The sequence below is a fragment of the Corynebacterium sp. HMSC08C04 genome, from assembly GCF_001807495.1.
Classification (GTDB): domain Bacteria; phylum Actinomycetota; class Actinomycetes; order Mycobacteriales; family Mycobacteriaceae; genus Corynebacterium; species Corynebacterium simulans.
The window spans coordinates 1-56529 of record NZ_KV789208.1 but is presented as its reverse complement, the minus strand read 5'-3'; the positions used below and the strand labels follow the sequence as shown (position 1 = coordinate 56529).

Annotated in this window: 54 protein-coding genes and 1 tRNA gene (1 of these 55 only partly in view); 26 read left to right on the top strand and 29 right to left on the bottom strand. The window is 58.6% G+C overall.

What is annotated here, in order from left to right; all coding sequences use genetic code 11:
• From HMPREF3169_RS06365 to rsmI, 4 genes are all read right to left on the bottom strand, one after another.
• Positions 1-931: the 5' portion of an MFS transporter gene (locus HMPREF3169_RS06365; RefSeq protein WP_061921332.1), read on the bottom strand. It extends 248 nt beyond the left edge of the window; 931 of the gene's 1179 nt are visible here — the first part of the coding sequence; it begins with the start codon at positions 929-931; the stop codon falls past the left edge of the window.
• Position 932: 1 nt separating this feature from the next.
• Positions 933-2765: a methionine--tRNA ligase gene (gene metG / locus HMPREF3169_RS06360; protein WP_061921501.1), complete on the bottom strand. Its 1833-nt coding sequence runs from the start codon at positions 2763-2765 to the stop codon at positions 933-935.
• A gap of 188 nt (positions 2766-2953) precedes the next feature.
• Positions 2954-4768 (bottom strand): BCCT family transporter, encoded by a 1815-nt coding sequence (locus tag HMPREF3169_RS06355; protein ID WP_061921329.1) that lies wholly within the window; start codon positions 4766-4768, stop codon positions 2954-2956.
• Positions 4769-4964: 196 nt separating this feature from the next.
• Positions 4965-5828 (bottom strand): 16S rRNA (cytidine(1402)-2'-O)-methyltransferase, encoded by an 864-nt coding sequence (gene rsmI, locus HMPREF3169_RS06350; RefSeq protein ID WP_061921326.1) that lies wholly within the window; start codon positions 5826-5828, stop codon positions 4965-4967.
• Positions 5829-5906: 78 nt separating this feature from the next.
• Between rsmI and HMPREF3169_RS06345 the strand changes: the two genes are divergently transcribed.
• A complete protein-coding gene (locus HMPREF3169_RS06345) occupies positions 5907-7517 on the top strand; it encodes a dolichyl-phosphate-mannose--protein mannosyltransferase (RefSeq protein WP_210387468.1) in 1611 nt (536 codons plus the stop codon).
• 32 nt (positions 7518-7549) lie between these two features.
• Here the strand turns inward: HMPREF3169_RS06345 and HMPREF3169_RS06340 are convergent, their stop codons facing one another.
• Together HMPREF3169_RS06340 and HMPREF3169_RS06335 are read right to left on the bottom strand one after the other, a co-directional pair.
• A complete protein-coding gene (locus HMPREF3169_RS06340; RefSeq protein ID WP_061921319.1) occupies positions 7550-8245 on the bottom strand; it encodes a zf-HC2 domain-containing protein in 696 nt (231 codons plus the stop codon).
• Positions 8232-8645, bottom strand: a complete 414-nt coding sequence (locus tag HMPREF3169_RS06335; RefSeq protein WP_061921314.1) for a DoxX family protein — start codon at positions 8643-8645, stop codon at positions 8232-8234. The genes HMPREF3169_RS06340 and HMPREF3169_RS06335 overlap by 14 nt, the downstream gene beginning before the upstream one ends.
• Positions 8646-8804: 159 nt before the next feature.
• On the opposite strand from HMPREF3169_RS06335, the gene HMPREF3169_RS06330 reads away from it, so the two are divergent.
• A complete protein-coding gene (locus HMPREF3169_RS06330; RefSeq protein WP_246815609.1) occupies positions 8805-9557 on the top strand; it encodes a DNA-3-methyladenine glycosylase I in 753 nt (250 codons plus the stop codon).
• Between the two features lie 13 nt (positions 9558-9570).
• Here HMPREF3169_RS06330 and glpR read toward each other — a convergent pair whose 3' ends face one another.
• The 4 genes from glpR to HMPREF3169_RS06310 form a co-directional block, all read right to left on the bottom strand.
• Entirely contained in the window at positions 9571-10881 is a 1311-nt protein-coding gene (glpR, locus tag HMPREF3169_RS06325) for a divisome protein SepX/GlpR (RefSeq protein WP_070455978.1), read from the bottom strand.
• A gap of 147 nt (positions 10882-11028) precedes the next feature.
• The gene (locus tag HMPREF3169_RS06320) at positions 11029-11739 is read right to left on the bottom strand and encodes a GNAT family N-acetyltransferase (protein ID WP_070432756.1); all 711 of its coding nucleotides are present in this window, start codon (positions 11737-11739) and stop codon (positions 11029-11031) included.
• 2 nt (positions 11740-11741) lie between these two features.
• Positions 11742-13031 carry a molybdotransferase-like divisome protein Glp gene (gene glp, locus HMPREF3169_RS06315; RefSeq protein ID WP_061921305.1) on the bottom strand — a complete coding sequence of 430 codons (1290 nt, stop codon included), beginning with the start codon at positions 13029-13031 and terminating at the stop codon, positions 11742-11744.
• Positions 13032-13067: 36 nt separating this feature from the next.
• Positions 13068-13994: a UTP--glucose-1-phosphate uridylyltransferase gene (locus tag HMPREF3169_RS06310; protein ID WP_061921302.1), complete on the bottom strand. Its 927-nt coding sequence runs from the start codon at positions 13992-13994 to the stop codon at positions 13068-13070.
• 67 nt (positions 13995-14061) lie between these two features.
• Here HMPREF3169_RS06310 and HMPREF3169_RS06305 point away from each other — a divergent pair, with 67 nt between their 5' ends.
• The 3 genes from HMPREF3169_RS06305 (at position 14062) to mscL (ending at position 16048) form a co-directional block, all read left to right on the top strand.
• Positions 14062-14646, top strand: coding sequence for a 5-formyltetrahydrofolate cyclo-ligase (locus tag HMPREF3169_RS06305; RefSeq protein WP_061921300.1), 585 nt, complete (start codon positions 14062-14064; stop codon positions 14644-14646).
• A gap of 69 nt (positions 14647-14715) precedes the next feature.
• Positions 14716-15402 carry an SAF domain-containing protein gene (locus tag HMPREF3169_RS06300; protein ID WP_061921297.1) on the top strand — a complete coding sequence of 229 codons (687 nt, stop codon included), beginning with the start codon at positions 14716-14718 and terminating at the stop codon, positions 15400-15402.
• Positions 15403-15586: 184 nt separating this feature from the next.
• Complete coding sequence (gene mscL, locus HMPREF3169_RS06295) at positions 15587-16048, top strand: large-conductance mechanosensitive channel protein MscL (protein WP_061921294.1); 462 nt, start codon at positions 15587-15589, stop codon at positions 16046-16048.
• Between the two features lie 108 nt (positions 16049-16156).
• Here mscL and HMPREF3169_RS12690 read toward each other — a convergent pair whose 3' ends face one another.
• From HMPREF3169_RS12690 to HMPREF3169_RS06260, 7 genes are all read right to left on the bottom strand, one after another.
• The gene (locus HMPREF3169_RS12690) at positions 16157-16378 is read right to left on the bottom strand and encodes a hypothetical protein (protein ID WP_082778570.1); all 222 of its coding nucleotides are present in this window, start codon (positions 16376-16378) and stop codon (positions 16157-16159) included.
• A gap of 27 nt (positions 16379-16405) precedes the next feature.
• Entirely contained in the window at positions 16406-16978 is a 573-nt protein-coding gene (locus tag HMPREF3169_RS06285; RefSeq protein WP_061921496.1) for a MogA/MoaB family molybdenum cofactor biosynthesis protein, read from the bottom strand.
• A gap of 102 nt (positions 16979-17080) precedes the next feature.
• Positions 17081-18481, bottom strand: a complete 1401-nt coding sequence (locus HMPREF3169_RS06280; RefSeq protein WP_235591018.1) for a S1C family serine protease — start codon at positions 18479-18481, stop codon at positions 17081-17083.
• 156 nt (positions 18482-18637) lie between these two features.
• On the bottom strand, positions 18638-20191 hold the full coding sequence (locus HMPREF3169_RS06275; RefSeq protein ID WP_070455976.1) for a HAMP domain-containing sensor histidine kinase: 1554 nt from the start codon (positions 20189-20191) through the stop codon (positions 18638-18640).
• Positions 20188-20886, bottom strand: coding sequence for a response regulator transcription factor (locus HMPREF3169_RS06270; protein WP_061921493.1), 699 nt, complete (start codon positions 20884-20886; stop codon positions 20188-20190). Before HMPREF3169_RS06270 ends, HMPREF3169_RS06275 begins: the two co-directional genes overlap by 4 nt.
• A 212-nt stretch (positions 20887-21098) precedes the next feature.
• Entirely contained in the window at positions 21099-21272 is a 174-nt protein-coding gene (gene rpmF, locus HMPREF3169_RS06265; protein WP_005530148.1) for a 50S ribosomal protein L32, read from the bottom strand.
• A 15-nt stretch (positions 21273-21287) separates the two neighbouring features.
• Complete coding sequence (locus tag HMPREF3169_RS06260; RefSeq protein WP_061921281.1) at positions 21288-21557, bottom strand: type B 50S ribosomal protein L31; 270 nt, start codon at positions 21555-21557, stop codon at positions 21288-21290.
• A gap of 577 nt (positions 21558-22134) precedes the next feature.
• Between HMPREF3169_RS06260 and rpmB the strand changes: the two genes are divergently transcribed.
• From rpmB to HMPREF3169_RS06230, 6 genes are all read left to right on the top strand, one after another.
• The gene (gene rpmB, locus HMPREF3169_RS06255; RefSeq protein WP_070455975.1) at positions 22135-22371 is read left to right on the top strand and encodes a 50S ribosomal protein L28; all 237 of its coding nucleotides are present in this window, start codon (positions 22135-22137) and stop codon (positions 22369-22371) included.
• 2 nt (positions 22372-22373) lie between these two features.
• Positions 22374-22538 carry a 50S ribosomal protein L33 gene (gene rpmG / locus HMPREF3169_RS06250; RefSeq protein WP_042530058.1) on the top strand — a complete coding sequence of 55 codons (165 nt, stop codon included), beginning with the start codon at positions 22374-22376 and terminating at the stop codon, positions 22536-22538.
• A gap of 3 nt (positions 22539-22541) precedes the next feature.
• Positions 22542-22847: a 30S ribosomal protein S14 gene (gene rpsN, locus HMPREF3169_RS06245; protein ID WP_061921278.1), complete on the top strand. Its 306-nt coding sequence runs from the start codon at positions 22542-22544 to the stop codon at positions 22845-22847.
• Positions 22848-22868: 21 nt separating this feature from the next.
• Positions 22869-23117: a 30S ribosomal protein S18 gene (rpsR, locus tag HMPREF3169_RS06240; RefSeq protein WP_034657238.1), complete on the top strand. Its 249-nt coding sequence runs from the start codon at positions 22869-22871 to the stop codon at positions 23115-23117.
• A 244-nt stretch (positions 23118-23361) separates the two neighbouring features.
• Positions 23362-24153, top strand: coding sequence for a hypothetical protein (locus HMPREF3169_RS06235; RefSeq protein WP_070455974.1), 792 nt, complete (start codon positions 23362-23364; stop codon positions 24151-24153).
• An 82-nt stretch (positions 24154-24235) separates the two neighbouring features.
• Complete coding sequence (locus HMPREF3169_RS06230) at positions 24236-24955, top strand: TetR/AcrR family transcriptional regulator (RefSeq protein WP_070455973.1); 720 nt, start codon at positions 24236-24238, stop codon at positions 24953-24955.
• Positions 24956-24990: 35 nt separating this feature from the next.
• Here the strand turns inward: HMPREF3169_RS06230 and HMPREF3169_RS06225 are convergent, their stop codons facing one another.
• The 4 genes from HMPREF3169_RS06225 to HMPREF3169_RS13510 all read right to left on the bottom strand — a co-directional run bounded on the left by HMPREF3169_RS06225 (position 24991) and on the right by HMPREF3169_RS13510 (position 27708).
• Positions 24991-25605, bottom strand: a complete 615-nt coding sequence (locus HMPREF3169_RS06225) for a hypothetical protein (RefSeq protein WP_070455972.1) — start codon at positions 25603-25605, stop codon at positions 24991-24993.
• Positions 25606-25677: 72 nt separating this feature from the next.
• Complete coding sequence (locus HMPREF3169_RS06220; protein ID WP_070455971.1) at positions 25678-26349, bottom strand: hypothetical protein; 672 nt, start codon at positions 26347-26349, stop codon at positions 25678-25680.
• A gap of 79 nt (positions 26350-26428) precedes the next feature.
• Entirely contained in the window at positions 26429-27331 is a 903-nt protein-coding gene (locus tag HMPREF3169_RS06215; protein WP_168162622.1) for a serine/threonine protein kinase, read from the bottom strand.
• A complete protein-coding gene (locus HMPREF3169_RS13510; RefSeq protein WP_148132109.1) occupies positions 27268-27708 on the bottom strand; it encodes a protein kinase domain-containing protein in 441 nt (146 codons plus the stop codon). The genes HMPREF3169_RS06215 and HMPREF3169_RS13510 overlap by 64 nt, the downstream gene beginning before the upstream one ends.
• A 176-nt stretch (positions 27709-27884) precedes the next feature.
• Between HMPREF3169_RS13510 and HMPREF3169_RS06205 the strand changes: the two genes are divergently transcribed.
• A complete protein-coding gene (locus tag HMPREF3169_RS06205) occupies positions 27885-28676 on the top strand; it encodes a hypothetical protein (RefSeq protein ID WP_061921259.1) in 792 nt (263 codons plus the stop codon).
• On the opposite strand, the gene HMPREF3169_RS06200 is transcribed toward HMPREF3169_RS06205, so the two are convergent.
• Together HMPREF3169_RS06200 and HMPREF3169_RS13385 are read right to left on the bottom strand one after the other, a co-directional pair.
• Entirely contained in the window at positions 28673-29503 is an 831-nt protein-coding gene (locus HMPREF3169_RS06200) for a serine hydrolase (protein WP_246815608.1), read from the bottom strand. The two genes, HMPREF3169_RS06205 and HMPREF3169_RS06200, sit on opposite strands and share 4 nt — an antisense overlap.
• A gap of 131 nt (positions 29504-29634) precedes the next feature.
• On the bottom strand, positions 29635-30414 hold the full coding sequence (locus HMPREF3169_RS13385) for a hypothetical protein (RefSeq protein WP_083286085.1): 780 nt from the start codon (positions 30412-30414) through the stop codon (positions 29635-29637).
• Between the two features lie 420 nt (positions 30415-30834).
• Here HMPREF3169_RS13385 and HMPREF3169_RS06190 point away from each other — a divergent pair, with 420 nt between their 5' ends.
• Positions 30835-31050, top strand: coding sequence for a flagellar basal body-associated FliL family protein (locus HMPREF3169_RS06190; protein WP_070455967.1), 216 nt, complete (start codon positions 30835-30837; stop codon positions 31048-31050).
• 43 nt (positions 31051-31093) lie between these two features.
• On the opposite strand, the gene purH is transcribed toward HMPREF3169_RS06190, so the two are convergent.
• Genes purH through HMPREF3169_RS06175 form a run of 3 tightly spaced genes read right to left on the bottom strand, consistent with a single transcriptional unit; the run spans position 31094 to position 35001 of the window.
• Entirely contained in the window at positions 31094-32629 is a 1536-nt protein-coding gene (gene purH, locus HMPREF3169_RS06185; protein ID WP_070455966.1) for a bifunctional phosphoribosylaminoimidazolecarboxamide formyltransferase/IMP cyclohydrolase, read from the bottom strand.
• Positions 32630-32656: 27 nt separating this feature from the next.
• Complete coding sequence (purN, locus tag HMPREF3169_RS06180) at positions 32657-33286, bottom strand: phosphoribosylglycinamide formyltransferase (protein ID WP_070455965.1); 630 nt, start codon at positions 33284-33286, stop codon at positions 32657-32659.
• Between the two features lie 11 nt (positions 33287-33297).
• Positions 33298-35001, bottom strand: a complete 1704-nt coding sequence (locus tag HMPREF3169_RS06175; RefSeq protein WP_070455964.1) for a cell division protein PerM — start codon at positions 34999-35001, stop codon at positions 33298-33300.
• A 457-nt stretch (positions 35002-35458) separates the two neighbouring features.
• On the opposite strand from HMPREF3169_RS06175, the gene HMPREF3169_RS06170 reads away from it, so the two are divergent.
• The 5 genes from HMPREF3169_RS06170 to HMPREF3169_RS06150 all read left to right on the top strand — a co-directional run bounded on the left by HMPREF3169_RS06170 (position 35459) and on the right by HMPREF3169_RS06150 (position 41573).
• Positions 35459-36229 (top strand): M23 family metallopeptidase, encoded by a 771-nt coding sequence (locus HMPREF3169_RS06170; RefSeq protein WP_061921490.1) that lies wholly within the window; start codon positions 35459-35461, stop codon positions 36227-36229.
• A gap of 243 nt (positions 36230-36472) precedes the next feature.
• Entirely contained in the window at positions 36473-37003 is a 531-nt protein-coding gene (locus HMPREF3169_RS06165; protein WP_371441007.1) for a PadR family transcriptional regulator, read from the top strand.
• A gap of 3 nt (positions 37004-37006) precedes the next feature.
• On the top strand, positions 37007-37711 hold the full coding sequence (locus HMPREF3169_RS06160) for an ABC transporter ATP-binding protein (protein ID WP_061921232.1): 705 nt from the start codon (positions 37007-37009) through the stop codon (positions 37709-37711).
• 3 nt (positions 37712-37714) lie between these two features.
• Positions 37715-40393, top strand: coding sequence for an ABC transporter permease (locus HMPREF3169_RS06155; RefSeq protein ID WP_070455962.1), 2679 nt, complete (start codon positions 37715-37717; stop codon positions 40391-40393).
• Positions 40394-40808: 415 nt separating this feature from the next.
• Complete coding sequence (locus HMPREF3169_RS06150; RefSeq protein WP_061921226.1) at positions 40809-41573, top strand: M23 family metallopeptidase; 765 nt, start codon at positions 40809-40811, stop codon at positions 41571-41573.
• Between the two features lie 18 nt (positions 41574-41591).
• On the opposite strand, the gene pcrA is transcribed toward HMPREF3169_RS06150, so the two are convergent.
• Positions 41592-44207 carry a DNA helicase PcrA gene (gene pcrA, locus HMPREF3169_RS06145; RefSeq protein WP_083286084.1) on the bottom strand — a complete coding sequence of 872 codons (2616 nt, stop codon included), beginning with the start codon at positions 44205-44207 and terminating at the stop codon, positions 41592-41594.
• A 119-nt stretch (positions 44208-44326) separates the two neighbouring features.
• Between pcrA and HMPREF3169_RS06135 the strand changes: the two genes are divergently transcribed.
• The 3 genes from HMPREF3169_RS06135 (at position 44327) to pgi (ending at position 47797) form a co-directional block, all read left to right on the top strand.
• On the top strand, positions 44327-44686 hold the full coding sequence (locus HMPREF3169_RS06135) for a chorismate mutase (RefSeq protein WP_070455960.1): 360 nt from the start codon (positions 44327-44329) through the stop codon (positions 44684-44686).
• Positions 44687-44737: 51 nt separating this feature from the next.
• Positions 44738-46084, top strand: a complete 1347-nt coding sequence (locus HMPREF3169_RS06130; RefSeq protein WP_061921217.1) for a Na+/H+ antiporter family protein — start codon at positions 44738-44740, stop codon at positions 46082-46084.
• A gap of 81 nt (positions 46085-46165) precedes the next feature.
• Positions 46166-47797 (top strand): glucose-6-phosphate isomerase, encoded by a 1632-nt coding sequence (pgi, locus tag HMPREF3169_RS06125; RefSeq protein ID WP_070432580.1) that lies wholly within the window; start codon positions 46166-46168, stop codon positions 47795-47797.
• 33 nt (positions 47798-47830) lie between these two features.
• Here pgi and HMPREF3169_RS06120 read toward each other — a convergent pair whose 3' ends face one another.
• Both HMPREF3169_RS06120 and HMPREF3169_RS06115 read right to left on the bottom strand, forming a co-directional pair.
• Complete coding sequence (locus HMPREF3169_RS06120) at positions 47831-48676, bottom strand: DNA-formamidopyrimidine glycosylase family protein (protein WP_070455959.1); 846 nt, start codon at positions 48674-48676, stop codon at positions 47831-47833.
• A 103-nt stretch (positions 48677-48779) separates the two neighbouring features.
• Positions 48780-53672 (bottom strand): ATP-dependent helicase, encoded by a 4893-nt coding sequence (locus HMPREF3169_RS06115; protein WP_070455958.1) that lies wholly within the window; start codon positions 53670-53672, stop codon positions 48780-48782.
• Positions 53673-53706: 34 nt separating this feature from the next.
• Here HMPREF3169_RS06115 and HMPREF3169_RS06110 point away from each other — a divergent pair, with 34 nt between their 5' ends.
• The 5 genes from HMPREF3169_RS06110 to HMPREF3169_RS06090 all read left to right on the top strand — a co-directional run bounded on the left by HMPREF3169_RS06110 (position 53707) and on the right by HMPREF3169_RS06090 (position 56284).
• Positions 53707-54465 carry a 3'(2'),5'-bisphosphate nucleotidase CysQ gene (locus HMPREF3169_RS06110; RefSeq protein ID WP_070432605.1) on the top strand — a complete coding sequence of 253 codons (759 nt, stop codon included), beginning with the start codon at positions 53707-53709 and terminating at the stop codon, positions 54463-54465.
• 45 nt (positions 54466-54510) lie between these two features.
• Complete coding sequence (locus HMPREF3169_RS06105; protein WP_210387466.1) at positions 54511-55317, top strand: thymidylate synthase; 807 nt, start codon at positions 54511-54513, stop codon at positions 55315-55317.
• Entirely contained in the window at positions 55317-55859 is a 543-nt protein-coding gene (locus tag HMPREF3169_RS06100; RefSeq protein WP_062041615.1) for a dihydrofolate reductase, read from the top strand. Before HMPREF3169_RS06105 ends, HMPREF3169_RS06100 begins: the two co-directional genes overlap by 1 nt.
• Positions 55860-56141, top strand: coding sequence for a glutaredoxin domain-containing protein (locus HMPREF3169_RS06095; protein ID WP_061921202.1), 282 nt, complete (start codon positions 55860-55862; stop codon positions 56139-56141). It begins immediately after the preceding gene.
• A 70-nt stretch (positions 56142-56211) separates the two neighbouring features.
• Positions 56212-56284: transfer RNA gene (locus HMPREF3169_RS06090), tRNA-Arg, on the top strand.
• Positions 56285-56529: the final 245 nt, after the last annotated feature.

The following is a 56529-nucleotide window of genomic DNA, read 5'->3' as shown; positions in this document are numbered from 1 at the left end:
GCGGGAAGCACATTCCGCCGATGCCCATCAGAGTGGCCCAGGTAAGCGGCGCTGCGCTCGCGTTGACGAGCACACCCAGCCAGCCGGCCAAGGTAGCAGCCGACAAAACCAGTGGAACGGGACGGAGATCTCGCAGCCGCTCAATGAGAATCGGCATGATGAGCCCGCCGACGACGTTGATGGCGCCGATGAGCGCGAGCGCCAGGCTGGCCCGGGAGGCGGAGACCCCACGGCTTTCAAGCATCGTGGGCAGCCACCCCATCTGTGCATAAGCCATGGTGGATTGCAGGCCAAAGAAGAAAAGAAGTGCAACAGCGGTACGCGAACGGCGCATCGGAATCGCCGCGGTATCCGGGCTTTGCACTGGATCGACGCCGGTGTGCTTACAGGCAATCAGCCACCCCACTACCTGCAGGGCGACGGGGATTGCCCACGCAAACAACGACATCCGCCAGCCACCCAGGTGGGTAGACATTGGACCAAGGGCACTCGATACGCCAAGCACGGTGGTGTAAGTCGTCATCAACGCCACCACGGTGCGCGCAGTTCCGTAGGTCTTGATCCATGCAGGCAACAAGATGTTGGTGACAGCGATGCCGCCGACTACGAGCAGCGTGAGCGCAACGAAGGGTGCGAAACTACTTACCCATGGGCGCACGGCAAGCCCCACCACGAGTGCCGCTGCGCCGCCGAGAAGAGTCGTGGTCAGGCCACAACGCCGCGCGATAGGAACGGCGGCCCAGCCCATCAGTGCGAAACACAGACCAGGAAGGGCTGTCAGGGTCCCGGCGATGGCAGGGCCAACGCCAAAAGCTGCGCTGATATCGCCCAGCACCGGCGCCACGGAGGCGATTCCGGCGCGCAGGTTCAGCGCAGTTAAGGTAACGACCGCAAAAGCGAGAGCGGCCGCGATGCTTCGACGAGCCACCATCCTATTTCTGGACGGGTGCCCACTCAGGGCCGGTCTCACCGAGCTCTGGGTCAAGCTTTGCCACGAGCGGCTTCGGCTTGGAAAGCTCAGTGCCAGGCTCGACGTCTACGCGCTTCCATGCCGCCAGCTGGGCGGTGTAATCACCGGTGATGATTGGGTACGGGTGATTCTCCGGCGGCAGGCCAACGCCTACGAGCTCAACCGGGATATCATCCACGACGTCGCGTACCTCAGGCTGTGCCGCCCAAATGCCATCGCGGCCCAAGGTCTCGTGGACCTTCTGCGCGGTAAACGGCAGGAACGGGGTGAGCATGACGTTGCAGTCAGAGACCACCTGGAGTGCGGTCCACAGGACGGTGGCCAGACGCTCGCGTTGGGTCTCATCCTTGGCCAGCTTCCATGGCTCCATCGCTGCAATATAAGCATTCGCCTCACCAACGACGTGCATGACGGCGGTAATAGCCTGCTTGAATTTCGACTGCTCGAGGTAGCCTGCGGCAGTCTCGAAGGTCTCCTCCGCCAGCTGCAGGATGGCCTTGTCAGCTTCTTCCAGTGCGGCGGGAGCTGGGACTTCGCCGAAGTTCTTGTAGGCCATCGAGACGGTGCGGTTGACCAGGTTGCCCCAGCCATTGGCCAGTTCGTTGTTGATACGGCGCACGAACTCGTCCCACGTAAAGTCCGTGTCATTGTTTTCTGGACCGGCCACGGAGATGAAGTAACGCAGCGCATCCGGGCCGAACTCCGCCAAGAAGTCCTTGACGTAGATGACAACGCCCTTCGAAGAAGAGAACTTCGAGCCGGACATCGTCAGGTACTCGGAGGAAACAATCTCGGTAGGTAGATTCAGCTCACCAAACTTGTGCACCTCGCCGCCCTTCGCGCCCTTACCGGCGTAACCCAGGAGCTGCGCAGGCCAAATCTGCGAGTGGAAGGTGATGTTGTCCTTGCCCTGGAAGTAGTAATGGCGAGCCTTGTCGTTCTGCCAGAAATCCTTCCATGCATCCGGGTTTCCGGTGCGATGCGCCCACTCGATGGAAGAGGACAAGTAACCGATGACAGCGTCAAACCAGACGTAGAGCTTCTTTGCGGAGTTTTCCTCCCAGCCCTCTACCGGAATTGGGATGCCCCAGTCGATGTCGCGGGTCATGGTGCGCGGACGCATGTCTTCGAGCAAATTCAGGGAGAACTTCAGGACGTTTGGACGCCAGTCCTCGCGAGTCTTCAACCACTCCTCCAGTGCGTCCTTCACGGAAGGCAGGTCGAGGAGGAAGTGCTCGGTCTCGATGAACTCCGGGGTCTCACCGTTGATCTTGGAAACTGGGTCGATCAGATCTACTGGGTCAAGCTGGTTACCGCAGTTATCGCACTGATCGCCGCGCGCACCCTCAGCCCCACAAATTGGGCAAGTTCCCTCGATGTAGCGGTCAGGCAAGGTACGGCCAGTCGACGGCGAGATGGCGCCCTTGGTGGTTTCCTTGAGCATGTAGCCGTTTTCATAAAGGCCCTTGAACAGCTCCTGCACTACCGCGTAGTGGTTGCGTGTGGTGGTACGGGTAAACAGGTCATAGGACAGGCCCAAGCCGGCGAGGTCGGTGACAATTTGACGGTTATAACGGTCCGCGAGCTCGCGAACGGTCACGCCTTCTTTGTCGGCCTGCACCAGCAACGGAGTGCCGTGCTCATCGGTGCCAGAAACCATGAGAACGTTGCGGCCACGCATTCGCTGGAAACGTGCGAATACGTCAGAAGGAACACCAAAGCCTGCCACGTGTCCGATGTGGCGGGGGCCGTTGGCATACGGCCAGGCAACATTTACTACTACCGACTCAGTCATGCCCACCACTTTATCGAAGCCTTGGTCAACAGCGCGCGTTGAGGGGGGCACATCGACAATGGCGAAAGATCCACGCACAAGGATATTTGCGCGCATAAAGACGCATAAAGAAACGCACCCTCTTGCACGATTGTGCAGGAGGGTGCGTAAAGAAGCTTTAGGAAGCGACTAAATCGCTTGCTTTAGCTTTACTTGTGCTGAGCGCGCTTGCGCTGACGACGCTTCTTGAGCTCCTCAGCGCGCTGGTACTCGCGGTGCAGACGGCGCTCGCGGGCAAGCTTGCGCTGGAATGCCTGGGACTCGCGGTATTCCAAGTAGATGACGTCGTTGCTGAGTGCCTTGTAGATGGCGCACATCAGGCCCACAACGATGAACAGGAATGGCAGCGCAGCCACAATGGTGACGTTCTGCAGGTTGGACAGGGAATCCTCATCAGCCAGCAGCAGGGTCAGACCAACAGCCGCGGTGGCAACGCCCCATGCTGCGGACAGCCATGGCTTAGCGTTGGATGCACCGTTCTGAGACATCGAGCCCATAACGGTAGAAGCCGAGTCAGCGGAGGTGATGAAGAAGGTTGCCAGCAAGATAACTGCGATGATGCCGGCGATGAAACCACCAGGCAGGTTGTGCAGCAGGTTGAACAGCTCAACCTCAGAGGACTCGCCGGTGATGGAGTTACCCTTCTGCTCCATGTGGATTGCGGTGCCACCGAAGATGGCGAACCACACGGTGGAAAGACCAGCCGGGATCAGCATGACGCCGATGCAGAATTCGCGGACGGAACGGCCACGGGAAATGCGTGCCAGGAACATACCGACGAATGGGGACCAAGAGACCCACCATGCCCAGTAGAAGATGGTCCAGGTGGACAGCCACTCGCCTGCTTCGCCGTTGTTGGACTCAGCAGTACGGGAGATCATCTCGGTGAACGCATCCAGGTAGCTACCGATGGAGCCCGGAATCTGGTTCAGGATGGAAACGGTTGGGCCAAGGATGAATACGAAGATGGCAAGCAGTGCGGCCATAACCATGTTCGCGTTGGAGACATACTGAATGCCCTTGCCCACGCCGGACATTGCGGAAAGCAGGAAGGCCAGGGTCAGCACGAGGACGATGCCAACGACGACCTTCTGGGATGGGTTGTCGATGAGGCCAGAAGCCTGGATACCAGCCTGGATCTGGGTTGCACCGATACCCAGGGAACATGCGGTACCGAAGACGGTTGCAAAAATGGACAGGATGTCAATGATTTTGCCAACCCAACCATCGGCAGCGCGCTGGCCGATGAGCGGCACGAATGCTTGACTCAGCAGCTGCTTGCGGCCAATACGGAAGGTCGAGTACGCAATTGCGAGACCAACGATGGCATAAACAGCCCATGGGTGCAGGGTCCAGTGGAACATCGCCGTAGCCATCGACGTGCCCACTTCCTTAGCATCATGGCCAGGAACTCCGTTGAGGTAGTAGTTCAGCGGCTCAGATGCGCCGTAGAACATCAGGCCGATGCCCATGCCGGCCGCGAACATCATCGCAATCCAAGAGGGCGTAGAAAATTCAGGCTCTTCATCGATGTGGCCCAAGCGGATGGTGCCGAACTTGGAGGCGGCGATGAAGATAACAAATACAACGAAAATCGTGCCGAAGAGGACGTAGGCCCAACCAAAGTCGTTAACAACGAAGCTCAGTGCATCGCTAGCGAAGTTCGCAAAGTTGGTCGGAGCAGCCAAGCCCCATGCAACGATGGCGGCAATGAGCACGCCAGCGATGCCGACGATGGTCCAGTCGATTGGAGCGTTGTCATCGGCTGCCATTTCAATTTCAGGCTCGGTCATCTCATGGGGAGCGAAGTCCTCATTGCCGAGCATGTCTTGTAGCTGACTCGTCGCAGATGCTGATTCCAGCTTCTCATCAACGGTCTGGTACTCCTCAGACGAAACCGGCGCCGCACTGGACGCCGGATCCGTACCCTTTGCCGTATTCGAATCTGTTTCTGGATTAGTCATGCACTCCAGAATGAGGGCGGCTAATGCCAGGCGTCAAACTTATATGTGCAGTACAGCCGCCTAAATCCAGCATTTTTGCAGGATAATCTTACTTTACAATCAGCCACGCAAATGAAAATTAACCAGCATATGCAGGTCTTTTATCCTCCCGTGAGCTTTTGGCTATAACAATCCTGCAACAATTGGGCATTTAACACTATTTTTCGCTGTCACGGGCACTCAAGAAGGCGTCATAAAGTTCGCGATTAGACACCTGAGTACCGGCAGCGACTTCCTTGCAAGCATCCTTCGCGCGCACTCCATCTGCCACACGGCGCTGGACCTTATCCACCAGTTCCTCAAGCGATGAGGGGACCTCTTCCCCACCCTCGATAACAACCGTGATTTCACCGCGAGCATTGTCCTCAGCCCACTTTGCCAACTCACCCAAGCTTCCGCGCTTTACTTCTTCATAGGTCTTTGTCAGTTCGCGACACACGGCAGCGGGGCGGTCTTCACCCAGAACCGCCGCGGCGTCGGCAAGCGTCTGCGCCAAACGGTGGGGCGATTCAAAGAAGACAATGGCGCGCTTTTCACCGCGCAGCGATTCCAGCCACGCTTTGCGCGGTCCGGCCTTGCGTGGAGCAAAGGCGTCGAAGAGGAAGTGACCGACGCCGAGACCGGACAGAGCCAAAGCGGTGGGCACCGCAGATGGCCCGGGGAAGCACGTCACCGGCACCCCAGCTTCGACTGCTGCAGCAACGATGGAGTGCCCTGGATCAGAAACCAGAGGCATACCCGCGTCGGAGACAACCAAAACGGTGCCGGAACGAGCGGCCTCGACAAGTTGGGCTGCGCGTCCTTCTTCGTTGTGATCAAAGTTGGAGACCACCTTGCCGCGGATTTCGATCCCCAGAGCCTGCGCCAGGTTACGGACGCGGCGCGTATCTTCCGCCGCCACGATGTCGGCATGCTGCAGCGCCTGCATGAGTCGTGCCGAAGCATCTGCGATATTACCCAGAGGGGTGGCTGCCACAATTACTCCGCGTGGAAGGGGATCTAGACGAAACGAAGTATTCATGTCCCCTAGCTTTCCACACCTTTGCACAAGCAGAATCCCCAGGGGTCCGCCGCGTAGCCTAAACTCATCTAAGTGACTATTGCTACTGACTCTTCGCAGCCCGCAGGCACCCCACAGGCCAAGCTAGCAGGAAAGCCGCGTGGCAAGCATGCCTTCGCCGCCCCTGCTGCTCCTACCTCCTATGCTTGGGGCAAAGCAGATTGGGTCAGCACCGGCGTCATTGCAGTTTTAGCTTTCATCACCCGTTTCATCGGACTTTCCGCGCCCGTCTCGCAGGGCACGCCAGTCTTCGACGAGAAGCATTACGTTCCGCAGGCCTTCGACATGGTGCGTAGCTGGGACAACCTCTTTATCGGCGGCATCGAGTCCAATCCAGGCTATGGCCTGGTGGTTCACCCGCCGCTGGCTAAGCAAATCATTGCTGTTTCCGAGTCTGTTTTGGGCTATAGCCCGCTTGGCTGGCGCCTGATGGCAGCGCTTTTTGGTGTAGGTACCGTGCTGCTGACAATGGCGCTCGCCCGCCGCGTCGCTGGTTCCTGGCAGGTTGCCACGATGGCCGGCTTGATTGCGGTATGCGATGGCGTGCTTTTGGTTTCTTCAAAGTTCGGAATGCTGGATATCTTCCAGGTCTTTTTCATCGTCGCGGCCGCATGGGCACTGGCCCGCGACCATAACCAGATGCGTTTACGCCTGCACACGGCTTTTATCACGGGCAATATGGGCTCGTCCGATTTTGGCCCGCGTTTTGGCTTCCGCTGGTGGCGTTTCACCGCAGGCGTCTTCCTCGGCCTAGCCCTTGGCGTGAAGTGGTCTGGCCTGTACTACATCATGTTCTTTGGCCTGCTTTCGGTCTTTAGCGATCTTGCTTTGCGACGCCGCTATCACGTACGCCGCTACGTACTGGGCACGCTCATCCGCGATACCCCGGCAGCTCTGGCTTCCCTAGTGCTGGTTCCGCTAGCTATTTACGTATGGACTTGGCGCGCATGGTTTGCCTCCGAAACCTCCGTGTTCCGCCATGCCAAGGTGGATGGAACTATTGCTGAAGAATCCCCGCTGCAGGCCCTGCCCGATGCACTCGCTGGTTGGTTCTACTACCACTCTTCGGTCTTGGAATTTCATGCTTCCCTGACTACCTCCAGCGGGCACTCGCACCCATGGGATTCAAAGCCTTGGGCTTGGCTCGTGGCGGCCCGCCCCATCCTCTACTACTCCTCTACTGATCTGCAGTGCAGCGGCGCCGGCACCTGCCGCGAGATGCTCTATCTCTTTGGCACGCCTGCCATTTGGTGGCTGGTCATTCCAGCCGTGTTGTGGGGTCTATGGTCACTGCTGGTGCGCCGCAACCGCGCATTCCTCATCCCGTTGGTTGGATTCGCAGCAGGTTTCCTGCCTTGGTTGGCTGCGTTCGACCGCCAAATGTATTTCTTCTACGCCACGGCTTTCATCCCGTTTGTCATCGTGCTCATCTCCCTCGCGCTGGGCCAGATGATTGGACACGGCAAGAGGATTTCTTGGGACTGGCTGACTTCGCTTGCTGGCGGGGAAATCCGGACTGGCACATTCGTAGCAATTTGCTACTTGTGCTTGGTAGTAACGATGTTCATCTACTTCTCGCCAATTCTTTATGGCTTCATGATTCCGGACAAGTGGTACGAGTCGATGATGTGGCTGAACTCTTGGACCTAGATTCCTGTAATCCGGTTTCTCAGCGCGATCTCTTAATGCGGATTCGCGCTCAAAGAACGCCAGAAATCGGCGGCTGAATAACCTTTATGGGCTACCCAAGCCCAAGCCAGGACAATCGCGCTGATACCGGTGGCCAGGAGAATGTATATCTGGCTCATCATGATTGTGCCCAGCGCAATATCGCGCATGGTAAAGCCAAAAAGGAAGGCAAACATGGTTGCTGCAACCGGCAGCATGCCGGGAACGGATGCTGGCCGCCAGGCAGCAAAGAACAAACCGATGGCCAGGCCGAAGCGCAAGGCCGCGCCCTCGATGAGAAGGCGTGCACGTTCAGGATCAGCGGTAGGGTCGAGTGTTCCCTCGGCGCCGGTGACGGCGAGCCCGGAAGCACTAACCACCACGAAGATAGCCCAGATAGAAAAGAGCAATCCGAGTACCACGAGTGCAACGCGCGCTACCGTCAGCGTGGTCTGACGTGCGCTGGAGGCACGGCGCCACTCTGGCTCAACGCCGGCGATGATGACCTCAGAAAGATCTTGTGGGGGTGCCATTCCTTCGGCCGATTCGACGAAGCTCAATGAGCGGGAAAGCGCCGCGGCCTTGTCGCGGTAAGCACGGCACTGCTCGCAGCTTTCCACGTGAGTTTCAATGACATCGCTAGAAACGTCGGTGGGTTCACCGTCGAGCTGCGCGGAGATTGCCGCTTGGATTTCCTCATGCGTCAACACGGCTCAACACTCCATCCAAGCTGACGCGGCCGGAGCCGAAGACAACAATCATCACCAGCGAGGCAATCAGCACCGCTGGGTATTCAAAGCCGCCGTCCGCAGCGAAAAGCCCATGGCCTAGGTGCACAAAATACAATGCACACGCCATAAACAGCGCCAGGGCGCCAGCGACAAAGGTGGTCAAAAGCCCGACGACGAGTAGGGAGCCACCGATCATCTCACCCAATGCTGCGATATACGCGGAAACATGAGGCTGCGGAATTCCCATTGCAGAGAACTGCCCTGTGGTCTCATCGATTCCGGCGAAGAACATTTTGTCAACACCGTGCGCGACGAAAACGAGGCCTAGGACTGCTCGCAAAAGCAGCAGCGCGGTATCGCGAACGGCGGGTCTATTCATGAGAAATACACTACCCTGGAACCCCTAGGTGCTGGCGAATCAACTGTATATACCCCTAACGCACAGCTCATCGACAGCCGCTTGGAACCGATGCGAGCAAAAGGCAGTCAAATAGTGCAAGAGCCAAATGCGCTTACACATTCAACCGAAAGAAAAGACATGACCATGACGAATCCTTTTGCCGAGCCACAGGAAGCGGAAAGCGATAAGGCCACCACAGGCATCGCAGACACCATAGGCACCCCAAACGCCTCAGCCCCCGAGTACACGCCTAGCTCGGAGCGAACCGGGCTGGTCTACGACGCCGAGGGAGTTGGCCGTCCGCCTTGGGCGATGGCCTCTCCCCTGTTGCGCGAGTACTACGACACCGAGTGGGGAATGCCGGTCCGCGATGAAGCGGGACTTTTTGAACGCTTAACTTTGGAAGGCTTCCAGTCAGGGCTGTCTTGGGCCACTGTCCTGCGCAAGCGCGAAGCCTTCCGCGCTGCGTTCGCTGGCTTCGACCCGGATATCGTTTCGGCTTTTGGTGCAGCTGAAGTAGAGCGTCTACTCAATAACCCGGAGATTATTCGGAATCGCCGCAAGATTGAGGCTGCCATTAACAATGCAGATGCCACGGTGAAATTGCGTGAAAAGGGCGGCTTGAGCGAATTCATCTGGTCCTTCAGGCCGGAGGAAAATCTCTACCCGCGTTATATGGAAGACATCCCTAAAACGACCGACAAGGCCAAGGAATTATCCAAGGCCTTGAAGAAGGAGGGCTTTACTTTCGTAGGCCCCGTTACCTGTTTCGCGCTAATGGAAGCCATCGGCATGGTAGATGCCCATCTCATTGGCTCTCATCGCCGCGGAACGTCCGGGGTCTGGGAAAGTGAACTGGATGCTTTCAAGCATCCAGTTCAGAATATCTAGTTCACGAAGGCATCTAGCTCACGCGGCGTGATGCGAGGTCGTCGCGGCGCTGGCGATTGCTCACGTGCGGTCCGTCGAAGCCGTCGAATTCATCGTCATCATAATGGACCGGCAGATGGTCGAAGTCCGGGCTGTCATCGTCAACTTCCAGTACTACAGCGCCTGGGCGGCGCAGGCTACGCGGGATGGCCAGTTCATCATCTTCTGCACTGCGGACGCCGAGACGGGCGCGGCGCAGGTGGTACACGCGGCGACGCAGCAATGCCTGCTCCTGACGGACCTGGGTACGCAGAGCAATCAAATAGATCATGGTGACGATGCCGGCGATTCCCGCAAACCACCAGGTCCAGCTACCTACTACGATGCCCAAGCACACGGTGAGAACAACCGCCAAGGAAAGACCCAACAGCGTACGCTGACGGCGCTGGTAGCGGGTTGCGGAAGCAGCCTTTTCTGCTACCGGATCCCAGCCGCCGCGCCCAAGGCGACGCTGCGCAAAAGCAACCTCATCCTCAGATAGATCAGTATCCTCATCCATCTCAGTTTCGGATTCCTCGACAGACTCGATGGCCTGTGGAATCTGGCTCACCTGTTCCTCGGTGTCGACCGCGCCGGGATACATCAAGTCCACAGGCGAGGTATATGCCGAATCAAGGTCGTAAGCATCGTCTGCGACCTCGGCCACTGCTGGCGCGCTGAAGACCTCTGCCGCCTCCGCGTCATCCGCCAGCTTGGATTTCAGATCCGCAGGCTTATCCTTTTCGGTTTCATCCTCAATGAGGAGCTCATCTTCTTCGGATTCGCTCGCTGTGTCCTCCGACTCTTCGTTTTTATCCTGCTGCGCCGAAACTGGGACAGCGGAGCCGGCTGGGGTTGTTTCCTTCGCCGGAGTCTCGGCCTTGGCCTTACCGGACTCTTCGACAATTTCACCCTCAACGGTCTCCGGTGCGTCCGCCTTTACTGCGTCATCGCCATCAGGCTCATCAGACAGCTGCGCGCCCGGCTGGCGCGGATTCGCCTTAGCCTTTGCTGCGACACCGGCGATGGTCACGGCAGGGGTTTCTTCCTCGTCAACCACGGAGATATCGCTAGCGTCGACGACTTCGTAATCTTCGGTATCGTCTTCAAAACGGCGCACGTCACGCTTGTTAACTCGCGGGCGGCGACGCGCGGCGACGTTTCCGGAGTCGCCTTCGAACAACACGCGAGTGTCATCAAAGGCTTCGCCTGTGTGGCTCATCGGACGCTGCGAACGCAGCAGCCAAGGTGCCAAGATAAAAGCCCAGACCACGATGATGGCGATAATGGGCACAGCAGTGGACACGGTATGGGTGGCCTTCCGTAGGGTGCAGAGTTTGACTCAACGTTAGCGCCTTATCCGCCCCTATAAAGACTCAAAATCGGGGAAATTACAATGTTGTGACTTGTGTGAAAACAGTGGCGAAATCTACCCGCCAACTGGGGCACCCGGCTAAAGAAGTCGCCCCTCTGCCCGCAACCGCGCGACAGCGGTGTTCGGATAGTCCTCGCGGTTGAGCGCCACAAAGTAGTGATCGCGCCAGGCGCCATTGATATGCAGGTTGCGACGCAGATATCCCTCTTCACGGAAACCACAGGACTTCAGGACCTTGCCTGAGGCAGGATTTTCTGGCAAATAGGTCGCTGTCACGCGGTGCATACCTACGCGGCGGAAGGCGTGGTCAACGCCCAGTGCGCACGCTGCCGTAGCAACGCCGGCACGGTGAACTGCGGAATGGACCCAGTAGCCAATCCAGCATTCCCCGATGCTGCCGTGCTGAATATTTCCCAGCGTCACCTGGCCCATAAACTGACCATCCAGCTCGATCACCAGAGGGATGATGCTGCCCATGCGCGCGTTGTCGCGCAGGAACATCAGATGGTTCCACCAATCATTTCCCGAATGCGCGGTTTCCCACGTCGTTGGAATGGTGGGTTCGACCGGGCGTAAGTATTGCTCATCGATGACGCGCTGACGGCGCCAGTCATGGCCATCGCCGCGCATCAGCGGACGCAAGCGGAGAACTCCGCCCTCCGGCAGGACGTCGGAAGGCGCAAGGCGCACGCTCGGCGTGGACTCCGGCCACCCAGGGTGTTCCTCACGCGGCGGCCCACTCGCAGGTACACGCAGGCGCCCCGCCGCAGTCCCGAAAGGATCCAGCATGCCTAGCTGCGCTGCGTCAAAAAGAGCACGTCCACCACGTCACCTGGGCGGATCTCAGTGGCGCTTTCCGGAATCCTAATCATCGCGTTAGCCTCCGAAAGACCCGCCAACAGGTGGGCCGGCGCACCGCTCGCGCCGCCCAAACCCTCGACCAGGTAGTCGGCAGTCTCAGCGTCACGCATCAAACGCGCACGGATAAAACCGCGGCGACCTGGACGCGAATCCATGTGGTTGAGCGCGCGAGCACGCACGACGCGGCGATTTGCATTGCGCTTGCCCAGAGAAAGGCGAATTAGCGGGCGCACGAATACTTCAAAAATGACCAATGCCGAGACCGGGTTCGAAGGCAACAGGAACGTTGGAACGCGCTCCTCTCCCAGCAAGCCAAAGCCTTGCACCGACCCCGGGTGGATGGCCACGCGGGAGGTATCGATATCGCCGAGCTCGCGCAGCACCTCACGCACTGCCTCAGAACCGGCGCCGCCGACCGCACCGGAGATCACCAGGACCTCGCTGCGGGCGATGTGTGTTTCCAGCGCCTCGCGGATTCGTCGCGGCTCGCCTTCCGCGATGCCGACGCGTTGTACGTCAGCGCCTGCTTCCCGCGCCGCAGCGGCCAAGGAATAGGAGTTAACGTCAAATACTTGCCCCAGGCCCGGTTCGCGATCGATGTCCACGAGTTCCTTACCAAAGGACAAGATGGTCACGCGCGGGCGCGGATAGACCAAAACCTTTGAGCGACCGACAGCGGCCAAAAGGCCAATCTGCGCAGGTCCCAGGATAGTTCCCGAAGAAACTGCGACATCGCCCGGCTGGATATCGTCGCCAACTCGGCGCACAAAGTCACCCGAGCGCACAGGGCGATGCGCCGTCACGCGCTTGCGGCCGCGGTCTGTCCATTCGAGGGGAAGGACGGCGTCGGCAAGCGTGGGCAAAGGCGCACCGGTGTAAACGCGCACCGCCTGTTTCGGCTGCAAGCGCAGTGGCTGGCGCGAACCCGCCGGAACCTCACCCACCACGGGGATGGAACGCTCAACCTCAGGGCCCTTTTGCTCCCCTTCTGCGTCCTCTTCAGTAGCGCGCCGCGCCTTCAAAGCACGCTCGCCTCCCACGTCAACGGCGCGCACTGCGTAGCCATCGATTGCCGCCTGCGGAAATCCGGGCAGCGGCTGATTGGCTTGCACTTCCTCAGCGCACATCAGTCCCAGCGAGTTCGCAATCGCGATACGCACTGGTTCCGGTGTCACCGCCGCATCAGTAATCATCGCAAGCTGATCATCTACTGAACGCATAGATTGCCGCCTTCCCTGTTTGTCTTCTGACCTAGATTAGTTGATGCCCTTTTCAGCCTCATACTCGGCAATGATCTGCTTGATTGCCTTGTACAAAGCCGGGCCATACTTCTCATGGTGCAGGCCGAAGTCCACATTTGCCGGAATATATCCGCCGGGATTGCCCAGGTCATGACGCTTTCCGCGGTGAACCACCACGTGGACCGGGTGGCCTTCCTGGATGAGCAGCTCGATGGCGTCGGTTAGCTGCAGCTCACCGCCCTTACCTGGGGAAATGCGGCGCAGCGCGTCGAAGATCTTGCGGTCTAGCAGGTAGCGACCGGTGGCTACTAGGTTCGAAGGCGCATCTTCAGGCTCTGGCTTTTCTACCATGCCAACGACCTTCTTCACGCCAGGTGCGTTGGTATCTTCCACGTCGAAGACACCGTAGTTGAAGGTCTCTTCGCGCTCGACCTCGAATGCACACAGCACCGAGCCGCCGACGGCAGCGCGCACGCGTGCCATCTCCTCCATGACAGTCGCCGGCAAGACAATGTCATCCGGGAGCATGACGGCGAAGCAGTCCTCGTCATCGTCCAATACGGATTCTGCAAGACCGACCGCATGACCTAGGCCAAGCGGCTTTTCCTGCTCCACCGAGATCGGGTGGATGAGCTCGCCTGCGCGGCGCACCTTCGCAACCTGCTCATCTTTACCACGCGCGTCCAAGGTCTCAACAAGCTCCGGGAAGGCATCGAAGTGACGCATCACTTCTTGCTTGTTGGGGGCAGTAATAACTGCTAGACGCTGCGCACCAACCGAGGCGGCTTCCTCCGCGATGAGTTCGATACCCGGGGTATCAACCACAGGGAGCAGTTCTTTCGGAACAGTTTTGGTGGCCGGCAAAAAGCGGGTACCCAGGCCCGCTGCCGGCACGACAACTGTCTTAATCCCGTGCAGGGATCCCTCGTTGTTATTAGCCATAAGTTTGAGCTTACAGGCCGAACTTTTGCTTTCGTGCAGCGATACACCAGCAATTACTATTTGTTCTATGACTGAGATAGCCAAGCAAAAGCAAAAATTGCGCGCGGAGCTTCTCGATGCCCGCCGCACCCGCAGCCCCGAGGAGAAGGCCACTGCTGACGCCGCCTGGTGCAACGCGGCCGCCCAACTTCTAAGCCCCGATATGCAGGTCGCAGCCTATAACCCTCTGAGTTCAGAACCCGGCGGCAGCGAGTTTGTCCACACCCTGACACAGGCATGTAAGGCGGTATATCTGCCTATCTCTGGCGACGATGGACAACTTTACTGGGCGCTTTACGAAGGCCCCGAGAGCCTCCAACCCGGTGCGCTCGGCATCGCAGAACCAACCGGCGAGCGCTTCCCCAGCTCCATCTTGGCTGAGCTCGACTTCATCTTTGCTCCAGCGATGGCAGTGGACAAGAGCGGCTACCGCCTCGGAAAGGGCGCTGGCTACTACGACCGCGCGCTTACTCCACTTATTCCCGGCAAGCCCAAGGTCATTGCCATGGTCCACTCCAGCGAGGTCCGCGATGTGCCAAAGGAAGAACACGACCGCCCAGTTGATGTCATTCTGACTGAGCGTGGGCTCGTCGACATTGAGCCAGGCATTTAGCAAGACGGTTTAGCCATAAGAAACAGCAAAAAGCGGAACCATAACCCCACAACCGCAGTCTAAAAGAGCATGACTGCGGATAAATTGCTGAAAATGCTGCGCACCCCAGGGCATCGGCGGGCGCTGATGTTAAGACGCTTTGTTGCATTGGTGCTGGTTGCTGCAGCAGGCTTCAGCATGCTTTCCGCTCGCAAGGAACACCCGCTGGCGGTGGTCTTTGCCCGCGATGTTCCTGCGGGCCATGCTCTTTCGCTTGACGACGTCACGCTAGCGCCCATCCCGGCCAGCGCACTGCCGGAAACGAAAGTCGATACCAACCTCGAGGAGCTTGAAGGCCGCGTGGTCGTATCAGCGGGTTCAGCTGGAGAAATTCTTACCGAGACGAGACTGCTTGGCCCGCAGCTCGTGGACGATTTAGTGAATAACTCCACAGGAAAAAACTCGGGCGAGGAATCCCACATGATTCCACTCAAGCCAGCGGAACCTGACATCCTTCCCCACCTCCACCATGGGGATACGGTCAACGTCATCGCTGGCGCTAACAAAGAAGAGATAGAAGAAGGCCAAACAACTGCTGGCTCAGTCATCGCCGCAGGTGGGCGAGTAATTACGACAACCAGCGGCGAAGAAGAAAGCCACGCCACCACCGTGCTTTTAGCTCTTCCTGCTTCCCAAGCTGATGCCGTGGCAGCCGCTTCGCTGAGCCAACCGCTCACCGTTGTCATTGTGGGACAACGAGCCACCGGCATGAATTAGCGTAGAGCCGCTTCCAGAAGCCTTCCGATTGAGCCAGAAACGTTGTCACATCCCCTAAAACTCGCTAGGGTAAGACCCCACTAGCCCCTGTTTTTAATTTTCATAACATTTGGCTCATGACTAACTTAGAAAAGTCACTCGGGGGCAAGGGTCACAATGTGCTTTAGGAAAGGAAACCCTCCCAATGCTGAAGGGCTTTAAGGACTTCATCCTCCGCGGCAATGTCATCGAGTTGGCAGTCGCAGTCATCATTGGTAGCGCATTCACCGCTATCGTCACCGCCGTCACCAACAATCTCATCCAGCCTCTGATCAACTCCTTCGGCTCCGCAGAAGTCAAGGGCCTTGGCTTCCAGATCACCGACAACGAGTCCACCTTCATGGACTTCGGTGCTGTTATTACCGCTGCCCTCAACTTCCTCATCATCGCTGCGGTTGTTTACTTCCTCATCGTGATGCCAATCAACAAGCTCTCCGAAGCTGCTAAGCGCCGCCACGGCGTTGACCCAGAAGAGCCAGCTCCGACCACCGAGCAGCTCCTGACCGAGATCCGCGACCTAATGGAAGCACAGAACGCTTCCGGTGCAGGCCACAACATTGCTGGTACCTCCTTCGACCAGGAGAGCACCGGCCGCCACCAGGCATAGGGCTTTACAACCTGCAAAAAGACCGAACTCCGGTTGTCTTTTAGAGAAAAGACAACCGGAGTTCGTCGTTACTAATGGCCAATAATTAGAGGTGGGAAACGCTCGCGCCTATTGGCCATAATGCGGTGGCATCTGCTCCCTGTAGAAAGTTTCGTCATGCTTCTGCTCGGCCGGGGCATCCTCATCGAGCTGGACTACGCGATGAGCGTCCCCGCCGCCTTCCCGACCCGAGTTATCAAAGGCAGATACAAAGTCCGGTTGATCGGCAGTACGGTCATAGTCCACGGCGGAGCGACGAACGGCCCGGCGGCGTTTACGCGGTTCAGACATGAATACTAGAAGGAAACTTACCGGCTACTAGACGCTGTACTTCTGCAGCTGGTCGATGAGGTAATGAACTAACGGAGCCAGCGTAGCCATGCCGTCGCGCACTGCGGCGCGGGAGGAAGCCAAGTTAACGATGACGGTCGAGCCCGAAACACCGGAGATGCCACGCGAGGTGCAGGCATCGACTGCGCCGCAGGCTTGGCCGGAAGAGCGCAGTGCTTGCGCGATGCCGGGAACCATCTGATCCAGGACCGCGCGTGTGGCTTCAGGTGCCTTATCGCGCGGGCCAACACCAGTACCGCCGACGGTAAGGACCAAGTCAACGCCACCGACAACTGCGGTTTCAATGGCCTGACGGATCTTCGACTTCTTGGAACGAACAGTCACGGAGCCATCGACCTGGAATTCAGCCTCAGAAAGGAGCTCGCCGACCAAACGGGACGTATCATCCGAGTTCTCGTCTGGGTGGTCAGTGATGACAACCACCAGTGCGCGGCGCGGTGCGTTGAAGTTTTGCTCCTGCTCGCTGGCGATCAGGAAGGCGTCATCAGGCTCAGCGACGTCCAACAAAGACCCTGTGGATTCCTCAGAGACCTCGAAAATGCCGTTGTTGGTCTCGTTGTCAGCATGGTCTGCCAATGTAGCTCCTTTATAGGACCAAAAATTCTTCTTCAAAGATTCGGGCGATTTTTGCTAGTGGATAATTTACTCGCCCGAAAGGGTTACCTCTACCTGGCGAGGATCTTTTCCTTCCTCATTGCTGACCTCGAGCGTGACCTTGGCGCCGAAGTCTTGCGAGCGAGCTGCGGCAATCAAGGAATCAGAGTTCTCGATGCGGCGGTCGTTGACGCGGGTAACGAGGTCGCCTGCCTTCAGCCCTGCTTCTTCTGCTGGGCTGCCTGGCTCAACCTCGACGATGCGTGCGCCGTCGCCACTGTCGCGCGCGTCCACCTTGACGCCCAAGGTTGGGTGCTTAACCTCGCCCTTGTTGATGAGCTGATCAGCCATGCGCTTCGCAAAGTTGGAAGGGATTGCAAAGCCCAAGCCGATGGAGCCTGCTTCACTCGAGCCGGAGCTCGACAAGGAGGCAATCATGGAATTCATGCCGATCAGGTTGCCGTTGATATCAACCAATGGGCCGCCGGAGTTGCCAGGGTTAACTGCGGCATCGGTCTGAATGGCGTCGATAAGCGAGCTCTCGCCACCCTCCTGGGATGCGCGAACCGGGCGATTTTTCGCGGAGACAATACCGGAGGTAACCGTGGCATTTAGCCCCAGCGGGGAGCCCACAGCAACGACCTCTTGGCCAACCGCCACGGCGTCAGAATCTCCAAATTGCAGGAACGGCAGGTCATTGACGTCCTTGATCTTGATGATCGCGACGTCGGTGTTTGCGTCGGAAGAAATAAATTCAGCTTCGTGCTTGCTGCCGTCGTTCATGCTGACGCGCAACTTGCCGCCACGCTCAGCGCCGGCAACCACGTGGTGGTTAGTCAGCACATAGCCATCCGGCGAGATGATGGAACCAGAGCCCTCAGCAGCGCTGGTAAGGCCCAAAGCCTCAATGGAAACAACCGCGGGCAGCACCTTAGCAGCGGTCGCCTCAACCGAGCCCTCAGCTGGTTCCTCACCGGTGCTATTAGCCACCGGCTCATTCTGCAGAACCTGGTTCACGGTGCTCGTATCGTTCTTATCCTTCGTTCCTAAAGCTATGCCAGTAATGCTGCCCGCAGCAACGGCGCCGACGAGGAACATGGCCAAAGCCGTGCCCAGGCCCACCTTCTTCTTTTCTGGCGGGTTCGGTTGCGCCCCCACGTAAGTTATGCCCTGGTTAGGCTGGCCTGGTTGGCCGAACTGCCCTGCCTGGCCGGGCTGACCCACGCCGAAGCTTTGGGTCTGCGGGCTTGCTTGGCCGCCGACGAATTGGGGATTGCCCGCGCCTTGGTTGAAGTTAGCGCCTTGCATCCCAAAGGAACCAGCCTGGCCACTGGAGCTAGGCTGCGCCCCGGAGTTCTGGCGCGGTTCATTCCAACCGGCAGAATTGCTGAGATTGGGTTGATTCTCGGACGTTGGCCTTTCGCCGCGTGGATCCGCAGGCTCATTCATGTTTGAGTTCCTCGTATTCATGTGGGCAATTGTGCCACGGTGGGCTGGGGTGCATCTGTAACGATTCTGCTAGCCATATAAGAATAGCTGTTAGAACCCTGTATGTCTTGACCTGCAACGCAACCCCTTTTTATGCCGCAATAAGGCCGGCGCAGATTAACCCTGATTAAACCAGCGCTCAGCGAAGATGGTGCCGCGATCAACTGCCGCCTCATCTTCTTCGTTTGCGGAAGGATCGGAAAGGCCATCAACGAAGGTCTCGCCTTCCCCACGGTAACCCGGCAGGATAACCTCCATGCGCGTGCCGCCATCGTTCGAATCCTTAATTTCAATGGAGCCCTCGTGGCGCTCAATCACGGATTTGACGATGGCCAGACCCAAACCAGAGCCCGGCATCGAACGGGCGTCTGCGGAACGGTAGAAACGCTCGAATACCTTCTCCCGCTCATCCGGCGGAATGCCCGGGCCAGAGTCGTCGACCCGAAGACGGACCTCGTGCTCGCTGATCTGCTGCATGAACACACGCACGGTGCCGGTCGCAGGCGACCATTTCGCCGCATTGTCCATCAGGTTAAGCGTTGCCCGGCCCAGGGCGAATGGATCGCCTTCTAGGACCCAGGGAATAAAGCGTACCCGGAACTCGACGTCGGGGCGGCGTCGCCTAGCGCGCGCTAGCGAAGACTCGAGCACCTCCATAAGGTCAACCGGCTCCGGAGCCTTCTCCGTGGCGTCCTCACGAGCCAAGTCGACCAAGTCACCGATGAGCGTAGAAAGCTCCGTCATCTGTGACATGACGTCATCTTCCAAGTCGCGGCGATCTTCTTCGCTGATACCAAACCCACCGCCGGAATTGTTCATCATCATCAGCAACTCAATGTTGGTACGCATCGAGGTCAACGGAGTCTTCAACTCGTGACCTGCGTCCGCCACAAACTGGGCCTGCTGCACACGCGATTGCTGCAGCGCTTCCAGCATCTGATTAAAGGAAACCGTAAGCTGCGCCATCTCGTCATTGTTGACAACCTCGATAGCACGCAGATCGTTGGTCTGCGTGACGTAATCGGCCGCACGCTTCAGGCGCGAAATCGGCTGCATACCAGTCTTGGAAACGAGCATGCCGGCAAAGATCGCCAGCAGAACGCCAAGCGCAACGATAACGAGCAGCATTGCGCCAATGGCCGCGATGAGATCATTCGTCTCGCTCAAGTCCCGGGCCAAGACCACAGTGGTGCCTAAGTCATGGCGTTTTGCGAGGATGCGCTCGCCACCGACGGTGCGCACCGAAGTCTCGGTGTAGTCATCGTCCTCCTGGAACTGCCCGCCCACCGGGATAGCATCGCCAAAGGTAAAGCTCCAAGAAGGAGGAGAAATCGCGATGCGAGTAGAGGGATTATAAAGCTTAAACTTCGCGATTTCGGAATCGATAGATTCAACAAAACGCGGGTCCTGGCTTTCCTGAATCAACACGTCGGCTTTTTGCTCAAGCTGCTTGTCGACGGCCGCGGTCAAAGACTCAGACACGATCCAATAGGTTGCCAAGGTCATAAGCGCCACGGCGATGGCCACGACCAGACCCGTAACAAGCGAAAGACGCCACCGTAGTGGCGCCCGAGAAGCCCAACTCCCCCTTCCGCCGGCAATCTCGTTAACAGGGGTGGGTTGTACCTGTTCGGAAGCCTCGGCGTTGGACGCTGGCTTCCTCAAGATCACGGTGTCGACTCCCGCAGAACATAACCGACGCCGCGCACGGTGTGGATGAGACGCGATTCGCCCTCACCTTCCGTCTTCTTCCGCAGGTAACCGATGTAGACCTCCAGCGCGTTGCCGGAAGTTGGGAAATCGTAGCCCCATACCTCTTCCAGAATCACGTTGCGCGGCATGACCTTGCGCGGATTTTCCATCAGCAACTGCAGCAAAGCAAACTCGGTACGGGTCAAAGAGATATGCCGGTCTCCGCGCTTTACCTCACGGGTATCCGCATCGAGCTGCAAATCCTCAAAGGAAAGCTCGGTCTCCGCGCTGTGCGGTGCCCCAATGGAGTCTGCAGCGGCGCGGCGCAGCAAAGAACGCACGCGTGCCAAAAGCTCCTCCAGCGCAAATGGCTTCGGTAGATAATCATCCGCTCCGGCATCGAGACCAGCCACGCGGTCGGAGACACTATCGCGGGCAGTTAGCACCAGGATCGGGCGATCCCAACCCTCGCTGCGAAGAGTACGGCAGACTTCAAGGCCGTCCATGTTGGGCATCATGACGTCGAGGATCAACAGCTCCGGATTTTCATTGCGGACAGCCTCCACCGCCTCAAGGCCGTCACTGGCAATCATGACTTCATAACCATTGAACCGGAGAGAGCGACGCAGCGATTCGCGTACCGCTTGCTCGTCGTCGACGACAAGAATTTTCATAAACATAATTATGAACTATTCATGGTGGATTTTCGAAGCCACCATGCAATCCAACCCCTTTCCATCCCCCAAAGCCACAAGCTAACGTTTCTCGCGGCGCCTTTAGGCCATTTATCTGTTTAAAAGATCTATTCAAAAGAAAAAACCTGCGAGGAAGACGCCTTGTTTAAGGTGCTTCTCGCAGGCTTTTTTAAAAAGTAGGGCGTTCTAGATTAGAACTGCTCCACGTCTACCAGGCCGAGCTTTGCAGCCTTGACCAGACGGCGCGGGATGCGCACGGTCTGACCGTCGATGGTGACTTCCTGAAGGGCGACGTTGTCTGCCTTCCACTGGGAGCGACGTGCGCGGGTGTTCGCGCGGGACATCTTGAACTTAGGAGTTGCCATTTTCTTCTATCCTCCTTACGCGTTCTTCTTCTTGCGGCGAGCCATTGCACCGAAGCGCTGGTTGAAGCGTTCGACGCGGCCTGCGGTATCCATAACGCGCTGTGCACCGGTCCAGAACGGGTGGGACTCAGCGGTCACGTCAACGACGATCAGTGGGTACTCGTTGCCATCTTCCCACTCAACGGTGCGATCGGAAGTAGCAGTGGACTTGGTCAAGAACGAGTGGCCAGTGCCGGCGTCCTTGAAGACCACCGGGTGGTAATCCGGGTGGATATCCTTCTTCATAATTATTCCCTCAGGGTTGAAACTACGGGTCGGTTCTTCACTCTTCTACCTGGCTTAAGCCTTAAAGAACGGCGAACTTTTTACAAAGCAGCCCTCTATTGGTGTCGAAGATCGTGCCCGAGTTGGGACGTACAGATTAAAATGGCGTTAACCTCATCGCTCCGGGATATAGCTTGCGCTTCCCGTGGGCGGAGATGTCAACAACTTAAAGCATGTTACACCTTTGCCATCAGTTCCCCAAACCCACATACACGCTATTACGCTCCGTATATAGAGGAATCGGCCCGCATAATTAACAACAGCCACAGGCGTTAACAAGACCAAATGGCGCAGGTAGTTCGCACGAGCCCACTGCATCAGCTTGCAGCACTGGGACAAGGAAGGCGATTAGGTAATTTGGACCGCGGGCTGTAAGATTTCCCCTTGCTGTTGTCAAAGTATACGTTTTACGCCCCGTCTACTGGTGTTTGACGGTCTTGCCATCCATGCTCAACCTCACTTTTCGAGCACTGCGCCTCACCGCAGAAGGCATAGCCGTCAGTAGCCATGATGTGGGCGGCTAGGAGAAAGAAGACCCATGTCGGCTATTTGCCAGGTAACGAGCCGCAAGCCGGAATTCGGCAAGCAGGTCTCGCACTCGCACCGCCGCACTTCGCGCCGTTGGAACCCCAACGTGCAGCGTCGTCGCTACTACCTGCCCTCCGAGGGCCGTACCATCACCCTGAATGTCTCTACCAAGGGCATGAAGATTATTGACCGCGATGGCATCGAGTCCGTCGTCGCCAAAATTCGCGCACGTGGGGAGAAGATCTAAAGATGGCACGTAATGACATCCGTCCAATCATCAAGCTGAAGTCCACTGCGGGCACCGGTTACACCTACGTGACCCGTAAGAACAAGCGCAACAACCCGGATCGCATCACCCTGAAGAAGTTCGATCCGGTCGTCCGCAAGCACGTCGAATTCCGCGAGGAGCGATAATCTATGGCTAAGAAGTCCAAGATCGCCAAGAACGAGCAGCGCAAGGAAATCGTCGCCCGCTACGCGGAGCGTCGCGCTGAGCTCAAGGCCATCATCAAGAACCCGAACACCTCGGACGAGGATCGTCTGGACGCACAGTTCGAGCTGAACCGTCAGCCACGTGATGCATCCCGTTCCCGCATCCGTAACCGCGACGCAGCCGACGGCCGTCCACGCGGTTACCTCCGTAAGTTCGGCCTGTCCCGTGTCCGTATGCGCGGCATGGCTCACCGTGGTGAGCTGCCGGGCGTTCGCAAGTCCAGCTGGTAAAGGGGTAATTGCACAATGGCTATCAAGCGCAATAACCAAAAGAAGTTCCGCATGGAACAAACCCGTCGCCCGAAGAAGAACCCGCTGAAGGCTGAGGGTATCGAGACGGTTGACTACAAGGATGTAAAGACCCTGCGTCTTTTCATCTCCGACCGTGGCAAGATCCGTTCCCGTCGCGTGACCGGTCTTACCCCACAGCAGCAGCGCCAGGTCGCTACCGCTGTGAAGAACGCACGCGAAATGGCTCTCCTGCCGTTCACCGCCCGCTAAATCAGTAGCTGGGTTTCTCAACAGCGCACTTTTGCCGCTGGCAAGTGTGACACGGTAAAAGAACCTTCGAAAGCCGCTTTCTTTCAATCACTTCGATTGGATGGAAAGCGGCTTTTGTGCGTTTTGTTCTTGGCCACGAGATAACTATCTGCTACTTAACCCACAACTTCCCTATGCGGGATTCGAGCTGGTGATAGATTAGTGATATTCACTTTCCCTCTCCTCGAAAGGGCTTTTAAGGCGCATGCCATTGCATCAATCCTTGGCGGATCTCAGTGAGCTCGCAGCACACTGCCAATCCCCCGCTACTGCCCGCGGCTTACTCGCGGAAGCGCAGGATCTCCTGCACAATTCTCTAGACCACAGCGCGAACGAGCTAGAACTTGCCACGTGGTTTTCTCGCATTATCACTGACATCGTGCGCTCGCCCGGCGTCGCCAGCCCCGTGCGCCTTTCCGGCCCCGTCGCCCGCGGTGACGCACTTCCTTCCATGGCCATCACCTGGCTGGGCGAGGACCCGCAGCTGGAATCTATTTTTAGGGACGTGGGCCTTGTTGGCCATCCTGCGGAGGAGAACATGGCCAGCCGTGCCGACGCTGGCCTGGCGCTGGGCGTCGGCAGCGAAGATGCGCTGCTGAAGGAAGCACTGGATTTGCGCCCGCCAGCGCTCAAGGTGGTCGACGGCTTGCCGGATCGCAATGCGCCCGTGGATATCCAGGGTGTCCTGCTCGCCCCCATCGCCGCCATTGCCCGTTGGGCCGCGCCGGCGCCACGTCCTACTCCGGATCGCCTCGCGATCGGCGTTGAGCGTGAGCTTCTCGACGCCGCCGAAGCCGAAGCCTTATCCCTTGCCTGGGGCACCGGCATCGCGTTGGAGTTGCGCCAGTGGCACGCCGGCGTCAACGGACGCGATGGTGTCCTTGCTACTCTCCCACCCCTCGACCGCACCGCTTATGGCTCCGCCTGCCGCACGGTATCCGCAAACTTTGAGTCCATTGATAAACGTCAGAAAGACTGCTCCACGCAGGACAATTAATTAGTTGCTGCGAATATAAACGAGTACACTTAACTGGCTTAATGAATTAAAATTCATTCACACGAAAGGAGGCGTCCTGCCCATGGCTGGAACTGTTGGTAGGCCGCGCAAGAACAGCCCGCGCCGCCGTGGAACTACCGCCCGTGAAGAGATTCTCGACGCTTCATCAGAGCTTTTCACCACGCAGGGTTTTGCCACCACTTCGACGCACCAGATTGCGGATGCCGTGGGCATTCGCCAGGCGTCTCTGTATTATCATTTCCCCTCCAAGACGGAGATCTTCTTAACCCTCCTTAACTCCACCATCGAACCTTCCCTCGAGCTCGCCGAGGAACTTGCTGCCTCCGAAGCCACGGCTGAGCAGCGCCTATGGTCCCTCGTCGCGGCGGAGTCCCGCCTGTTGCTAACCAGCGGCTGGAACGTTGGCCGCCTCTACCAGTTGCCGGTGGCTAACTCCCCCGAGTTCTCCGAGTACCACGAACAGCGCACTGCTTTGCAGTCTCGTTTCCGCGAAATTGCCGCCTCAATCGTCGGCGAGGATGACCCCCGCATCGAGCTTCCGTTCCACATCGCGCTTTCGGTCATTGAGATGCGCCCGAACGATGGCACCCCGCCTTTCGACGCTTCCCAGTGCGTTCCGGAGACCGCCGCCATGCTTGCCGACGCCGCGCTAGCCGTTCTCGGCGCAAAGATTCCGGACAACGCGGAAGAGACCACTCTTGAGCTGCTCAAGAACCGCCACGACTCCATCTCCTCTGCCGCCGCTGCTGCCGCGGATCGTAAGAAGAAGTCCAGCAATTAATTAGTGTGTGCAGCGCGGTGCTGCCAAGCAAACACCTATCGCTGCCAATAGTCGTTCCAGGTGACGCTTTCTACGGTCGCGTTGTCTTGGTAGACGCGCAGACCATCGGCATTGACCACGATGGACGAAGGATCGGCATCAACCTGGTAGGTGCCTTCGTGACCTTCGGCAGGCAGCTCCAAGGTGCCGCCGAACATATCGGAGCGGTAGGTAGCACCGCCGGCGTTGCCGCAGACGACAACCTTGCCGTCATCGCTGGTGCCAGCGAGGATGAGGTCCTCGCCCGCGGTGCACGATGCATAGCTGCCGGACCAACCGCGGTCGCTCAAAATACCACCGCTGACGGTGGACTTATCGCGCCCGTGGTCGTAATGCTCTTCCGGGTTAGGCGCTGTTTCCGTCACGGTTACTACGGACTGGCTTGGGCTTTCTTTAGTGCTAGGCGCTGCGGAAGTGGTGCTGGCTGTCGAGGTGGTGGTCGATTCCACCGGCTTGAATTCCTGCTGCGCAGTCTGCTCAGTTTTCTCACCGCCCCGCCCAAGCAAGAAGAATGCAGCGGCGGCTGCCACGATTGCGACGAGAATGACGATTCCGACGACGATAGGCACCACGCCGGACTTATCTTTTTGTTGTGGATACGGATAAGTCATAGTGTGCGCCTTCTTTTCTGTGTCGATACGAGAAATGCTCTATGTGCTAGGTGCGCTAGGTCTTCCTAGACCTTAACGATAGCGCTGAACGGCAAAGTGAGCCAAGCAATTTTTATGAGGCTTATACACCGCTTCGCCGTCTTCCTTAAGGCTTTCAATCAGGCGATCGATCTTCTGGTTGGTCTTCTTCTCGGTCCAGCCAAGCGCCTGCGCCAGCTCTCGAATCGCCGGGATATTAGCATCCGTGGCACCCGGCGCACGGAGGTAGCTAGCCAGTTGGCGCAGCAGTAGCTCCTGCTCGTCATTCGGGACGTGGCGAGTGCGCGTGCGGTCCCCCTCCTCATCCAGCGGGCGCGGGGTGCGGCGAATCATGTCGTTGTTTTGAACGTCGATGTGAATCTCGTACACGCAATCAGGCGTGGTGAAAGTGATAGCGGTCGGCCCCGGTGGGATGGGTGCCAAGCCGCGCGGCCCTACCTCGATGCGCGAATGGGAGCGCACATTGCGCTGGCTGATATAAAGCGGAATATGGCGGCCCACGTTGGCGAGCATCCAGCCTTGGCCGGAGTACCACAGCTGGAATAGCTGACGGTGCAGGTCCAAGTCCTCTGCGCCTACTACAAAGTCACCAGCACGGCCTACTATGAGCTCGTCGCCCGGGCCCATCCGGTGGATTTGCCCGACCAAGTCATTGATCTGGAGCCACGGTCCAAGGTTTGCCGGCGAGCTGGCGTTGGGCTGCATAGATGAGACGCTTTCGAAATTGAGGATAGATGGATAGGTTTATTCCGAAAGTCCATACTAATACCTAGAAGCGTGAAAGTTAGCCAGTTACTAGCGCAATTGTAGTGATCGCAATCGTGATGATGATAAGAATCGTCGCCGCAATCATCAAAGCATTGTTGTTGTCCTTCTGCGGCCGCGCAGGCTGCGCCGGCCGAGCAGACTGTACCTGCTGCGGCGATTGCTGCATTGGCCTTGCTGAAGGCATGGACGCACCCGGGTTGATTCCTGGGTTGAAGGGCGCATTGCTAAGCCCGCCATAAGAAGGCACCGCAGCTATCGAAGGATTGCTCCAGTTTTGCGCTCCCCCGGCGAGGTTATGTGCGCTGCCCATTCCAAAGCCCATGGCGGGAAGCTGACCACTTGCCGGATAGTTAGTGGCTTGGTTCTCCGGAACTGCGGAACGCGCGTTGAGTTCCGCGCCACCGTTTCTGCACGCCTCCAGTGCATCGATGAACTGGCAGGCCTCCGGGAAACGCCGATAAGGAGTGTTATCCAGTGCTCGTTCCATCACTGCATCAATCTGCTGAGTGGCCATTGCCGCCTGTGGATCAAGCCGTTCCATGATAGTCGGGGTGCCCATCGCCGGGACTATGCGCTTGGTGCGCCAGGCAGACTCCGACATCACCTCTTTGAGGTGATACATGGTCAGCATCTCAAACGCGATGAGTGCTAGCGCATAGTTATCACCTGAAAAGGATGCTTCCTGGCCGCTGTAATCACGCGAATTGCTCTCTGGTGAAGAGTAGTTTTCAGTTCCGATTACGTTGCCTACGGCGGTTAAACGCGACTGCCCCTCCGAGATAGCGATTCCAAAGTCGCTCAGAACGCTATAACCACTGTCGGTGGGCCGGCGGCGTAGCAAGATATTGGCCGGTTTTACATCCCTGTGAATCCACCCATCCGGGCGCATCGAATGCATCTGGTCCAGTGCTTTGGCCACGGGGCGCAAGTACTCGACGACGTCGCTGATGCTAAAACCCGCTCGTTACTATGGCGACGTTCACGGATGAGCTCTTCCAACGTGCCGCCTTCGAAAAGCTCCATCTCAAAGCCGAGATTGCCCTCGGTGTCGGCCAGCTTCTTATTTATGTGCGTGACATAGGAGCTATGGATGGCCGCCAGCGCCTTCATTTCATTATGGAAGCGCTTGAGCCCTTCTTCGTTGTGTAGCTCCGGCAACACCGTCTTGATTGCAACGTTGCGCCCTAGATCGACATCGGTGGCCGCGAAGACGGTTCCCATGCCGCCGCCACCGATGCGCCGGACGTTTGCATATCCTTGGCGCTCCAGCCACATAACTACACGGGAATCATTCACGCGTATATTTCACCACACCCGATGTAGATGCAGGTTCTAAGAATCGCCCTATCTACCCCGCTTGTGGGGTAGCATAACCGCTCGTAGAAGGCAGCTACTATTTGTAATTACTCGGAAACTTTTAAGTTGCTGCCTGTATTTATTTCCTATCGCCGATTTCTTTGCCGAAGGATGCAATGACCAACCCTAACCAAGGCCCAAATCACTACCCTTCGCTGCCCACGAATATGTACTCGGGCGCGCAGTCGCAATCCCCATTTGGCGAGCAGAATCCCTATACCGACCCAAATGGCCGCTACCAGTCGACGCAGCCGATGGGATTTACAGCGCCCGCCGCGCGGCCCTCGCGAAACTGGGTTCCGATCCTGTGCATCTTGGCAGTCATCCTGGCCATGCTGATTGGCGGCGGCGTGGTCTGGGCGGATAAGAAGAGCGACGAGGCTCAGCAGCCACCTGTCGCTCCGGCACCGCCGTCGACGGAGGTTTCGGAAGAACCCGTCACGACCACGGAAGAAACCGAGTCTGATCCTACGCCTACCCAGGATTCTTCTTCCCCGGCGCAGAATAATTCGCCGCGCTATCAGCAAAGGCAGCAGCCGCGCCAGCAAACCCACACCACTACGCAGCGCAAGGACTATCCGGCAGGGCTTAGCGCCAATGGCTGGGACGGAATCTCCGGCGCGCAGTGCAACGGCGGCGAGGCCGTGTACGCGGCCAAGAAGTCCGCGCCACAGGCGCACGTCGTCATCTGTGACGAAGGCTCCGGCTTGGTCTACCGCGGCAATTGGTCCAGCGGCCCGGCCGTTGGCACTGCCTCAGGTAGCGGCACTTCGTACACCGCTACCTTCAACGATGTCAGCCAGCTGCTGATTAATGGCAGCGAGTTCACAATCATCCCAGACAGCACCTCTTATGACTCGAGCAAGCTAGACACCGGCCAGTTCAGCACCGTCTGGAGCGCCAACTAGCAAGCGGCCTTGGGCCACTGGACCTTCGCACCCGCGAGTTCGGTGGCCAAGGCGCTGAGCATTTGTTGTGCCGAGCCATAGGCACCGCTTGGCGACGTCGCGTAAATAGCCACCGCAACCTTCTTACCGTTGAGCTCTACCGTGCCCATCTGCCGTGCTTCATAGGCGCCGTTTGTATCTGGGCCCCAACCGCCCTTAAAAGATGAATTATCGAGGCTGCCTAAGCCATAGCTTTGGGCAGGATCAGAGGCAGCCATAGCAGTGAGCACTCCGCTGCCCTGTGCGATACAACCCAACTGCCCTATAAAGCGCGCTTGATCAGCGACTGTCCATTGGGTCTGCCCGAAGGCGGAAAAGCCCGGACGGGTAACCGTGGGCTGCACTTGCACGTCTAAGCCTGCTTCCGCTAGAACTGCGCTGGCGGCGCTAGCTGCAGACTGCCCGCCGCCTAGGGATTGCCAGAGATTTTCTGCGGCCGCATTATCTGAAAAAGTAATGGCCTGCGAGACCATCGCTGGTTCTGCAGAACCAGCGCGTTCCGCGGCAATTGCCACCGGCACCTTCGCGGTAGACCATGCGGCTCGCGGCTCAGAAATACCGGCACTATATACCTCATCCTGACCTGCAACGGCGATTCCGGCTTTCCCGCCGTACTTGCTCTGAACGTCTTCGACGATCTTCTGCAGTGCTTCCTGGACGTTCCCTCTCGCTGCAGCAGGAGCCGGTTCCTTGTCAGACTTTCCACCATCGCCTTTAGCATCCGCATCGGGCACCATCGTCTGTCCGCTCAAAGTGGGGCGCGGGTCCACATCCGTGCTGGTAGTCATGCTAACTTCCGCTCTTTCCTCCACATCACCGATCGTGCAGGCGCTTGCGGCCAAAGCCACGCATAGTAGGCCCAGACCGCACAGGTTCTTTTTCTTCATCTAGTTGGTTCCTCTCTCGCTGCCGGAGCCGATTAAACGATGTAAACAATGGCGTTGTTGCCGCCAGTGCAGGTGACATATTCGCCGTTGTCACGGCAATCCATCGTGTAGTTGATGCCAGTAACCGGGCTATATGCGGTTATAACCGCGTTATATTCCTTGGTATCTAGGAAATGCTCTACATATGCATCGCGGACGGCGCGGGCGAACTCAGGAGAGGTCATCGTGGAATCACGGTAGACGTTGTTCAGGTCTCCGCCCGCAGCACCAGACATAGCTGCATCGTTTGCGGCCACCGCACCGGCAGGCAGCGAGGGATACGCTGGGCGTTCCGGAGCCTTGGTCGTTTCTTCGGTTGTTGGCGCCTCGGTGGTTGCTTCTGTAGAGGTTGTCAGCATCGGGCTGGTGTTCTTCTCATCGCTGCCGCCCTTAAGAAGGAAAAATGCCAAAGCAGCGCAGAGCGCGATGACGGCAAGCACAATAAGAGCAATGATTGCCCACTTCGTACCGCTCGATCGCTTTTCTTGGTACACCGGCGCCGCCTGGCTGTAATCCGCAGGACCATACTGCTGACCGTATTCGCCTTGCGCATAGTACGGCGCGGAGTCACCAGCAAATGGTGAACCCATGTTGGACTGCTCGTATTGCCCATAGTCCTGCGGCGGGTACCCCTGCTGTGAGTAACCTTGCGGGAATTGCTGTTGTGGTTGATCCGCCGCGTTCTGCCCGCCTGACTGTTTTGCCCAAGGGTTGGTATTGGGTGCTTCGTTTGCGCCTTGGTAGGGGCCAAAGCCGTTGTTTTCGCCAGACAAAACGTCTCCTATATGCAGGGATATGGTAATTACTTAGATTTCTGATTATGGCACACGCGTGCCCTTCGACCAGCTAATTTTTGTGCAGAACTCACCCAAAGTAGGCGGATCTGGGGAAATTTCCTTGGCAGTAGGCGAAGTAGCCACAACTTCGGTTACATTGTCACTATTGCTATCACTGCTTATGTGATTCGCCACCGTCTTTGTTGAGGAAAGGCCGTTTTAGAATTCCCTATGACGAACTATCCAGGTTTTGGCTCACAGCCTAATAACTCGCGCCCTAATTCATCGCCCCAGTTTGGCTCCCCGCAGTTTTCTGCGTCACAATCATCGCCACAATTTGGTTCCGGATCTTTTGCCCCCGGTACGAACCCCGCGCCCCCGGCATCGGCTACGCAACCTAATAACTTCGGCGCGCAAATGCCAGCGCACAACGGCAAAGGATTGATTAGCGGCGCAATCATCGGTCTGATTGCCGCCTTCCTCTTCCTCGCCATTGTCTTAGGCGCCGCGGCATATTTCCTGCTGCCAAAAGACATTCCAAACGCCCCAGCAGACACGGTGTCAACACCAACCTCGACGCCAGCCTCAACTGCGCCAACGACCATGAGCGACGTTCCATCCGAAAACGTCTAAAGGGGCCCAGCAACCATTAGTTGCCAGGCCCCCCTTAAGCGAATTAGTGGAAGAAGTGGCGAGTGCCAGTGAAGTACATGGTCACGCCGGCCTGCTTGGCAGCCTCGATGACCTCTTCGTCACGAATGGAGCCGCCCGGCTGGACGACGGCCTTGACGCCAGCGTCGAGCAGAACCTCCAGGCCATCAGCAAACGGGAAGAAGGCATCCGAAGCAGCGAAAGCACCCGCGGTGCGGTTCGCGCCGTCGGCAAGCGTGTTAGCGCGCTCGACCGCCAGCTTCGCGGAGTCAACGCGGTTGACCTGGCCCATGCCCACGCCCACAGCGGCGTTGTCCTTGGTCAGCAGGATGGCGTTGGACTTAACGGAGCGCACTGCGCGCCATGCGAACTCGAGCTCAGCTAGGTCGGCGTCGGAAAGCGCGTTACCAGCAACCAGCTGCCAGTTCTCCGGCTTATCGCCCTCGGCCTGGTAAGTATCCGGCTCCTGGCGCAGGACGCCACCGGAGATGTGCTTGATTTCCTCTGCCGGAGCCTCGTGCTCGGCAACGAGGATGCGGAGGTTCTTCTTCTCCTTGAGGATATCCACCGCGCCATCCTCGTAAGACGGAGCGACGATGACCTCGGTGAAGATGTCCTTGACCTGCTTGGCCATCTCGACGCTGACCTCGCGGTTGACGGCGATGACGCCGCCGAATGCGGAGAGCGGGTCGCACGCATGCGCGGCGCGGTGTGCCGCAGCGATGGATTCATCGGAAACGGCGATACCGCACGGGTTGGCGTGCTTGATGATGGCAACGCACGGACGCTCGTGATCCCAGGCGGCGCGCCACGCGGCGTCAGCGTCCTGGTAGTTGTTGTAGGACATCTCCTTGCCGTTCAGCTGCTGCGCGTTAGCCAGGCCCTTGCCGGAGCCATCGCGGGTAACGGTGGCCTTTTGGTGTGAGTTCTCGCCGTAGCGCAGCGTCGTGGTGGCGCCGCCCTCGGTGAGCTGGTCCACGAACCATGCGGAGACAGCCGCGTCGTAGTCAGCAGTGTGCAGGAATGCATCGCGTGCCAGGCCGCGACGCTCCTCCAAGGTGAAGCCGCCCTTCTTTGCAGCCTCTGCGACGTCGCCGTAACGCGCCGGATCAACGACGATGGCAACGGATGGGTGGTTCTTAGCCGCAGCGCGGACCATGGATGGACCTCCGATATCGATCTGCTCAACACAGCCATCGAAGTCAGCGCCGGAAGCAACGGTCTCACGGAATGGGTACAGGTTCACCACGACCAGCTGGAATGCCTCCACACCGAGCTCTTCTAGCTGAGAGAGGTGATCCGACTTGCGGGTATCCGCCAAGATGCCAGCGTGAACCTTCGGGTGCAGGGTCTTCACGCGGCCTTCGAGGCACTCCGGGAAGCCAGTGAGCTTTTCCACTGGGGTGACGTTGATGCCAAGGTCTGCAATCTTGGCGGCGGTGGAACCGGTGGACACAATCTCAACGCCGGCAGCGTCGAGGGAGCGGGCGAGATCCTCGAGCCCAGTCTTGTCATAGACGCTAATCAGCGCGCGCTTGATCTGCTTACGGTCATCGCTCATGGTGCGGAGAAAGCCTTCCTAAAAGTCTTAGAGCTGAATCGAAATGGTTGCGTTGGCATCCTGCGCTACCTGAACGGCGCGCAAGACTTTAACGATGAGTTGGCGCTCGACCACCTTGATGCGCTCGTGCAGCGAAGCCTCATCATCATCCTGCCGAACCAAGACTGGCTCCTGGGCAATGATGCGACCGGTATCTACACCGGCATCAACAAAGTGGACGGTTGAACCTGTGACCTTCACTCCGTACTCGAGCGCGTCACGTACACCGTGTGCGCCCTTGAAGGACGGAAGCAAAGCCGGGTGAGTATTGATGGTGCGGCCTTCGAAGCGGGCGAGGAAATCTGCGCCCAGAATCTTCATGAAACCAGCCGAAACAACAACGTCTGGTTGCGCAGCTTCTACTGCGGCAACCAGACGTTTATTCCATTCGGCGCGGTCTGCACCCATCTCTAATACTTCTGCTTCAATACCAGCGGCTTTCGCGCGCTCTACCCCCTGACAAGGAACGTCAGCGACGACCTTGACCACACGATAGTTCTCATCCTGCGCATCGATGATGGCTTGCAGGAGTGAGCCGGTTCCGGAGACCAGAACGACGATTTCAATCGGACGGGAGGTGCGGACGGTTTCGCCTTGTGGCTGATGCTGTGAAGTCACGGGACATAAGCCTAGTCCTTGTGAGGCTCCTGCGGGAATTCTTCGACAATTTCGCCGTCGATGACTTCCGCTTCTACCCCAGAATCGGCGGACTTTGCCGTTTCTTCCGCTGCTTCTTCGGCTGCTTCTTCGGCCGATTCGTTTGCCTTTTCTACAGCTGTTTCATCAGCCTCATCATCTTCTGGAGCGTCTGCAACCGACTCCCCTTCAGGGGCACCCATTGGTTCTTCCGGCACAGGCTCCTCTTCGGCCGATTCCTCACCCGTGGCATTTTCACTTGCAGCATCCGGTTTAATCGATTCCGCCACGGCACCTTCGGAAGTGTTTGGCGCAGTTTCTTCAGCTTCAGCGTCTTCCACTTCAGCTTCTTCTGCTTCGGCTTCTGCAAATGCAGCGTCCGCCGCAGCTTCCTCAGCCTTGTCGGATTCTGCGGCGGCTGCTGCCGAGGCGTTGCGGGATGCATGCCAGGCGCCGATTGCGAAGGCACAGGCAAAGCCCAATGCGATTGCCGCAAACCATAACGCCACGAGACCCGTTGCAGTCCACACGTTTAGGCCCGTTGCGCCATAGATGCCAAGCACGCCGGAAACAAAGTAGCTCAAAAGCAAGGTAAAGAAAGCAACAAAGGCGCTCGCAGCGACCGCAAAGAAAAAGTTCACGTGGCGGCGTGCGCGCCAGACCACATAGATGGCCGAGGCGATCGGAACAACGAGAAGGCCCACCGCCCAAGGCGCAATGGAAGAAGGAACTACGCCCACGATTGGCAGCGGCGGCAAGGAAACCATGTGGATGCTAAACAGGCTGATGCTGCTTTCCGGGCCGAACTGGAATTCAGAACCAGACAGAATGCCGCCTGTGCCGATAACTGCGTTTGGGATATACAGAGCGCTAATCAGGTAGAGCAGGAATCCACCCAAGCCATCGATGCTCGGGTACGCATTCATCATCTCGCTCTGACGGGACCAGCCCACAATGGCGACGATGAGGCACACTACTGCCGAGGCAGCAAAAAGCACACCGAGGTAACGCAGCGCTACTTGCGCGGCGTCGACAAGCATGCGCGGCATACCGAAACGTTTGGCCAATGCCTTCCACAAGCGCGAACCCATGCCACCGGCCAGCGCCGACAGATGTAGCAGAAGCATGCGCGGCAAGACCACGAAGAAATTAGGCGGCGAGACGTCAAATACCTTGCCGGCGTCCCACAACATCAGCCACGCGATGATCGTGAGAAGCAACGGCACACCGACAACACAGCCTAAGAGGACCAAAAGATCTTTGATGCTGACCTTATGCTTGATCGCCTGACGGATCCGGCGCCCGACAATTAAGGATAAGATTCCTGCGGGCAGCAGCGGTAAAACGGAAAGCTCAATTCCGCCTGCCGAAATCGGCGCGAGGTTAAACACCATCCACGCTTCGGCAACGATCGTGGGCAGCCATGCCAAAGGCGAGCTTGTTAAAAGCAGCGCCGCCAATGCCACTGCAAGCACTACCAACACCACGACGGCGTTAGGGATTGCCACCGTCCACAGCATTCGGCGGATGCGCCCGGCCAAAGTGGTAGGCGCGGTAGCTCGACGGGCGCGCGCCTGGGAGCCAACCTTGTTGGCCACGCGTGCAGCTGGTTTGGATGAGCCGGCGCCACCGCGCCCGCGCACTTGCGCGCGCGAACGGGAAGCCGACCGCGTTTGAGGGCTGGTGTTTTTGTTCATCGCGTCCACTTTGCCATGGCCCATCGTCCATTTTGGGTTGGCGCGACGATAACAAGCTGAATTGGCGGCACTTCGCACTAACCTTAAGGTGCTAGCTCAGGCGCACAACAGCGCAATATATACTGTATGGAACGGAAAGCAACCATTAACGCTACCGTGATGACCGTGCACTCTGAGCAAACATACACCGTCTATACTGGCCAATTACGATTATCGCTAGCTCTACCTAAAGTGTGACACAAACCCTTTCAGGCCCCTGTCCAGCTAATTTCACCGAAAAGGTCGAAAAATTTCCATAACGGCTTGCTGTTATTATTTCGAGACGCTACTGTTACATCTCGTTGGTAACAGGAAGGTCACAATCCAGTAACCAACCGCCCAAAGACGTAACGCTTAATTTTTTGGTTTCTAGTGCAGGTGCGGTTGGCGGATTGTGAAGACAATGGAAGAAGAAATCATGCGAAGCAAGACTCAGCGGAACGCCGGCCGTCACCGCCAGATCGCCACCTCGCAGACTGCGAAAGGTCGTCTAGCACTGGTGACCGTCGCTGCAGGAGCTGTGTCCACCGCAGGTGTCGGTGGCGCAGCGGCCGCCAATCTTCAGGCAGACAATGCCGGCATGAAGGCGCAGACCGTCGACTACAACCTTGCTACCGAGTCTGACGCCCTGCAGGACGTTCAGAATGGCGCCCAGGCTGCCGCCAAGGAAGCTGCCGCCGCTGCCCCACAGATCCTGAACGTTGCCGAGGCAAAGCCGGTAGCAGATCTTTCTGCTCAGCTGGATAAGGCAGTTCAGGCATCTGAGGCACGTGCTGCTGCCGATGAAGCATCCCGCGCACCATCCGTCGTCCGCCCAGCCGAGGGCACTTTCACCTCCGGATTCGGACCACGATGGGGTTCCTTCCACTCTGGCATCGACATCGCTAACGCTGTCGGTACCCCAATCCTCGCCGCTATGGACGGCACCGTCATCGATTCCGGCCCAGCTTCCGGTTTCGGCCAGTGGATCCGCATCAAGCACGATGACGGCTCCATGACCGTCTACGGCCACATGCAGACCCTGGACGTTGCAGTTGGCGAGCGCGTGCACGCCGGCCAGAAGATTGCCGGCATGGGTTCGATGGGCTTTTCCACTGGTTCCCACCTGCACTTCGAGATTCACCCAGCAGGCCAGGGCGCAGTTGACCCAATCTCTTGGTTCGCAGCCCGCGGAATCAACATCTCCTAAAGCACTAGCCTTTAAAATTCCTTCTTCCCACCCTCCTTCTCACCTGGTTTAAGCGGTAACAGGACTTCGCTTCCTGTTGCCGCTTTCGTGGTTTTGGCCACCCACCCTTGCCGCCGCATTACTTACCCAGTAAGCTACGCTATAGGTTACCCGGTAATCAATGATTACTATCGGCTTGACCGGCAACTTCCAAAATCTATATCCATCCCCCTGGCAGGAAATATGTCCATTAAACATTCTCTCTTGTCGCTCCTTAGCGCTGAGCCAGCTACCGCCAGCATGCTGCAAAGCCACTTCGCGGAAGCGCTGGATGGACTATGGCCACTCAACATCGGCCAAGTTGCACAAACGCTAAAACGACTCGAAAGAGACAACTTCATCGAGGAGCACGGCACAGCCGTAGGCCCCACGGGCAGGCATGCCACGACCTATCACATCACTACACAAGGCCGTGCGGAGCTTGCGGACTGGTGGACGCGGGGCGTCGCCAAGCATGCGCTCGAAAGAGATGAACTCGTCCTCAAGGTAGCGCTCGCTGCCCAACGCAGCGACGTCGATGCCATTGAAATTCTGGATGCCCAGCGCTTTGCCACCCTGAAGCAGCTTCGGCTTCTAAACCAGCAGGCCGCCGAATTACCTGAAACCCGCAGCGCCACGCGGCTGGCCCTCGAACGCGAAATCTTTGACCTTGAAGCACTGCTGCGGTGGCTCGACCGGGCTGAGGCTCTAAATCCCCACACCTCCGCTTCTACTTCCAATCAACCAAAGGAATAGACCATGCATAACAGCGAAGAAACCACCCACCCATTACCACTTGAGCTTCATAATGTCTCCCGCGAGTTCGGCTCTGGCGCGCGCCAAGTTATCGCACTTAAGGAGGCAAACCTGCAGCTTCATCCCGGCAAGCTCATCGCCATCATGGGCCCTTCTGGTTCCGGCAAGTCCACGTTGCTCAACGTCGCTGGGCTCCTGCTGCCACCGACCTCTGGACGCGTGCTTGTCAACGGCGAGGATGCTGCGGGGCTGTCCAAATCTGCTGCCGCTCAGTTGCGCCGCCGGAACCTAGGTTTCGTCTTCCAGGACTTCAGCTTGGTGCCCACCCTCAGCATCGGTGAGAACGTCACCCTACCCCTTGAATTAGATGGCGTTAGCCCTAAGAAGTGCCGCGAGGCCGCTGAAATTGCGCTTGCGGAAGTAGGCCTGGAAAATGTCGCTGACCGCTTCCCTGAGGAAATCTCAGGCGGTCAGGCGCAAAGGGCCGCAATCGCCCGTGCACTCATTGGCCCGCGCCAGGTATTGCTCGCGGATGAGCCGACCGGCGCGCTCGATACCGCCACCAGCGAAGAAGTCATGAAGGTGCTGCGCTCTCGCATCGACGCCGGCGCCGCCGGGCTTCTCGTTACCCATGAGCCACGTTTCGCCGCATGGGCCGACTCCGTTGTAATGATGCGCGATGGCGTCCTCAGCGGAAAGGAGCATTAGTCAATGTCTGCTCTTTTAGCCGCCGCCCGCCCCACCTATCGCGACATGTTGGCCCATCGCTGGCGCAGCCTAGCCGGGGTGGCATTGGTTGCACTTCCCGTCGCCGTTTTGGTGTGCCTGGGCATACTGGGCGTCAATGGCGATAGGTTCCACAACGTATTTTCAAGCAATCCGCGCACGATTGGCGTGGCGGCTTCAGAAGATACAAAAGCGGTGCACCTGGAACCTGCAGCGGGTTTTGCTTCCCGCGCAGAAGAAATCTTGCCTGGTGACCTGCGCCCCTCCCCGATTTTTGGGCCCGTCACCGTGGGAGTTCAGCACGATTCAAAGCACTCCAATATCCAGATCACCCAATTCGACAGTGCTTTACCGCCCACTAAAGCTCAACCCCTCATCGATTCCGCGCACCCCGACGAGGGAACGCTCATCTTGTCCTATGCAGATGCGCGTTCATTAGGAGTACACAAAGGTGATGTTGTCAGCATAAGTTCCCCTACCCCTGGCGGCTTATCGGAGGCAAAGGTCGCGGGCATCATCCCCGGCGGTAGGAGCTATGCCACGGCACCAGTCCTTACGAACACGGAGTTCTTGGCCCAGCACCCGGAGCAAGCTACGTGGGCCATCGTGGGCGATACCGTGCTCAACCAAAATGACATCGCACGGGTGCAGTCGGCAGGCTTTAGCATTTACGACAAATCTTTATCTGAAGCAACGATAATCGATAGCGGCGTCCACCTAAATTTTGAAGCCTTCTTAAGCTTCATCGCCATCGCCAGTTCTTTTGCTTTTGCGGTTACGCTGCTCCTTGCACTTATCGCGCCAGTGTTTAGCTTCGCTTTGCGCCGGAATACACGCATGTACGCACTCATGGCAGCACAGGGCGCACAACCAAAGCACATCGCTACAGCCGTATTAGCCTATGGCTTCTTCACAGGCCTGCTCGGCGCCACGAGCGGCGCAGTGCTCGGACTCGCAGGCAGCTATGCCATCGGGGCACTGCGTTTTCCTGGAGTAAAGCTCGATGTTCCACTGCTTTATCCACTTGCACTCTGGGCTATCGCAATTGTTGCTTCCACGGCCGCCGCTCTGGTGCCCGCGTGGCTCGCCGCCCGCCAGGCGCTTGCACCCTCCCTCCACGGCGGCATGCCGGATCGCATCCTCAACTGGCGCAAGGAAATGGCATACGGCCCTGTCGCATTGCCCGTTATCCTCATCGCGCTGCTTACCCCATTCGGTAAGTCAATCTATTCACTGCTCATCCTGCTGGCTTTCCTCGCCACAGCCGCAAGCGTTCCCGCGCTGGTATATGCCACCGCACGCGTATGCAGTCACCACGGCCTCGCTTTGCGGATTGCCAGCCGCGATCTCATGCGACGTGGATTCCATACGGTCCCAACCGCTATCGCGCTCATCGCCGTAACCTTAGCTGCGGCCGCGGGTTCCGTAGGCGTTCGCAGTGACGAAGCATGGTGGGACAAGGTGGACACGGTAGTAAATCCCTCCACCTCAGCAATAGTCAGAAGCACGGATTATCAAAAGAACTTGGGCGCACCGGCCAACAAGGTGGAACAGCGAGCCATCGATAGTGCGCTTGCACTGCAGCCTGGCAAGCCCCTTGAGACTTTTGGATATACCGATTGGAATTCCACCTCTATTCCTGGTTCTTCCATTCCAAATATTGCTCTCGAGATGGAATATGACTACACCTGCGAGCAGACTTCCTACAACGACTCTGTCGAGCAGGCTACCTTCATTGACAAAGATGGCCGCAGGACCGATGAGTCTGGAGAAGCACGGCAGAATTGTCTGCATGACATGATGACGTGGTTCCCGTCTAGCGCCTTCACTCGCTATGGCCGCACGCTAGAAGCAACGCCCGAAACGCTCGACCTCTGGAACTTCGACAGCGATGCTGACCGCCAAGCGGCGGCAGATACACTCCGTAAGGGCGGAGTTGTCTTGACCCATAACAGCCACCTCGATGGGCGCGACCATGCCGAGTTCACCGCTGTTCGGACCCCACAGGGCCAAACCGAACCGCGCGAAGAGGTTAGCGCTACGCTGCCTGCGGTCGAGGCGCTTCCCGCGTTGGGCCGCGATCTCAGGTTGGTTAGCCCTGCGGCGGCAAAGAAGCTAAAGATCTCCTCCTCCCGAATCGGCACGGCGATTGTCTTCGATAAGACTTTGGAGCGCAGCCAACAGAAGGAAATTGAAGAAGCCGTAGAAAACGCTACCGGCGGCGAATACGAGATTTCCTTCACAAAGACCACGAGCAAGGCAAAGGAATACGCCCCTGCCATTGCCCTATGGGGCATCGGCTTCATCTTGTTAGTGCTCATCATCGCCAACTCCGCGGCAGCGCTACGCCGCAGCGGAAAGCTCTTTGAGTCTTTGGGTGCAGAACCTTCCCTCATGCCGAAGGTCGCCGCTTGGCGCACGTGGTTGGTTGGCACGATCGGCATGACGCTCGGTTTCATCGTCGGCGAGATTATTGGAATCATCATGATTCGTGTGCCGCGTCCAGGCAGGCCCGAAGCAAACGAGCTGTTCTATCAGGGAGATCTCTACAGCATGGACTGGTGGCAACTTGCGGGCGTGTTCATAGTGCCTTTGCTTGGTGCGGGCGGTTCCTGGTTGGTGCACCGGCGCTTAAGTGCAGTCGAGGCTGAACAAAACGATTAGCCCAAGAGCCACAACAGCAAATTGACCCGAACGCAAGGCCTGTACCAAGTCTAGGTACAGGCCTTGTCGCAGCTCAGGAGGGGCTTTTACTGAATGAATCCTGGCAGCCCCATAACGTCACCCCCAATATCCACCCCCACAACCTAAACCCATACTTCACAGTCGTAACTATTTTCACATTAGTAACATGTGTAACATGCTGGCATGTTCGAATAATTTTCGAACATTTCCTGTCTTTACCTGCAATTTTCACAATTGCAACAGTACGAAAAGCTCGATAACTTTATCTCGTTGCCATAAACGGCCTCGATATTCCGGATTGAACTCTTTCGGCGTGTCGAAACGCGTCCGTTTGGCACTAAAGGCTTAACCGAGCCACCCCGACCATGCACCGCCATGAAAAGGACCCGAAGTTATGAAGCGCAATCTCCGCGCACGCAAGACTGTGGCGCTTACTGCTTTGGCAGTTTGCACCACCCTTGCCACCACCATGGGCGCTACCGCCTCTGCCGCGCAGCCGGCAGCTAGCGTAGACGTCTCTGATGGCTCGTCACAGCCAGAAGTATCTACTAATGCAGATAACGCCACGCTTATCGACGCCTTCGTCGGGCTGACCAAGTCCACGGCCGGCGTACTCGCGGGCGCTGCTACCCCAGAGGTATCGAATGAGGGCGGGGCGCTGAACATCGTTCTCGACCCTTCGAGTGTTCCGGGGCTTGCCCAGGCTTTCGCGCCTTCCGGCAATCACTCCGGACTGAAGCCAACGAAGAGCCAGGACTCCGCGGGCAACACCGTGGTGTTCCCTACTTCCGGCACTCTTACTTCCGGCTTCGGCCCGCGCTGGGGCGCCTTCCACAGCGGAATCGACATTGCTAATCCGATTGGCACGCCGATTTACTCCATCATGGACGGTGAAGTTATCTCCTCTGGTCCGGCTCAAGGCTTTGGCCACTGGATCCGCATCCAACACGATGATGGAACCATCTCCGTCTATGGCCATATGCCGGGCGACCAACTGCTTGTCAACGTCGGAGACCGCGTGAGCGCAGGTCAGCAGATCTCCGTCATCGGCAACGAGGGTCAGTCCACCGGCCCGCACCTCCACTTCGAGGTGCACCCGGGCGGCGGCGCAGCCGTGGACCCGGTCAACTGGTTCGCTCAGCGTGGCATCAACATCTAAGCGAACCGCCCTTTGCGCTTAAAGCTTTTCCATCGGCACGCCGCCGATGAGCATCAAGCGCACTTTGCCGGCGCTTCCAAAGTCCACCGTCACCGTGGCGCGTGGACCGGAGCCGGAGGCATCGATGACCGTTCCCAGGCCGTACTTGGCGTGGTTGACGCGGTCTCCCACAACTAAATTCAGCTGGTTGTTCTTAGGCATCGAGCTGGTAGGAGCAGGCTTACGCGTGCGTTGCGAAGGGGAAGACGTAGCGCGCGGTGAGGTTCTGCCCCAGCCGGACCAATCGGAGCCATAGGAGCGGCCATATTGGTAGGAATCATCTCCGCCCCATGCGCTAGACAACGAGCTGTCTGGTTCTTCACGGCGCCAGTCGATGAGGTCTTCGGGGACCTCGGCGAGGAAGCGGCTGGCCGGATTCGTCATCGGGTTACCCCAGGACGAGCGAAGTATTGCGCGGGTGAGATAGAGCTGCTCGCGAGCGCGTGTGATGCCCACATAAGCCAAGCGGCGTTCCTCACTGAGTTCTTTCGGGTCACCCAAAGAGCGCATGTGCGGGAATTGGCCATCTTCCCAGCCTGTGAGGAAGACGACTGGGAATTCCAAGCCCTTGGCAGTGTGCAAGGTCATCAGCGTGACCACGCCAGTTTCGTTGTCAGGGATTTGGTCTGCGTCAGCTACCAAAGACACCTTCTCTAGGAAAGCCTGGAGCGAGCCGGGTAGGGCCTCCCCCTCGGCGAGCTCTGGGCTTAAATCTTCTACAGCGTCGGCTCCGGTAAACGCCATCTGATTTGCCGCCTCGGAGCTAAATTCTCGGGCAACGGAAACCAACTCGTTGAGGTTATCCAGCCGCGCTCCATCCTGCGGATCATTCGAGTTCTCCAACTCCGCACGGTATCCAGTGGCATCGAGCACGGCGCTGAGTAGATCACCAAGATCCGGCTGATGAGTAACCTCGTTAATCATGCTCGGAATCTGAGCGCGGATGCCCTCCATCATCTCGTTGAACTTCGACACTGCATTAACGGCCCGTGTGCCCAGGCCCGCAACGTTGCCCGCGGCGGCATCGTACAGGGCCTTTCCAAAGCTCACTCCTAGGTTCTCTGCATGCAGCGCGATCTGGGATTGTGCTTTATCACCGATGGCGCGCTTTGGAACGTTGATAATGCGGCGCAGGCTCACTGTGTCATCCGGATTATCAATGATGCGCAGATAAGCCACCATGTCACGGATTTCGCGGCGTTCATAGAAGCGAGTGCCGCCCACAACCTTGTACGGGATTCCGGAGCGAACAAAGATATCTTCCAACGCACGCGAGGCATTGTTCGTGCGGTACATGATCGCCATATCGGAAAAGGCGCGGCCCTTATCTGCCAGAGAGTCGATCTCAGAAGCAATAAAACGGGCCTCATCATGCTCGTTATCGGCGACATAGCCAACGATCTTCGCGCCTTCGCCGTGCGCAGTCCACAGGTTCTTCTCACGGCGGCCCTCGTTCTTCGCGATGAGAGCGTTCGCCGCATTCAGAATGGTCTGAGTGGAGCGATAGTTCTGCTCCAACAAAATGGTGTGCGCCTGCGGATAGTCACGCTCGAATTCCTGAATGTTGCGGATCGTAGCGCCACGGAAGGCATAAATGGACTGATCTGAGTCACCCACCACGCACAATTCTGGTGCATCGGGGCCTAGCTCTCCCCTACCCACCAATGCAGAAACCAACGCATACTGCGCATGGTTGGTGTCCTGATACTCATCAATAAGAACGTGCTTGAAGCGGCGACGATAGAAATCCACCACCTGTGGGTGCTGATGGAAAATACGCACTACCTCACCGATGAGGTCATCGAAGTCCACGGAGTTAGCTGCACGCAGGCGGCGCTGATATTCATCGAAGACGCGTGCAACCGTAATCTCGAAAGGATTCTTGGTCTTTTCTGCTTCTGCCAAAGCGTCAGCCGGCGAGACCAGCTCATTTTTGTGATTCGAAATCTGATTGGCCAGCACGCGGGCGGTGTACTTCTTTAGATCCAACTGCATGTCTTTGGCGATCATGGTCAAAAGGCGGCGTGCATCATCACCGTCATAAATAGTGAAGTTGGTGTTCAGTCCTGGCACCAGCTGCGCGTTTTGGCGCAGGATACGCACGCAGATGGAGTGGAAGGTAGAAACCCACATGCGCTCGGCCACTGGCCCCACCAGCTGGCCCACGCGCTCTTTCATCTCCGTGGCGGCCTTGTTGGTAAAGGTAATAGCCAAAATCTCCCACGGAGCCACCCCACGATTGCGCATGAGATAAGCAATGCGGCGGGTAAGCACAGCAGTCTTACCAGAGCCCGCACCCGCCACAATCAGCAGCGGCGAACCAGCGTGCGTTACCGCCTCAAGCTGCTGCGGGTTCAGGCCCTCAGTAAGCGGATCGGGGTCCACAGCGCCAGGCGCGCCAGCTGGGTTCGATGCAGCACCAGCAGCAGGTCCCCTCGAAGTAGGAGCCCCAAAGCCACCCGACTGTGGCTGCGGCGCGGCAGGCCGAGCGGGCCCACCGAAACCGCCGAAGCCGCCAAAAAGATCCGGCTGGCTGTTGGCAGAATTTTTTCCATCTGGGCGTGGAGCTGGGGAGAATTCAGACGCATTACTCATAGTGCCTACCAACCTACTAGCACTACCGGACATCCCCTCATAACACGCCTTATGCAGGGGAATTCGAATTTATCTGCTGCAGTTTCCTTTTTGGTTTCTAAGTGGCAGAATCTTGGGCTATGCCCTCTGCGAACAACCCGACTGAAAACTCCGCACACGCCAATAGCCTCGATACCAACGTTGTGGACAACGGCATGGAGATCCGCATGCCCTCCGGCACCGATGATCCCTTGAGCGATGCGGAGATTCAGAACTATCGCAAGGAAATCAACCGCTTGGATCGCGTTATCCTCGACGCTGCGAAGCGCCGCACGGAAATCTCCCAGATCATCGGGCGCACGCGCATGAACGCCGGCGGCACCAAGCTGGTGCACACCCGCGAGATTGCCATTCTCAACCAATTTCGCGACGAGCTCGGTGAGGAAGGCCCAGCCATCGCCTCTGCACTGCTGCGCATGGGCCGCGGAAAACTCGGCTAAACCTTTCAATAAATTTCATTTTTCTGGATAAAATACAGTAATCTCTTCGCCATGAATGCAGTTCTTGTCGCGGTCATCGTCATGCTCGTCCTCGCGCTTTTGCGTGTGCATGTTGTTGTCGCACTATTCCTTGGCGCGCTGACGGGCGGCCTGCTTTCCGGCATGGGACTCGACGCCACCATGGTCGCTTTCCAGGAGGGCCTCGGTGGCGGTGCCAAAATTGCCTTGAGCTATGCATTGCTGGGTGCCTTTGCCATGGCGGTCGCCGCGGCGGGCGTGCCGCAGCTGCTCGCCAACGCCTTGATTCGGCGGATCGGCGGGGACGGGGCGTCGCCAAGCGCAGCACAAGCCACCAAGTGGATCTTGGTCGCCGGCCTCATCGCTATGGCTGTGATGAGCCAGAACGTCATCCCCGTGCACATCGCGTTCATCCCGCTTATCGTGCCGCCACTGCTCAAGGTCATGAATGCCCTGCGCATCGACCGACGTCTGATTACCTGCTGCCTTACTTTCGGCCTGGTCACCACCTACATGTTCCTACCGGTAGGTTTCGGCTCCATCTTTTTGAATGACATTTTGTTATTCAACATCGGCCAAGCAGGCCTTAATACCGAAAGCATTTCCATCATGCATGTCATGGGAATTCCTGCCCTTGGTATGCTCTCTGGCCTGCTGATTGCCATGTTCTTCAGCTACCGCAAACCCCGCGATTACGCCGATACCCCGCTCAGCAATGAAGAGCCAACCGAAGAAGCCCCGTCGCGTTACAAGATTTGGGTCTGCGTTGTCGCCATCATCGCCACCTTCGGCGTGCAGATTGCGATGCAGGCGATGGATTTCGAATCCGATGGTCTTATGGTCGGCGCCCTGACAGGACTTGGCATCATGTTGGTCACCGGCGCCATCGATTGGCGCAAAGCAGACGATGTTTTCTCCGATGGCATGCGCATGATGGCGCTCATCGGTTTCATCATGATTACTGCCCAGGGTTTTGCCTCTGTCATGACAGCCACAGGTCAGGTCGAGGAACTGGTGAGTGCAACCAGCGATATCTTCGGCAGCAACAAGATGATGGCCGCCGCGGTCATGCTCATCGTGGGACTTGTCGTGACGATGGGCATCGGTTCTTCCTTCTCCACGCTTCCCATCATCTCCGTCATCTATGTTCCACTGTGCATGTCACTGGGCTTTAGCCCCGCCGCGACGGTGGCCATCGTCGGCACCGCAGGCGCGCTTGGCGACGCCGGCTCCCCCGCCTCCGATTCCACCCTCGGCCCCACCGCGGGCCTCGGCGCGGACGGCCAGCACGATCACATCCGCGATTCGGTCATCCCGACCTTCCTGCACTTTAATATCCCGCTTCTCATCGCCGGCTGGATTGCAGCAATGGTCCTGTAGCTAACGGCAAAATGCTCCCGCGTGGACTACGGTGGTATCCGTAATTTTTAGTGTCTGACTAAAGCCAGAAAGGCCCTTGTAATGGACATCACCACCCAGCCCCAGTGGAACGCACTTGAGCAGCTCTTTGCGGAGAAGAAAGACCTCAATCTACGTGAGCTCTTCGCCGCTGACCCGCAGCGTGCGGCTCGCTTAACTTTCGACGCTGCGGGGCTGCATGTCGATCTTTCCAAGAACCTGGTCGATGACGATGTCCTCACGGCATTGGTAGAACTTGCACGGGCTGCAGACGTAGAAGGCCGCCGCGATGCCATGTTCGCCGGCGAACACATCAACAACACTGAGGACCGCGCCGTATTGCACACCGCCCTGCGTCAGCCGGCAGACTCGGAGCTTAGCGTCGATGGCCAAGACGCAGTAGCTGACGTTCACGAAGTTTTGGGCCGCATGCGTGCCTTTTCTGATTCCCTGCGCGATGGCAGCTGGCTGGGGCATACGGGCAAAAAGATCCGCACCGTGGTCAACATCGGCATCGGCGGCTCCGACTTGGGCCCGGCCATGGCCTCGAAGGCGCTGCGCAGCTACGAAGACGCCGGCATCAAGGCACTTTTTGTCTCCAACGTTGACCCGGCTGACATGGCTGCAGCGCTGGACCAGGTAGAAGCTGAGGAGACTCTGTTCATCATTGCTTCTAAGACCTTTACCACCCAGGAGACCCTGACCAATGCGCACGCGGCGCGCGCGTGGCTCATCAATAAGTTGGGTGATGAGGCGGCAGTGGCCAAGCACTTCGTTGCTGTATCGACCAACGCCGAGAAAGTCTCCGAGTTCGGCATCGACACTGCGAACATGTTCGGCTTCTGGAACTGGGTGGGCGGCCGCTACTCCATGGATTCCGCCATCGGCCTGTCCCTGATGTGCACCATCGGCGCGGATAACTTCACGGACATGCTTGCCGGCTTCCATGCGATGGACGAGCACTTCCGCACCGCGGAGCTTGCGCAGAACCTACCGGTCCTGATGGGCATGCTCGGCGTGTGGTACTCCGACTTCCACGGCGCACAGACCCATGCGGTCCTGCCTTATTCTGAGGACCTAGGCCGCTTCCCTGCTTATCTACAGCAGCTGACCATGGAGTCCAACGGCAAGTCCGTTCGCCGCGACGGCACCGCAGTTTCCACCGGCACTGGGGAAATCTACTGGGGCGAGCCGGGCACCAACGGCCAACACGCTTTCTTCCAGCTTATCCACCAGGGCACTCGCCTTATCCCGGCGGACTTCATCGGTTTTGCTCGCCCGCAGCAGGATTTCCCTACTGCCGACGGCACCGGCTCCATGCACGATCTGCTGATGGGTAACTTCTTTGCTCAGACCAAGGTTCTGGCATTCGGCAAGACTGCCGAGGAAATCACGGCGGAAGGCGTTGCCCCTGAGCTGGTTCCTCACAAGGTCATGCCAGGCAACCGTCCGACCACCACCATCATGGCGGAGCAGCTGACCCCGGCTGTGTTGGGCGCGCTCATCGCGCTCTACGAGCACATCGTGTTCACCCAGGGCGTTATCTGGGATATCAATTCCTTTGACCAGTGGGGCGTGGAGCTGGGCAAGCAGCAGGCTAATGACTTGGCGCCGGCAGTCTCCGGCAAGGAGGAAGCCGCATCCGGCGACCAATCCACCGACGAGCTCATTGGTTGGTACCGCTCCAACCGCTAAGCGCCTAGCACTTAACGGTTGGCTCGAAACTAATTAAGCCCCGGCCCGGGAATAGGGCTGGCAATGCGGGCACCACCAGATGATGCGCTCCAGCTCGCCTTCTTCCCCGCCGGCGTCAACGCCGCCGAGCGTCGACTTGGCAATTGGCGTGCCACACCGCCTGCACTTGGCGTTATTTCTGCCGAAGACATAGGTGGTCTCCCCGGCGCGCCGCACACCCGTGGTCACGCGCACTGGGGAGTTGCGGTTGGCCCACATGATGCGCCGCGATATCTCCAGAATCCGCGGCACATCCACTTGGGCCACGCGAAGGGCTGGGTGCACGCCCGCGATGAAGCAGGCCTCCGCCCTGTATTCGTTGCCGATTCCGGCCACGTTTTTCTGATCCAGCAGCGCCGCCCCAATGGTACGGATGGGCTGGCTTAAGATTCGCCGCGCGGCTTCGTCCGCGCCCTCAGACTCCCACTGCTCGCTCAAGATATCTGGGCCCAAATGCGAAATCCGCTCGTTGTACAAGGAGGCAGGATAGGCCTCGACCATGCCCAGCCAGTGGCCCACCAGCTCAATATCGCGCGGGCTACTAGCGAGCTGCAGCACCACCCGCGCGCTATGGCCCGGCTTGCGCCACCTATCGCCCTTGTAGTGAATGGCCCACTGGCCTTCCATCTTCAAGTGAGTATGTAGCACCAAGCTTTCAGCATCGGGCCGCGCGAACTGCATGAAAAGATGCTTTCCATAAGGCCACACACGAGAAACTGTGCTGCCCTCCAAATGCACGGTGGCATACCGGGGCACCCTAAGCGACGCCCCGGTGACCTCGCGGCCGGTCATAAACTGCAGCTTATTGGACAACTGCAGGACGGAATCACCTTCTGGCATGCAACCAGTCTAACTAGATGGCAAAACCAGCTCGTTAAAGATGAAGTACCCGGTAGCCGCTGAGGCAATTTACCATCCTGGTTTTACCGTTTGAGTCCTGTTTCTAGCGGCGGCTGCCCCGCGGACGAAATCCACCCGGCGCGCCACGGCCTGGTTCGGGAGGATCGTCAAAGCTTAAATCCGGTAGCTCCGCCAGAGCTTCCGAAACGCTTCGGCCGCGGCGTGGCTCCATGGGCTTTTGCCAGGGGTCGCTGCGGTTGTCTTCGATGCGGCGGGACGTGCGCGGCGGCGCAGCCTTGGCCGAGATCCGCACGCCACGGGGACTGATACCTGCGCCAAGGCCTCGCAAGCGAGTGGAGATTTCCGATTCGAATGCGGGCGCTCCGTTGATTTTCTCAATCACCAGCGGGCTCAAACGCCCTGCGGCGATGAGCTCCGTGAGACCTTCAAGCACTTTGCCAAGCACTTCATCAGCATCGATGTCTTCAGGCAGGGCGTCCAAGAAAGTTGTCAGCGTCTTTCCACCGCGGGTTAGATGCGCCACGCAGAGCCCGTCCATCAGCACCACTAGGGCACCGGCGCTACGGGTGGGGCCGTGGCCGCTGTCCGCGCCATCGCGCTGCGGCCAAGCAAGGGCTGCACCATATGGGTTGGCGGGATCCGTCGCGGCGAGCACGTAGGTATTAACTTCCGCAGTGCTCGTAGTGCCAGATGGCCAGCCCGTCACGTCGGGAGAATCGTTCATACCACGCAAGCGATCGATGACCGCGGGAGTAGAAAACTGCGCCGCGCCAAGCCCTTCAATCACATAGCCGCGCATCGCCTTGCCAGATTCCTCAAAGCCAGAGAGCACTTTATAGGCCAGCGCGAAGCCGCCGAGCACGTCCTCGGCCACCACGGAACCCCGAGTCAGCACGCCATAGCGGTCAAGCCAAGCCTCACCGTGTGCTACGGAGCGGCTCGTCGCGTCGACGCCTTGGCCTGACACGGAAGCAGCCCAACGGCCGGCCACGTCCGGGGCGGTTGCGGCCCCGCCGAGGCCCTGCGTTTGGGCAAAGGACGTGCGTCCCATGCGCAGCCGGGAACGGGTGGGGCGTCGCTTAGCGCGGTGCGCAGTTGCTCCCGAGCGCGAGCCGGCCGCGGCAATGTGTGTGCGGATTGGCGCAAAGGAATCGGGACTAACCAGGCCCATTTCTACCAGCTGCCACAGCGCTTCCCGCAGCTCCTCGGCAGTGCCCGGCACCTGCGCCGCGATATCGTTGAACAGGTAGCTGCCGCCACCGCGCAGGACCTCCAACGCCGCTAATTGCAACATGCTCAGCCCCTGTTCATCCGGGTTAACCTGCAGCGCCAACTGAGCCGCATAGTCCACCGGCAGCAACATGATCCAAGGGTCATTCGTTCCCGCCTTGCCAGCGCCCACGATGAGCACCTCGCCGTTAGAGGTCAGTTCATCGAGCATCGTCGGCGAGTAATCGCCCACACGCGCCGGCAGAATCAGCGACTCCCACGCAGAGGCTGGCAGGCGCACGCCGGCGAGCTGTTCAATCACGCTGTAGACGCCATCCGCCCCGCGTAGCGCAGGCCGCTTGCCCACGGGCGCTACCTGCTGCCAATCGGGCAAGAAGCGTCCGAAAGCGGCAGCGCTAACAGGCTCCGTCGCAGCGCGTGCCGCAGCCAGCGAGCGCGAGCGAATGGTGCGCAAGACCTCCGCAGCGCAGTACTCGGTCTCCTCGATTCCTTGGCGGTAGCGGCCTTCCACCACGCTATCGAGACTCGCCAGCGCGGTGTGTGCTGCCGAGGCCGAAAGGCCAAAGGCCGCCTGCAAGTCCCCCAGCACGAAAGGACCGCGGGTGCGCGTCCAACGCGAGACCAGCTGTTGCAAGGCATCGGTGATAGTGGACTGTTGCGCGGCAACACCAGGCGGGACGGGCACGCCGAGTCCGTCGCGAAGCAGCGGGGCGTCAAGGGGCTGTGCGAAGTGCTCGCGTCCGGCAATGCGCACCCGCATCACGCGGACACCCAGAGAATCAATTGCGCTCAGCGGAACAGAGGCATGCTCTGCCATTTCCTCTACCGGAATCGGCCCCAGCACCCGCAGCAGGTCCACGACTTCCTCCGTCGTGCGGGCCCGACGCTCCGCAGCGGTGCGCTGCAGCTGGGCATGCACCTGCTCGATGACCTCCGGATCTAAAAGCTCCCGCAGCTCCACCGTGCCCAAAAGCTTGGCCAGAAGCGCCGGATCAAGCGCTAGGGCCGCCGCCCGCTTTTCTGCCAGCGGAGAATCACCCTCGTACATGAAGGCGCCGGTGTAATTAAACAGCAGCGTCGAAGCAAAAGGCGAAGGCTGCTCAGTGGTCACCTCCGCGATGCGAATGCGACGCAAAGCCAGCTCGCGCATGGTTTCCGTCAACGCCGGCAGATCATAGACATCCTGCAGGACCTCGCGGACCGTCTCCAGGATGATGGGAAAGGAAGGGTACTTCTGCGCGACGTCGAGAAGCTGTTCTGCCCGCTGACGCTGCTGCCACAGCGGCGCGCGCTTGCCGGGATTGCGACGCGGCAGCAACAGCGCACGCGCGGCACACTCACGAAAACGCGAGGCAAAGAGCGCGGAACCGCCCACCTGCTCGGCCACGATGTCCGAAATTTCATCGGCGTCGAAAAGAAAAAGCGCAGCATCCGGCTCCTTTTCCCCCTCGGGCAAGCGCAGGACGATACCGTCGTCACCAGCCACTGCCTGCGCGTCCATGCCGGTCAGCTCCGCCACCCGCTGCCCCACTGCAAGCGCCCAGGCGGCATTCACGCCCCGGCCGAACGGCGTGTGCAACACCACGCGCCAATCCCCGAGTTCGTCCTTAAAACGCTCGAGAACCAAGGTCTTCTCATCCGGAATAACACCCGTGGCCTCATGCTGTTCCTGCAGATAGGCCACGATGTTATCCACCGCATGCCCATCTGCGTCCTGGATGATCTCTGGAGAAAGGTGCACCTGCCGGCGATACGCACCCAAGGCCTTGCCCAGCTCATAAGGACGCCCTGCCTGGTCGCCATTCCAGAAAGGCAACCGGCCAGTGTGCCCCGGCGCAGGGGTGACAATCACCTGATCGCGCGTGATTTCCTCAATGCGCCAGCTAGTAGCACCCAAGGTAAAGATATCGCCCACGCGGGATTCATAGACCATCTCCTCGTCGAGCTCACCCACGCGCCGGGGCGCGGCATTTTCTGCCCCTGCAGGCAGGAAAACGCCAAACATTCCGCGGTCCGGAATCGTGCCGCCGTTGGTAACAGCCACGCGCTGCGCACCGGGGCGCGGGCTCAGTCGGCCAGTGATGCGGTCGAAGACCACGCGGGGTTTGAGCTCCGCGAAGTCCGTGGAGGGATAGACGCCGGAGACCAGGTCGATGACGGAATCGAATACCTCCCTGGCCAAATCGCGATAAGGCCACGCGCGGCGCACCATGGCGTACCAGGCATCCACATCTAGGCCACCCGCATTATCTGGGGAGGTAACCGGAGCAACCTCGGCGGCGGCGACGGCTGCCACGGTCTGCTGTGCCAACACATCTAACGGGTTCTGCGGGGAGTGCATCTCCTCGATGAGGCCCTCGCGCATACGCGCCACGGTAAGAGTGGATTGCACAAGGTCAGCACGGTGCTTCGGATAGAAAGAACCCTGCGATACAGCGCCCACGGAGTGCCCGGCACGGCCCACGCGCTGCAGACCAGAGGCTACCGAAGGCGGTGATTCCACCTGCACCACTAGATCGACCGCGCCCATGTCGATGCCCAGCTCTAGCGAGCTGGTGGCCACCACTGCTCGCAGTGTGCCTTCCTTGAGCATCGTTTCAGTCAATGTGCGCTCATCCTTCGACACCGAGCCGTGGTGTGCGCGAGCGATGACGGCAGGTGCCTTGCCGGCGACGTCGACTTGCTTCATCAGCTGCGCTGGGTCCCGGCGGGTAGCAGGCGACAAGCTTTCCGGTTCATGCTCCATGGCATAAAGCTCATTGAGCCGGGAGGTCAGGCGCTCCGCGGTACGCCGCGAGTTCACGAACACGAGCGTGGAGCGATGCTCCACGATTTCGTCGTAAAGGTCTTCTTCAATAAACGGCCAAATGGATTTCGCGGTGGGCAATGCCGAATCAGCCACCGCCGCGGGGCCAGTAATGCCCAGCGGATCATCCACTGTCACCTCACCGATAGTGGAGCCTTGCTCTGGGGTGGGCAGATCCGACATGTCTTCCACGGGCACGTGGACATCAAGCTGCCAGCGTTTTTCAGCCGGCGGTGCCACGATTTCCACGGGCCTGTCACCGCCCAAAAAATTCGACACTGTAGAAAGCGGGCGCACCGTTGCCGATAGCCCGATGCGCTGGAACTCCCCCGCCACGGCCGCCAGCCGCTCGAGCGTGAGTGCCAGGTGCACGCCACGCTTGGTGCCAGCCAGGGCGTGGATTTCATCAATGATGACGGTATCGACGGTAGATAGGATTCCCGCGGCCTTTGAAGTCAGCATCAAATAAGCCGACTCCGGAGTGGTGATGAGGATATCCGGCGGGCGGCGTACCTGCCGGGAGCGTTCTGCAGAAGGTGTATCCCCGGAGCGTACGCCGACGGTGATGTCGGGGGCGTCAAGTCCTAATCGTTCTGCCGCACGAGCGATGCCGTTCAGCGGAGCACGCAGGTTATTTTCCACGTCCACACCAAGCGCCTTCAGCGGGGAGATATACAAAACCTTGACGCCTGAGTTGCCGCCCTTTACCGGCTGTCCTACGGGCAGTGCAGTTTGGCCTTCCTTTTCCACGAGGGAATTTAAGGCCCATAAAAACGCCGCCAGGGTTTTACCGGAGCCGGTGGGGGCGACCACGAGCGCATGGTTGCCGGATGAGATCTGCTCCCATGCCTCGCGCTGTACGGGCGTAGGCGCTGCGAAAACGTCCTCGAACCATTGCCGGACTTGAGGCCGGAAGCGGGTTAGGACGTTTTTGTTCATGCCTTACTTTATCGCGCGCGGTAATCTAGCATACATGACCGTCGAGATTTCTGATTCCCGCCTGACCAATTCACTAGCCAACGGCTGCGGTGAGATCCTCAAAGGTGTGCGCAACGGTGGCCTGCTGCGCGGCCTCGCGCTTGGCGACGCCGGCGATGAAGCCGCACAAGAATGGATCACCCGGGTAATTTCGCAACACCGCCCCGAAGACGGCCTGCTTTCCGAGGAAGCAGCAGACGATCTCAGCCGTTTGAAGAAGGAACGCGTGTGGATCGTCGATCCCCTCGATGGCACCAAGGAGTTTGCCACCGGCCGCCAAGACTGGGCTGTCCACATCGCACTCGTGGTCAACGGCATGCCACAGCATGCGGCCGTGGCCATGCCAGATTTGGGCGTGACCTTCCGCTCCTCCGATGCCCGGGCCGTTACCGGCCCGCTTTCTAAGAAGTTTGTAGTCTCCCGCAACCGTCCGCCCCAGGTGGCTTCCCATATTGGGGAGAAGATGGGATTTGAAACCGTCGGCATCGGTTCTGCCGGCGCCAAGGCAATGCACGTTCTGCTCGGTGACTTTGACGGCTACATCCACTCTGGCGGCCAGTACGAATGGGACCAGGCTGCGCCGGTGGGCGTTGCCATGGCAGCGGGCCTGCACTGTTCCCGCTTGGATGGCTCTCCAATTCGTTTCAACAACGAGGACACCTTCATCCCAGACCTGCTCATCTGCCGGCCGGAACTCGCCGATGAAATCCTGGAGCACGCTGCTGCCTATGCCGAAGAAAACGGCGGCTTTTAGGCGTTCCATAACCTTTTAGGCGTTTCAGCGAAAAGGCTTCTACACTTGAAAACCATGATCCAGACCCCATATGAGGACCTCCTCCGCAAAGTTTTGGAAGAAGGCGCGGACAAAGGTGACCGCACCGGGACCGGCACGCGCTCAATTTTCGGTGCGCAGTTGCGCTATAACTTGGCGGAGTCTTTCCCGCTGCTGACCACCAAGAAGGTCTACTTCCACGGTGTTATCGGCGAGCTGCTGTGGTTCCTCAAGGGCGATTCCAACGTGAAGTGGCTGCAGGACAACAACGTCCGTATCTGGAATGAGTGGGCTGACGCCGATGGCGAGCTGGGTCCTGTCTACGGCGTCCAGTGGCGCTCGTGGCCTACCCCGGATGGCACGCATGTAGACCAGATCCAGCAGGCTCTGGATACACTGCAAAATAATCCGGATTCTCGTCGCAACCTGGTCTCCGCCTGGAATGTGGCAGAACTAGACAAGATGGCGCTTATGCCCTGCCACCTGCTATTCCAACTTTACGTGGCAGAAGGCAAGCTCTCCCTGCAGGTCTATCAGCGTTCGGCGGACATGTTCCTGGGCGTGCCTTTCAACCTGGCTTCCTATGCTGCGCTGGCCCACATGTTTGCGCAACAGGCTGGACTGGAGGTCGGCGAGCTCATCTGGACCGGCGGCGACTGCCACATCTACAACGACCACATTGAGCAGGTCAAGGAGCAACTCTCCCGCGAACCACGCCCCTATCCGCAGCTCAAGCTCCACAAGGCTGACTCGTTGTTCGACTACACCTTCGACGATTTCGAGGTCGTAGGCTACGACCCACACCCCACCATCAAAGCGCAGGTTTCCGTCTAATGTTGGGTGCTATTTGGGCGCAGTCCCTGGACGGCATCATCGGCGATGGCTCCGTCATGCCGTGGCACGTACCAGAGGACCTCAAGCACTTTAAGGAGGTCACGCTGGGCTCGCCCGTAGTGATGGGCCGACGCACGTGGGAATCTCTAAACCCGAAGTTTCGCCCGCTGCCAGGCCGCGATAACTTTGTTCTCTCCCGCAAGGAGCCGGGCCAATGGTCCGCTGGGGCGAGCACAACCAGCAACCTCAACGACCTAACTTCCACGCTTTCCGACGCCTGGATCATCGGCGGCGGCCAGCTATACGCCTCAACCTTGGATGAGGTCGACGTCATCGAAATTACGCTGATGGGCGTTAACATCGGGGACGTCTACGGTGATGACGCAGTCTATGCCCCCGCAGTTCCGGAGACTTTCGGCTTGGCGGCTAGCACTGATTGGCTCACTTCTGAAAAGGGCCACCTGACCATTCCGGGGCAGCCCCCGAGTGAGCTGCCGATTAAATACCGCTTTTTAACTTATGAACGAAAGGACGCCGCTTAAATGACCGTCGCAACTCCCGAAACCACCGAGCACGTCACGATCTTCTACGCCGACTGGTGCCCGTTTTGCGCGAAGCTGCTCAAGGCACTGAACCGCACGGAGACGCCATACGCGCTTGTCGACGTCGAGGCCGAAGGCACTGAGGACATAAACGAGTGGATCAAGTCCGTCAATGACGGCAACCGCATCGTGCCAACCGTGCTTTACTCCGACGGCACCTCCGTTACCAACCCACCGGCGTCCTCTGTGCGCAATAAGCAGAAGGAATTGGCCGAGAGCTAATCCAAACCCCAGCCATTTCGGAGCGCCCCTGCCCCACTGCTATGATTAGCCACGTTGCACACGCAACCCCGCCCCAGTAGCTCAGGGGATAGAGCACGGCTCTCCTAAAGCCGGTGTCGGTGGTTCGAATCCACTCTGGGGCACAAAATCTTTCACAAAACTTCCCCGTTGACCAGCGCAGACAGGGGGGGTGTTCCTATATAGGTTGTCAACTCCGTGGGTGAGGTTGCTGGGGGTGTGAAGGGGTTCTGCTTCACGCTGCGGATGTTGTTTTCGGGCATGCTGAAGAGCCGATTGGGCTTCCTGCGCAATCGGCTCCGGGGCTGGTAGGGGCTAGGCCGCTGCGGCCTCCTGGGCTGTGGGGATGTCTCTGTAGAGCTCTCCGCTG

Bases quoted from the DNA above. Each gene is read 5' to 3' on its own strand.
- metG (WP_061921501.1), bottom strand. From the start codon at position 2,765: ATGACTGAGTCGGTAGTAGTAAATGTTGCCTGGCCGTATGCCAACGGC.
- HMPREF3169_RS06355 (WP_061921329.1), bottom strand. From the start codon at position 4,768: ATGACTAATCCAGAAACAGATTCGAATACGGCAAAGGGTACGGATCCG.
- rsmI (WP_061921326.1), bottom strand. From the start codon at position 5,828: ATGAATACTTCGTTTCGTCTAGATCCCCTTCCACGCGGAGTAATTGTG.
- HMPREF3169_RS06335 (WP_061921314.1), bottom strand. From the start codon at position 8,645: ATGAATAGACCCGCCGTTCGCGATACCGCGCTGCTGCTTTTGCGAGCA.
- HMPREF3169_RS06330 (WP_246815609.1), top strand. From the start codon at position 8,805: ATGACCATGACGAATCCTTTTGCCGAGCCACAGGAAGCGGAAAGCGAT.
- HMPREF3169_RS06320 (WP_070432756.1), bottom strand. From the start codon at position 11,739: ATGCTGGATCCTTTCGGGACTGCGGCGGGGCGCCTGCGTGTACCTGCG.
- glp (WP_061921305.1), bottom strand. From the start codon at position 13,031: ATGCGTTCAGTAGATGATCAGCTTGCGATGATTACTGATGCGGCGGTG.
- HMPREF3169_RS06310 (WP_061921302.1), bottom strand. From the start codon at position 13,994: ATGGCTAATAACAACGAGGGATCCCTGCACGGGATTAAGACAGTTGTC.
- HMPREF3169_RS06305 (WP_061921300.1), top strand. From the start codon at position 14,062: ATGACTGAGATAGCCAAGCAAAAGCAAAAATTGCGCGCGGAGCTTCTC.
- HMPREF3169_RS06300 (WP_061921297.1), top strand. From the start codon at position 14,716: ATGACTGCGGATAAATTGCTGAAAATGCTGCGCACCCCAGGGCATCGG.
- mscL (WP_061921294.1), top strand. From the start codon at position 15,587: ATGCTGAAGGGCTTTAAGGACTTCATCCTCCGCGGCAATGTCATCGAG.
- HMPREF3169_RS12690 (WP_082778570.1), bottom strand. From the start codon at position 16,378: ATGTCTGAACCGCGTAAACGCCGCCGGGCCGTTCGTCGCTCCGCCGTG.
- HMPREF3169_RS06280 (WP_235591018.1), bottom strand. From the start codon at position 18,481: ATGAATGAGCCTGCGGATCCACGCGGCGAAAGGCCAACGTCCGAGAAT.
- HMPREF3169_RS06270 (WP_061921493.1), bottom strand. From the start codon at position 20,886: ATGAAAATTCTTGTCGTCGACGACGAGCAAGCGGTACGCGAATCGCTG.
- rpmF (WP_005530148.1), bottom strand. From the start codon at position 21,272: ATGGCAACTCCTAAGTTCAAGATGTCCCGCGCGAACACCCGCGCACGT.
- HMPREF3169_RS06260 (WP_061921281.1), bottom strand. From the start codon at position 21,557: ATGAAGAAGGATATCCACCCGGATTACCACCCGGTGGTCTTCAAGGAC.
- rpmB (WP_070455975.1), top strand. From the start codon at position 22,135: ATGTCGGCTATTTGCCAGGTAACGAGCCGCAAGCCGGAATTCGGCAAG.
- rpmG (WP_042530058.1), top strand. From the start codon at position 22,374: ATGGCACGTAATGACATCCGTCCAATCATCAAGCTGAAGTCCACTGCG.
- rpsN (WP_061921278.1), top strand. From the start codon at position 22,542: ATGGCTAAGAAGTCCAAGATCGCCAAGAACGAGCAGCGCAAGGAAATC.
- HMPREF3169_RS06235 (WP_070455974.1), top strand. From the start codon at position 23,362: ATGCCATTGCATCAATCCTTGGCGGATCTCAGTGAGCTCGCAGCACAC.
- HMPREF3169_RS06230 (WP_070455973.1), top strand. From the start codon at position 24,236: ATGGCTGGAACTGTTGGTAGGCCGCGCAAGAACAGCCCGCGCCGCCGT.
- HMPREF3169_RS06225 (WP_070455972.1), bottom strand. From the start codon at position 25,605: ATGACTTATCCGTATCCACAACAAAAAGATAAGTCCGGCGTGGTGCCT.
- HMPREF3169_RS06220 (WP_070455971.1), bottom strand. From the start codon at position 26,349: ATGCAGCCCAACGCCAGCTCGCCGGCAAACCTTGGACCGTGGCTCCAG.
- HMPREF3169_RS06205 (WP_061921259.1), top strand. From the start codon at position 27,885: ATGACCAACCCTAACCAAGGCCCAAATCACTACCCTTCGCTGCCCACG.
- HMPREF3169_RS06200 (WP_246815608.1), bottom strand. From the start codon at position 29,503: ATGACTACCAGCACGGATGTGGACCCGCGCCCCACTTTGAGCGGACAG.
- HMPREF3169_RS06190 (WP_070455967.1), top strand. From the start codon at position 30,835: ATGCCAGCGCACAACGGCAAAGGATTGATTAGCGGCGCAATCATCGGT.
- purH (WP_070455966.1), bottom strand. From the start codon at position 32,629: ATGAGCGATGACCGTAAGCAGATCAAGCGCGCGCTGATTAGCGTCTAT.
- HMPREF3169_RS06175 (WP_070455964.1), bottom strand. From the start codon at position 35,001: ATGAACAAAAACACCAGCCCTCAAACGCGGTCGGCTTCCCGTTCGCGC.
- HMPREF3169_RS06170 (WP_061921490.1), top strand. From the start codon at position 35,459: ATGCGAAGCAAGACTCAGCGGAACGCCGGCCGTCACCGCCAGATCGCC.
- HMPREF3169_RS06160 (WP_061921232.1), top strand. From the start codon at position 37,007: ATGCATAACAGCGAAGAAACCACCCACCCATTACCACTTGAGCTTCAT.
- HMPREF3169_RS06155 (WP_070455962.1), top strand. From the start codon at position 37,715: ATGTCTGCTCTTTTAGCCGCCGCCCGCCCCACCTATCGCGACATGTTG.
- HMPREF3169_RS06150 (WP_061921226.1), top strand. From the start codon at position 40,809: ATGAAGCGCAATCTCCGCGCACGCAAGACTGTGGCGCTTACTGCTTTG.
- pcrA (WP_083286084.1), bottom strand. From the start codon at position 44,207: ATGAGTAATGCGTCTGAATTCTCCCCAGCTCCACGCCCAGATGGAAAA.
- HMPREF3169_RS06135 (WP_070455960.1), top strand. From the start codon at position 44,327: ATGCCCTCTGCGAACAACCCGACTGAAAACTCCGCACACGCCAATAGC.
- HMPREF3169_RS06130 (WP_061921217.1), top strand. From the start codon at position 44,738: ATGAATGCAGTTCTTGTCGCGGTCATCGTCATGCTCGTCCTCGCGCTT.
- pgi (WP_070432580.1), top strand. From the start codon at position 46,166: ATGGACATCACCACCCAGCCCCAGTGGAACGCACTTGAGCAGCTCTTT.
- HMPREF3169_RS06120 (WP_070455959.1), bottom strand. From the start codon at position 48,676: ATGCCAGAAGGTGATTCCGTCCTGCAGTTGTCCAATAAGCTGCAGTTT.
- HMPREF3169_RS06115 (WP_070455958.1), bottom strand. From the start codon at position 53,672: ATGAACAAAAACGTCCTAACCCGCTTCCGGCCTCAAGTCCGGCAATGG.
- HMPREF3169_RS06110 (WP_070432605.1), top strand. From the start codon at position 53,707: ATGACCGTCGAGATTTCTGATTCCCGCCTGACCAATTCACTAGCCAAC.
- HMPREF3169_RS06100 (WP_062041615.1), top strand. From the start codon at position 55,317: ATGTTGGGTGCTATTTGGGCGCAGTCCCTGGACGGCATCATCGGCGAT.
- HMPREF3169_RS06095 (WP_061921202.1), top strand. From the start codon at position 55,860: ATGACCGTCGCAACTCCCGAAACCACCGAGCACGTCACGATCTTCTAC.